Source organism: Haloferax massiliensis (genome assembly GCF_001368915.1).
Lineage (GTDB): Archaea > Halobacteriota > Halobacteria > Halobacteriales > Haloferacaceae > Haloferax > Haloferax massiliensis.
In genome coordinates this window covers 57,672-115,342 of record NZ_CSTE01000004.1, presented here as the reverse complement: position 1 = coordinate 115,342, position 57,671 = coordinate 57,672, and the positions used below count along the sequence as shown (strand labels likewise).

The window sequence follows — 57,671 nt, the reverse complement described above, 5'->3', positions numbered from 1 at the left end:
GGCGACGGTCAGGGCAACTTCGGTGATGTTCATCCTCGCGGTAGTCACCACCGTTTCGCCCGCCGTTGAGGTGTTCGTCCGGTTGAGTCGCTGTCGTTGTGTTACGAACACCTCGTTTCCAGCGGTGCGAGCTTCGTAGACGAGCGTCAGGCGCTGATCGATCTGTACGTGATCGGCAGTGGGTGGGGTCGTCACCAGTCTGACTGTCACGTTGGGTGTGTGCGAACGCAGGTACACCGGCCTGTCCGTGAGCGTTTCACCCAGGGTATAGAACGAAGACGTATTCTCGACCGTGGCTTGCGAGTGAAGGCTCATCGATATTGGATCGATCTCACTGCTGTACGACGCTTCAGTGGTCGGTGGTGTCACAGCGGTGACTCCACCCCCGACCAGGCCGACGAGCATAACTGCGAGACAGACGCCCGTGAGAGCTCTGGGTCTTGTGGCGAGCAAATACCGAAGTTTGTGAATTCCGGGAATCATCTATGTGGTCAGTGATACGTTTCTGTCCGGTGCTGTCACTGTCAATCCGGTCCCTGTCGCGTTCACGCTGAAGTAGACCCGCTCGCCATCGAGCGTCGAGTCCGACACCACGTCGATATCGATGTCCCGAGACGTGCCCATCGGAAGGGAGAACGTGTACGAATCGCCAACGCTCGTGCCATCGACGACGAGTGCTCCCTTGTCGCTGGAGTCGGCACGGAGCGCGATCTCGACCGAGACGTCAGTCTCTAGGTCGTTCGTGACCGTCACTAGCCGACTCGTCTGCCCGATGGTGACTGATGATGCGACAGCGAGGTTGTGAATAGCGTTCGAATCGTCGACCACCGAGACCGTCGCCTCACGATCTACCTCCGCAGTCGTGAATGACGCCGCCGGGAGGACAGTCGCTCCCACGAGGGCAGCGATGCTCACAACGAGCACCACTCGCCACCAGTTCCGGTGACGCGGGTGGGTCCTCCGCCTCATCTCAGTCGCCTCCCAAGCGGTCGTCGCCGAGACTGGATTTGCAGAACGGTCTTCCCGTCGACGAAAGCCCACGTGAGAATGTAGATCCCGCCGAATAGGGTAGACATCGTTGTGAGTGCGGCAACGGTGGGGTGAACGGCCTGAAGCGATGCAACGACCCCGTACGGTAAGATTGCTGGATACCGATACAGGCGGATCTCACCCCGGTATGGTCCGAGTTCCGACTGTGCAGGTATTCGAACCCGAATCCCGGGTGACTCGGCGGTAGTATCGCTTGATTCGATGTCCATCCCGCTCGTTTCGATGAACTGGTGGGTGTACGCCGGCTGTTCACCGATTTCGACATCAAGCGTGCGTGTCGCGGCTTCTCCGATCGGGATTGAAAGCCCACTCGCCGGCGGCGTGTCTGTCACGGTGAAGGTAGCCACTGCCGCGGGTGCACCCAAGACGAACGCCGCCGAGGTTCCAACGACCGCCATCAGGACGAGCGGCAACAGTAGCGTCTGTAGCCGAACCACGTCTCGGCCCCGTGTCGTCCCCCGCGAAATCTCGGAGAGGCCGAACAGCGCGACCAGCCCGCCAAGACCGAGCCTCCAGTACCTCTGGACGAACTCGACAGCGATACCTAACCGCGGGAAGACGAGCGGACTGGAGCCGACCGTCGCCACCTTTCCGAGCACGTCGTCGCGGGTAACGGGCGGGTATCCCACCCGTTGGTCCGTCGTTGGATTGTTGTCACCCTGCGTCACGAACCCGCTCTCGGTGACCGAGACAACGCGATGGGTCGCGTACTCACCTCGCTCTTCTGAGTAGAATGTGATAATATCGCCGGACTCGACGGTCCCTGCCGGTACTAGGAGATATCCGTCATCCTGGCTTATTGCCGGCTCCATGCTGTCGCTGTATACGTACGACAACTGGACCGGCGAACTCGGCAGTACGAAGACGGCCAGGCAAACCACCGCTATGACGTAGATCCACCGACTCATTGAAAATGGAGGTGGATGATTCAGGCAGTGATGGTGAGTGTACCCGAGAGGTCTGACGTGGACGTGTCGACGTTCGTTGTGTCGATCGTGAGCACGACGTAGTAGGTCGTGCCAGCAGTTGGCGTGAACGTCCCGCTACTTTCCTCGCTAGCAGTCATCTGGGAGGTCGCTGTCGATGTCTCGTTGTCCCACGAGAACACCTCGAAATGCACGTTCGGATTGCTGGCCGCGGGGTCGGATCCATTGCCGAGCGAGTAGGAGAACGTCACGTCGTTCGCTTCAGAGGGCGTAATGCTGAACGCGTACGTGGTATTCGGATTGACCGTATCCCCGAATACAAACTCTGAGCCGCCATTCAGCGACGAGAAGTTAATCGAAAGCTGTCCTCCACCGTCCTTGGTGATTTGACTGAAATCCGCACTAGGAGTGAGCTGAACGAGCGCAGCGTCGTCTGCACTGACGCCAATCGTGGCGCTACGAGTGACAGTCGCGCTTGTGTATGCAGCTGCTCCGAGACCAGTCCCAACGACGGCACCGACGGTTGCGATGAGTGTTCTTCGACGCATCAATGAGACTGTGCCACCATATCTGCAAAAGCAAGAGCAATAATTAGTAATACCAGACAATCTCCACATGCTAACTATGTAGTCTCTACCCGAGGACCACGTCGGCACCGTCTAGTTAAGGGACGAGCAGGTCGAAGAGCTAGTGATCTATGCGACTCTCAAACCTGCTCAACGAGCGTTTGGACACAGCTACGCTTGAATGTTGGCAGCGTGAGCGGACGGCGACGCCCGTTCGGGCGTCCCCGGAAACCGGAGAATTCTGGTGTCTCGAAATCCGTTGGATTTCGACGAGTCCGCAGGACCTGCGGTCCTGCGAGATGCGAACGAGACGCGAAGTGTCTCGTCGCGTCGCCGTCCGGCTCCATGCTGCCGGCTTTCACTCAGAGAGACAGAAGCGACTCTTCGGCTGCTCGGCGTAGAACGCTCGCTTCAAGCAATTTTTCAGTAAATGTGTCGGCTGTCTGACAGCGTTGCAGACCCGCCGAAGGCGCAGCCGAGGCGGGTCGCAGTCGACGAGACCGCGGTCAAAATCAATGGTGAGTTGTTTTGGTTGTGTGCTGCAATAGACCTCGACACTTGACGTCGCGTTGTTCAAGCGTCATGGAACTGACCCGGCGGCTGCGTTTCTCCACGGAGTCTGTGAGAAACACGACTGTTCAGAGACGGTATTTCTAGCTGATGCCTTTGACTATCGAACTGCCTTCTCTCGATTAGGGTTGAACGGTCGGATCGACTACACCGACCGAAACCTGATTGGAAAGTGGTTTCACACATTCAAAATGAGAGTTGACCGTTTCCACAATTCGTGGGTGGACAGTCGACTGAGCGTCCGCCAGTGTCTTGCAGAATTTATTCATTACTATGATTTTTAGCGACCGCATCAGTCGCTCGACGGTCGAACGCCAGCTCAGGAGGGTGACTAGACAGTGCCGCATTAAACAGATTCCGAGTTGTCCACGAGCAGTCATGACCGTGATGACTCCACCAGCCCCAGACAGTCACCGACTATACTAACAACAACACGGTCGTTGTACGGTCGGTTCGTCCCCGATGGTGTTGGGAAGCAATCGACCGGGGCTGGGCGGAGTCCGGAACGACGTCAAATCCGATTCGTTATCGAAATCTGATTAATCACTGTCCGTGCTCTTGTCAGAATTACTTTGTGACTGTTTCGCCGACGAGACCCAGTTGACGAGCGTGTTCGACGACCCCCAGTCTTCCTCGCGCGTGAGTAGGACGGGACGGCTCTTCTCCAACTGGTATGCGAACCCGATCACGGTCACCAAGGCGAGAAGCGCCATCGGGAGCCCCGCGATAATCGTGAAGTTCTGGAGGATTCCCACGCCGCCGATTATCAGGAGTAGCGACGTGAGAAGCCCGATAATCACGCCCCAGACGAACCGGTTGGCGATTGAGGGGTGCTGTGTTCCCCCGCTGGTGGTGAGGATGGCCAGGCTGATCGTCGCGGAGTCGATGGTCGTGATGAGGAAGGTGAACACGAGCAGTAAGAACAGCGCGACGAACAGTTCCCCGAACGGCAGTTGCGCCAGAATCGGATACGTAGCGACCGAGATTCCGTAGGAATCGATGATAGACAGCAGGTCGACCTGCCCCGAATGCTGGAGCAGCATGGAGTAGCCGCCCATGGTGACGAACCACGGCAGCGTCGCGGCGGTACCGCCGACCATCGCGCCGAAGATGACCTGTTTGAGCGTCCGACCGCGGCTGATGTGCGCGATGAAGATGCCGGTCATCGGGGCGAAGCTAATCCACCACGCCCAGTAGAACACCGTCCACGAACCGACCCACGACTGCCCGCCGCCCACGTTGACGTACAGCGACATATCGACGAAGTTCGCGATGTACTTCCCCATGCCCGCGGTCCCGAGGTTGAATATCGACGCGAACGGTGAGAAGACGAGAATGCAGACGAGGATGAACAGGAAGAGCATCACGTTGAACGTGGACACTCGCTTTATTCCCTTTTCGATTCCCAGCACGGCCGAAGCGGTGTATCCGACCGTTAGCCCCGTCACGAGGGCGATAATCCCGAAGTCGCCGACCGACACGCCGTAGTTGTACGAGAGGCCGGTGATAAACTGCTGGGCGGCGAGGCCGACGGTGACGGTCGCGCCGCCGGCCGCGGCGACCACGGCGACGACGTCGACGACTTTCAGCCAAGTCTTATCCAAGTTGTTCACGCCCAGAATCGGTGCGAACACCGAGGAAGGCTTCATCGGGGCGTCCTTGCGGTGGACGTAGTACGCGAGCGGGACCGACAGTATCATGTGATTGACCCACGGCGAGATGCCCCAGTGGAACATCGTGTACTGCATCGCGCCAATCATCGCGCCGACCGATTGAGGCTGCGCGTTGACCAAGGGAGGGACGGTCTCGTAGTGAGACAGCGTCTCGGCGGCCCCCCAGAACACGATGCCCGCGCCGAACGTCGCCGCGAACACCATCATGATGTACGAACCGTAGCTGAACTCCGGCGGCTCGTCCGGCTTGCCTAATTTAATCTCCCCCCACGGGCTGACCATCACGAAGACGAAGAATATCACGAGCGCGAAGATTAGTGCCTGGAAGTACCACGAGAGGTTCGTCGTGATGACCTCGTTGACGTTGCCAATCACGGTGCTCGACGCTTTCGGGTAAAAGGCTAACGCCGAGACGAGAACGCCCGTTAGGAAGACTCCAATCGCGAACACGGGTGTGTCAATCTCGTCGTACAGGTTGGCGATCTCATCGCGGATTAGTGAGCCTGTCATTGGAATAGTTACGTCCGGGTGAAGTTGCTGCGCGCTGGGCCGAGTCGGTGGAACATCTTCTGCGTCTCCGCGACTCGGAGACGGAGTACGCGTTCCGCAGTTCCCACAAACTGCCTGTTAATACCTGACATACACTATGGTGGTCAATCTTCATATATTTAAATTCTTTGGATTTCTGCTCAAACTGGCAGTCGCGCACAGCGGCCGCCGCCGTATCGAGACCGCTCAGCGCTCGACTGCGCCGGCCAACTCTGCGAAGGCATCGCGGAGAACGGGTGCGTCCTCAGCGAGCGTGACGTACTGAACACCCGTTTCGAGCCATTTTCCCGCCTGCGTTGGCGTGTCGGCATACGTTCCCACGACCGTACCGGAGTCCTTGGCCTTGCGGACGACGGACCGCATCGTCTCGACGACGTCATCGTGCTGTACGTCGCCGGGGACGCCCAGCGATTGCGAGAGGTCGTACGGTCCCAGAAACAGGACGTCGATGCCGTCGACGTCGAGGATGGAATCGATGTTCTCGACCGCTTTAACGCCCTCTACCTGCAACGCCAGCACGGTCTCTTCGTTCTGCGTCGATTCGAATTCGGGCCCCCCCTCGTACGTTCCGGCGCGGCCGTAAGGCGAGAGCCCGCGCTCACCTACCGGGTGGAACTTGGCCGCGTTCACCGCGCGTTGAGCGTCGTCCGCGGTTTCCACCTGCGGGACCTGCACGCCGTCGGCGCCGACGTCCAGGGCCCGCTGGATTTCGCCCGGCGCGTTCTCCCGGACCCTGACGACCGCCGACCCACCCTGAGACTGCGCGCCGGCACAGGCGCGCATGGTCGACTGAGCGGTCGCGGGGCCGTGTTCTTGATCGATGACGACGAAATCGAACCCCGCCACGGTCGCGATTTCGGAGACCATCATCGAGTTCACGATCTGAAACGTACCGAGGACGGCATCGCCGTCTACGATCCGCTCTCGGAGAGAGTTTCCAGGCATATCGAGCACGTTTCGAGGGCCGAAGTATCAATCTGCCGCTGGCCGCATTTCCCCCCGTGTTTCGTGTGATAGAACACGATTCGCCGTCATGAGGCGCTCCGCTGTCACTTGCGAGCGCGCCCGAGGGATTGAGGAACTGAACCCCCGCGTCAGTAATCGCGGAGGTTCAACTCAATCCGGTTTCTGACCCGCTTGAGTCGCCTGGGAAGCTCCGTCGCCAACCGCTCACCGACGACCTCCGTCGCGGGCCCCGACGCGCTCAGCGCCCCGACGACTGCGTCATCGCCGTTCAGAACCGGAACCCCGACGCATCGCAGTCCCTGTCCGTACTCCTCGTTGTCTTCCGAGTATCCTCGGTCGCGTATCTCGGCTAACTCCGAGCGGAGCGTCTCGCGGTCAGTTATCGTGTTTTCAGACCGCTTCGGAAGGCCGTGTTGGTCGAGAATCGATTCGACCCGACGCTCCGGCAAGTGCGCGAGAATCGCCTTTCCAGTGGCGGTGCAATGTAGCTCGTGGACTTCGCCGGCCCGCGTCGACAGGCGGATGCGGTCATCGCCTCTCGTCCGGTAGAGGTACACGCCCTTCCCCCGGTCCTCGACGCTGATGTTGACGAGTAGTCCGGTCTCCCGAGAGAGCTCGTCGGCGTGCGGCCGAGCGACCTCGTATATCTCCGTGTTCGTGCGGGCGCTCTCGCCGAGTTCCAGAAAACGGAGGCTGAGTTCGTAGCCCCGCTCGCCGTCAACCACGTAGCCGTGTTCGCGGAGCGTACTCAGATGGTTGTGAGCCGTGCTCTTCGAGACCCCCGCGTGAGTGGCCACGTCGCTGACGCTCGGGGCCGTCTGCGCTTCCAGCGCCTCAAGTATCGCCAGCAGCGTTTCGTCCGACCGTATCGGCCGGGTCGCTTTCTCGGTCATATGACTCCTCCCGCGTCCAGCACATAGAATGTTTCCCAACCGATAATCGTTCAGCGTGGTCGAACGCTCGTTTGAAAAATTATGGACGCCTTTGGTGACGGTTTGTGACACCGCTGGTGGGCTGTTGTTTTGGTACGGATGCGTATTACAGATATATGCTTGTAATGTATCAGGCGGGTAAACGACCGCTCGGCAGGCGCGAATCCGTTCGATGTCATAGAACGCCCCGTTGACGTCCCGTGGTCTCGTCGTGTTAGTACCCTGTCTAATACGGACGCGACGCTCTACGTGGTCGGGAAGAAAAAACGGCGAAAAGTGCGGGGCGCGTGAACCCGGGACCGGGCTCAGTAGTTGAGGTACACCGTCTTCGACGTCGTGAAGAAGTCGAGGCCAGCGTCACCCTGCTCGCGCCACGTCTCGCTCGACGACGACTTCATGCCACCGAAGGGCACGTGGAGTTCGAGACCAGTCGTCTTCTCGTTGACCTTGACGACGCCGGCTTCGACGTCGTCGGCGAACTGATGGGCCTCGCTGAGGTCTTGCGTGACGATACTGGCGGAGAGCCCGTATTTCGTGTCGTTGGCGAGCGTCACCGCTTCCTCGTAAGAACTCGCGGGGATGACACCCACGACCGGCCCGAAAATCTCTTCCTGTGCGATGCGCATCTCGCTGGAGACGTCCGAGAAGACCGTCGGCTCGACGAAGTAGCCCGACTCGTGGCGCGGTGCTTCGGGGACGGACCCACCGGTTTCGAGGGTCGCACCCTCCGAGACGCCGACGTCGACGTAGTCCAGCGTGCCTTCGAGCTCGGATTTACTGACGTGCGGCCCCATGTCGTAGACGTCCAGCGCTGGTCCGATGCTGATGTCCTCCGCAGCGGCCACGAGTTCGTCGACGAACTCGTCGTAGACGTCTTCGTGGACGATAGCTCGGGACGCCGCAGTACAGGCCTGTCCGGTTCCGCCGAACGCGCCGTCGGAGACGATTTCCGCGGCGGTACTGACGTCGGCGCTCGGCATCACGACCGTCGGGTTCTTCCCGCCCATCTCAAGTTGGATGCGCTTGCCGTCCGCCGCGGCCGTCTCGCCGACCTGCTGTCCCACGACCGTGCTCCCGGTGAAGGAAATCGCGTCGATATCGTCGTGGGTCGTGAGCGTGCCGCCGACCTCGCTGCCCGAGCCGGTGATGACGTTGAGCACGCCGTCCGGAAGGCCGGCTTCGTCGAGGCACTTGGCCACTTCGTGTGCGACGGCGGGGGCTCGGGACGCGGGCTTGAGAACGACGGTGTTGCCGGTGACGAGCGCGGGCGCGAGCTTCCACGTCGGGATGGCGATGGGGTAGTTCCACGGCGTAATCAACCCGACCGTGCCCAGCGGCTCGGTCTTGGTTTCGAGGCGCGTGTCCTGTGAACTCGACGCTTTGACCTCGCCACCCAGGTCCAGCGCCTTCTCGGCGAAGTAGTACAGGATACCGACGGCCCGGCCGACTTCGCCCGTCGCCTCGGGGAGTGCTTTTCCTTCCTCCCGAGCGAGGAGTTCGGCGACCTCGTCGGACCGGGATTCGAGACGCGACGCGGCGCGGCGGAGAATCGCACCGCGATCGGGCGCTGGGGTGTCTTCCCACGCCGCTTGAGCCGCGACCGCGGCATCGACCGCGTCTCGGGTGTCGTCGGCCGTCGACGACGGGAACTCGCCGATTACGTCGTCCGGGTCCGCGGGGTTCCGCACCTCGAACGTCTCGCCTGATTCAGAGCCTGTCCACTTGCCGTTACAGTAGTTATTGAACACCGGCATGTACTCTCATCCACAGAACCCTCATTATAATATCTGTCGGTCTCGTCAATACGGGCGCCGTCGCGGCCGTTCGCGGTCACCCTCTCTCACGGTCACGCCGGTGGTTTCGGAGTGGCGCGTACCGCTACTGGGAACTCGTTGGGACGTTGAGCACCGGTACTTCGGAACTGAGCATCACGCGCTGCGTGACGCTTCCGAACAGGGCCTTCCCCGTCGGCGACCTGCGTCGTCCCCCGACGACGATGTATCGGGTGTCGACGCTGTCGGCGTACGTCGTGATCTGTTCCGCCGGGTCGCCGACGCGGACGACGTTCTCGATCTCCGCTGTGTCGTGTTCGAGTTCTGCGTTCGCCGCCGCGCGCTCGATAATCTCGGCTCCGACGCGTCTGACTTCGCGGTTCTCGGTGACCGCCTGCCCCTCGACCTCCTTTTCGAGGGTGTCAACGAGATCCGTGCGCTGGAGCACGTGAAGCGAGTGAAGCGGTTCGCCGAGGTCCGCGGCGAGCGCCGATGCCCGCGCGAGAACGGTTGCTGCTCGGTTCGAGTCGTCGACTGCGGCTACGACCGTCATATCTCACGTATGAACGTCGGACAACAAATTTCCTTGGGAGGCGGTATGCTCCGCATCGCCTACTGTGCGAGCAGTATCACCGCGCCGACCGCCAGCGCGATACCCGCGATTTTGACCTGCCCGAGCGACTCCTCCAGAAAGACGACCGCGAGGAGGGTCGTCCCGAGGAGGTACATCCCGCTGATGCTCGTCGCGACGGCGGCGGAGCCCTGACTGAGCGCGAGGTAGTAGCTGATCGTTCCGAGTCCGAGGAACAGTCCTCCCGCGAGCGCGAACCCGATTCCTCCCGTGGAGACGACGACCGGGCCGCCGCGCCACAGGAGATACGAGGCGGCGGCCGTGAGCCCGGCGACGTACGTGTAGATGACGGCTTGCTCCGCCGGCAGTGACTTCGTTGCGACCTTGGCGAGAAACGCCCAGCCCGCGTAGAGCGCCATCGACCCGAACGCGAAGATAACTGTCTTCGACATAGCGTGCGTTACCCGTATATCAGGGACAATCGGTATTGGTTCTTCGGCTGTCCGTGACGGAACTCACCCCGGAAGAAAGCCTGCTCACGTCCCTCTCTCCCCCTCGCTCGGCCGGCGGCCGAGGAACGCGTCACTCGTCGGGTCAATCCGACCCCCGGGGGAGGTAGTACCCGCACGTTCTACAGACGAACTCGCTGTCGTGGTACGTCTCGACGGCGACGAGGGTTTCGTCGCAGTTTGGACATCGCATACGGGTCCACGTCGTATCGACAGTAGGTTAAATCTTTATACGACAAATGTCGAATTAAGAGGGACAGCGACCGATACTCTCGGCGCGTTCGCTTACGCGGACGTCGCGGCCTGCTTAGGCGGCGTCTGTTCTTCGGTCAGCTCGAAGCCGCGCGCTTCCATCATCTCGAAGTATCGGTCGGCGTCCATGCCGCTGGTCTCGGTCACGAAGATGCCGTCCTTGTTCACGGCACCCTCGGCCATGAGCTGAAGCGTCACCGACAGCGGCACGCCGACGTAGCAGCCGTACTCCCGCATCATCGAGATTTCGTTGCCGTCGAAGAACGGGAACGGCTGTTCGAAGTGGTAGACCGCGGTCCCCGCTTCTCCGCCCGCCGTCCCCGTGACCTCCGACGAGAGAATCGTCTGTGGCGTCCACTCCGTCTCGCTGGAGAGTTCCTCGGGTGCCCGCCACTCGGCGTCTCGCTGTCGGCCGGCGCGCTTGACCTGCGACTGGGCGACTTCGAGGGGGTCGACGGTCCCGCCTTCGACCTCGATGGGGTCGGCGTCGAACGCGTCCATCGCGTGGAGCGTCCGCTCGTATTCGGTCCACTCGTCGTGCCAGACGCCGCGGGTGATGATTCGGTCGACGTTCGTCTCTTGTGCGATGGGTGCCTTCGGGAACGTGATGGGTTCGGGATGGGAGATGACGTACGTCTCCTGTTCCCCGATGGGGTCGGGGAACTCGAACGTCCGCTCCTGAGAGAACGGCGGGAGGTCGTTGATGACCGCTCCGTCTTCCCAGCGGGCCCGCTCGTCGACGTTCGGGTCGTGTTCGTAGGTAACGGTGTCGGTGAGGCCGGCGGTCGTCTGGCTGAGGAGCCGCCACATCCCCCAGTAGAAGTTCACGTCCTCGACGTCGTCGAACTCGTCGCAGCCGACCATGCCGAGCGCGATCGTGCTGACGAGGCCGCCGTTCGCGAACCACAGCGAACAACCCGCCTCAGCGAACTCGTCGGACCGGCTGAGTACGGCGTCGAAGTCGAAGGCGTTCAGGTCGACACCGGTGAGGTCGCCGACCTCGACGATGGCGTCGAGGACGTTCTCTTCGAACTGGTACGGGAGTCCGTTCACCACGTACGCCGCGTCGTCGAGGACGCGGGCGATGTCGTCTGCGCTCGTCGCGTCCACGGATTCGAACGTGACGCGGTCGTCGTCGATTAGTTCGACGAGCCGACGGGCGTTCTTCTCGTCAGCGTCCGCGACGACGATTTCGTCGAAGTCGCTGGTTCGGTACAGGTCGTACACGCAGGCGGAGGTCATCGCTCCGGAACCGCCAAGGACTACGGTCTTACCGCTCATAATACAGTAGGATATGCATGATTAACCGACTTAATTCTATGGGGTGTCGGATGGCCGCAGTCCGCGTCTCCTACGGACCGGAACCCGGCCCGCCCCCGTGAATCGGCGAAATCCGCCCGCTGGTCGTCTCGAAGGCCCGTTACACTTCTTCCCAGGGCATCGGCTCGTCGTGAATCATCAGACTCGACTCGCGCGTGACGGTCCGCTTCTCCTCGCTGATGGCGTCGATTTCGGCGATGTCCTCGGCTGCGAGTTCCAACTGTCGTGCGGCCCAGTTCTCCGCGACGTGTTCACCCGTCGCCTTCGGAATCGCCGCGACCCGGTCTTTGCTCAACAGCCAGGCCAAACTCACCTGTGTCGGCGTCGCGTCGTACTTGTCGGCGATATCGACGAGCGTCGGTATCTCCAGCACTTCGCCCCCGACGAGCGGACGATACGCGACCAGCCAGTAGTCGTGTCGCTGGGCGTGTTCGAGCAGGTGCTGTTGCTGCAGGAGCGGGTGCATCTCGACCTGGTGAGCAAATAGGGGTGCGTCAAGGACCCCCATCGCCTCGTCGAGCATCGGTATCGAGTAATTGCTGAGACCGACGTTGTCGATGAGTCCCCGCTCGTGCAGTTCCGTGAACGCCGCCATCGTCTCTTCGACGTCGTAGGCCTTCAGCGGATAGTGGACGTACAGTAGGTCGATCGTCTCGACGCCGAGCGCGTCCAGGCTCTCTTTCGTGCTTTCGAGTACGCGGTCGTAGCTGAGATTGCTCGGCCGCACCTTCGTCGCGACGAACACCTCTTCGCGCGGAACGTCCGACTGTCGGATGGCTTCGCCGACGTATTCCTCCGTACCGTACTGCTGTGCGGTGTCTACGTATCGATACCCCTCGTCGAGCGCGGTGAGAACGCTGTCGACGCATCGCTGTCGCTGGTCCGGGTACCAGGTTCCGATACCCATCCCAAACGTGCTACTATGACTCACGACACCAACTACCAACGAGCGAGGTATAACGCTTTGCCCCTCGGAAGCGGCCTCGGACCGAGGCGAAGTTTCTTTGCGGTCGCTCGACCAGTGATACGTATGACCGATAACTCCGACACTGACCGGCCTGACGACGTTCCGCCGTGGTGGGACGACAACGTGGAGATTCGCGAGGAGCTCGACCTCCCGGGCTACGACGCACCGAAGTTCGAAGACGACGTCTACGTCCACACGGTCGTCGAGGAACTCGAAGCGAGCCACGGCTGCAACATCCGACTCGTCGACCCGTCGCCGTCGAAACTGAGCACGTGGCAGATACGGCTCGACGGCGAGCCAATCGAGTCGGTCTACCGGTCGCGCGACAGTAGCGCGAACACCGTCTTCTCTATCACGTCGTCGTCGTTCAGATCGCTCGTCGAGGGCGCGGTCGCCGAGCGAGAGTGACCGCGCGTCTCACTCGGCAATTTTAATTGCCAGCGCCGCGGACCGGGACATAACGCGCTGCAAGCAGCGCCCGAGACGGTCGCCCGTCTCGTCACGCTCCGGGTGGAGTTCCTACCGCGGCGCGGACCGCCTCCCCGACCGTGCGAGCAGTTCGCTTCCCGCCCCCGACGACGACGACCGAGACTCACCGATGACGACCGAGACTCACCGATGACGACCGAGACTCACCCGACGACTCACCCAGACACCATGACACTCCCACACCAATGCTAGAGACGTTTCGCGGTTACAACGGCGGACAACTGAACCTCCACGCGCTCGGCATCGTCGTATCGCTCTCCGGTCTCCTCGTCGTCGCACCGATGCTCCCGGAGATAATCGACTACTTCGGGGTCAGCGCGGCCGAGGCCGGCGTGTCCATCTCGTTCATGTGGGCGTGCAACGCCGCCGCGCAGTTCCCCGGCGGTCGGTACTCCGACCGCCTCTCGGCCGGCGTCGTGTTGCTCGGCAGCCAAGGCGTAATGATTCTCGGGTTCCTCGTCTTGGCGGTGGCGACGACGTTCCCGGTGTTCGTCGCGGGACTCGGACTCATCGGCGCGGGATACGGGCTGTTCGAACCCGCCGGATTCGTCCTGCTGCAGACTCACTTCGAGGAGAACCGCGGGCGCGCTTTCGGTATCCGAGACGCGGCCGTCAACCTCGGAAGCGCGCTGTCGGCGGTGCTCGCGGTCGCCATCGTCGGGACGTTCTCGTGGCGAGACGCGTTCGTTCCGGTGGTCGTATTGCTGGCGCTCGTCGGGGCCGGCACGCACAGACACAACCGCGGCGAGTACGCCGTCTCGCGCGTGGCGCTCGACCCCAAAGCGGTGTGCTCTCGGCTCTTTCGGGAGCGCGAGACGTACGCCGTCCTCGTCGTCATGTCCGTCTCGATGTTCCTCTGGCAGGGCAGCGCGAGTTTCCTCCCGGCGTATCTGCAGGCGGTGAAGTCCTTCTCGTCGTTCGAGGCGACGGTCGCCTTCGCGAGCATGTTCGTCGTCGGCATGGTGGTTACGCCCGTCGCCGGCGCGCTCAGCGACGCGTGGTCTCCCACCGGGATGGGCGTCGCCGCGATGGGATTCGGTGTCGTCGGGCTCTCGACGCTCGTACTCGTCGACTCCCCCGTCGGCGTCGGGGTCGGACTCGTCGCCTACGCCGTCGCCATCACCGCCATCTGGCCGGTCATGTACGTCTATCTCAGCGACGTGCTGGCGACGGAGACGATCGGCGGCGACCTCGGCGTCCTCAGAACGGTGTACTTCGCCGTCGGCAGTCTCGGCCCCGCGTACATCGGAACCGCCGCCACGCGACTGGGCTACACGTCGGCGTTCGCGAGCCTGCTCGTCGGCTTCGGGCTCGCGGCGATACCGCTGGTGTGGCTCGGGCGACGCTGATTCGAACGGCTCGTCGGCTTTGCGTGTCGCTGCCAACGATGCGGTGACAAGAGGGTACGAGGGGCAACCGTCTCGGGGGACTCAATTGGCGGCTGTCGGTTCAGGCTTCCGCGGCCGGACCGCCGCTTTGCGTGGTCTGCGTGTCGAGGTTCCGCTCGGCGACGCCGAGAATGGTGTCGAGCGAAATCGCCAACACCGCGCCGGGAATCGCGCCGGCGAGAATCTGCGGCGTGTTGAACAGTTGGATGCCGGTGACGACCCAGTCGCCGAGTCCCCCGGCACCGATGAAGATGGCGAGGTACGCCGTTCCGACGTTCATCACGGTGCTGGTCCTGATGCCGGCGAAGATGACTGGGACGGCCAACGGGAGTTGGATCTGACGGAGGATTTCGCGGTCGGTCATGCCCATCCCTTCCGCCGCTCGGATGGTTCCCTCGTCGACGTCCTCGATGCCGGCGATGGTGTTCGTGATGATGGGCAACAGCGCGTACACCCACATCGCGAGCAACGCCGAGTTGAAGCCGATGCCGACGAACGGGAAGACGAGCGCGATGACGGCCAGCGGTGGGACCGTCTGGGAGACGTTCCCCGACGACAGGACCCACGTCTTCGCTCGCTCGTTTCGCGTCGCGAGGATGCCTGCCGTCACCGCGACGACTATCGCACCGACCTGCGCGACGAGCACCAAGATGAGATGCTCGCGCAGCAGGTCGACGAACGTGTCGAAGTTGTTGAGCAGGTAGTTCGTCGCCTCGACGAGCAGGTTACTCATGCGTGAGTTCCTCCCGCGTTGGTCCGTTACTGTGGCGGAGGTGTTCGAGGGTCACCGTCCCGACGACGCTGTCGTCTCGGACGACCGCGAGGTCGTCGCAGTCGGATTCGAGCAGCACCGACAGCGCCGTCTCGGCGCTTTGCCCGGCGGTGACGTACGGCGGCGTTCCCGCGCCGTCCGCCGCGGCGGCTTCGAATTCCGGCCGCTCCCGAGCCAGTTCGGAGACAGACTTCCCCACGAGCGAGTCGTCCGCGTCCATGACGTCTTCGACCGGTAGCACCTGCAGTTTCTTCAGGCCGCGGTTCGACCCGATGAAGTCCTCGACGAACTCGTTCGCCGGGTCCTGGAGGATGTTCTCGGGCGTGTCGTACTGGACGACTTCGCCCACGTCGTAAATCGCGATTTTGTCCCCCATCTTCAGCGCCTCGTCGATATCGTGGGTGACGAACAGAATCGTGGTGTTGATCTGCTCTTGAATCTCGAGGAACTCGTCTTGGAGGTTGTCGCGGGTGATGGGGTCGAGCGCCCCGAACGGCTCGTCCATGAGCATCAGATCCGGGTCGGCCGCGAGGGCGCGGGCGACGCCGACGCGCTGTCGCTGGCCGCCGGACAGTTCCCGGGGGTAGTTCTCCCGGTACTGATCCGGCGGGAGGTCCATGAGCGACAGGAGTTCGTCGACCCGGCTCTCGATGCGGTCTTCGTCCCAGTCTTTCAGCCGCGGGACCGTTCCCACGTTCTCCGCGACGGTCATGTGGTCGAACAGGCCGATGTCTTGGATGACGTAGCCGATGCTTCGCCGGAGACTCGTCTTCTCTACATTCTGTACGTTTTCTCCTTCGAACCGAACCGTCCCATCGGTCGGGTCTTCGAGGCGGTTGACGAGTTTCATCGTGGTCGTCTTGCCACAGCCGGATGGCCCGACGAGAACAGTCGTTGTCCCAGCTTCGACGCTGAAACTCACACCGTCGAGCGCCACCGTCTGCCCGTACTCTTTCCGAACGTTTTCGAACTCGATTGCGTGTTGACTCATGAGAGTATCCTCCAGATTGCGCGGGTCGGTCGTGCTTGGTCTATCCGCTCTCCGTTACGAAGTCTGAACAGTTGCTCGCTGACCGCGAAGCAGTAATCGAACGCCAGCGTCAGCACCACCAGCACGACGGTCGTGACGACGATCATCGGGATGTTGCGCTCGCGGATTCCTTGGAAGATGAAATCCCCCAACCCGCCGGCTCCGACGAACGCTCCGATGGCGGCGACGCCGATGATGATGACGACGGCGTTTCGCAGTCCGGTCATGATGACCGGGAGCGCCATCGGAACCTGAATCCGCCGAAGGCGCTCGATACGGGTCATGCCCAGTCCCCGACCGGATTGGATGACCGCGTCGTCGACGCCGTTGAGCCCGACGTACGTGTTCCTGACGAGTGGAAGCTGCGAGTACAACACCAGCGAGACGATGACCGGCGGTTCCCCGATTCCGAAGACGGGGATGAGCAGACCGAACAACGCGATGCTCGGCACCGTCATGGCGACGCCGGCGAGCCAGAGAACGACCGTGGCCGCTGTGTCGTTGAACGTTATCAGGACACCGAGAGAGATACCGATGGGTATCGCGAGCAGCATCGAGATAGCGATGATATCGATGTGCTCCAGCGTCAACACGAGCAGGTCGCCGGCGTACCGGGAGACGAACGACTGGTACGCTCCGAGTGTGGAGTTCAACGTCACCGACGTGAGGACGGTGAGGACCGCTTCGAGGGATGTCGTCGATGGCATGTCAGATGAGCCCTTCGGAGCTCAGGTGGTCGCGAGCGATGCTCGCCGGGTCCTTGTCTTCTTCGCTGGCCTCAAGCGCCATCTGCTGCATCTTCTCGGTGGTGACGCTCGGTGCCACCTCGTCCAGCGTCTCTTTGACGGCGGGATTGCTGTCGATGGCGTCCTGCTGTATCATGGGGACGATCCAGTACTTCGAGAAGTGACCCTTGTCGTCGTCGAGGATGCGCAGGTCGTACTTGTATATCTGCGGCTGCGTCTGCCAGCCCGAGGTCGCGACGGCCTGGCCGTCGTTGAGAATCTGGTAGTTCAGGCCGCCGTATCCGACCTTCCGCAGTTTCACCTCGTCCCACGCGGACTGCTCGATACCGTAGTCTTCGATGAGGGCGGGCAACCCGTCCTCTCGTTCCGCGTATTCCGTGTAGGACACGAACGTCATGTCCGTGTTCCCGTCGTTGACGTACGAGGCGAAGTCGCTGATCGTTTCGATACCGTGTTCGCTCGCCCAATCGGGGCGGGCGACGATGGTCCACGACGCGTCGGCCCCGGTGGGCTCCGTCAGCGTCAGTCCCCACTCTTCTTCGGCGGCGCTCTTCGACTCGCTGTATATCTGCTCCCCGTCGGGGATGACGTTCGACTTCCCGAGAATCTGGTGCCAGAGCGTCCCGGTGTACGTCCAGTAACAATCGATTTCGTCGTTCTTGAGCGCGTTGAAACACTGGGAGGTCCCGCCGAGTCCCGTCTCGTCGTTGACCGTCAGGTCGGTGTTTTCCCGGAGGGCGGCAATCGCCATGTGCCCGAGAATCTCCTGTTCCGCGAACTGCTTCGAACCGATAGTGATACTGTCGCCGCTACCGCCGCCGTCTACGATACTGGAACAGCCCGCCATGCTTGCGATACCGATTGCTCCCGCTGACTGAAGGAACGCTCTCCTACTGTTGTGCATGATTCATCCTGATGAACTGGGTCGGAGATATTTATAATTTATCCTCAGACAGTTTTTGCCGCCCGAACTGGGCGAATCCTGCGCGTCTTAGATGATGTACGCACGCGCATCCAGAAATAGCAGCTAAGCAACATGAATATCCGCTCTCGCTCCCCGTCCAGCGGATCGGAGCAGCGCCGGACGACCTCGGGAGCCGGTCTCGCGGGAGCGGGTTCGCTCACGACCGCAATTCCGTCTCTCCGAGCGACTGAGCAGCGTGCTGCTCCGTGCTCACCCATTCGGGGTTGCGCCGTCGTCCTTCGCAGGTTGTTATGGGACGCTCCGCTGTCGTCTCGAAAACGCCTAGAACGTCTCGTGTTCCTCGTAGGCGTCGAACGCCCCGACGCCGTCTTCGAGGGCGGCCCGAACCGCGTCTTCGGACGACGCCATCTCGTGGGCGTCGTCGGCGACGTCCTCGGCGATTTCCTGGGGAACGACGACGACGCCGTCGCCGTCGCCGACGACGATGTCCCCGGGCGAGACCTGAACGCCGCCGACGACGGCATCGACTCCCCAGTCGAGCAATTCCCAGCGGAAGATACAGTCTACGGGGGTCGTGTATCGATTGAACACGGGGAAGCCGCGCTCTCGGATGACGCTCGTGTCGCGGACGCCGCCGTCGATGACGGCACCGGCCACGCCCGACGGTTGGAGTGAGGTCACCTCCAACTCACCGAGATGGGCCGAGTTCGTGTCGTTGGTGTCGTAGATCATGACGCCGTCTTTGGGGACGTCCTCGTGCATTTCGAGGAAGCGCTTGAGCACCTCGTCGGCGTTGACGCTTCGGTTCGGTCGACCGACGATGGGGAATGCGCTTCCGACCACGGTCATGCCGTCGTCGAGCGGCGTGATTTCGGGGTCGAGCGTCTGCTCTTCGTACCCGTACTCGTGCATCACGTCCGCCACCGCCGGCGTGTACAGGTCTTCGTATTTGGCGAGCAGTTCCTCGTCGACTTCTCGTTCTCTCTCTGAGGTGGATTGGTTGATCATCGGTTTGGGTTGGTATGGTGTGGTTGGTGGGTGTGGTGTTCGGATAGCGATTACAGCGTGACGACGACGTAGCCGGACTCGTTGCGAACGGGAATAGACCGGAGTTTACAGCCGTCGTCGACGAGGCAGTCACCGGTCGTAGCGTCGAACTCCCAGCCGTGCCACGGACAGCTGAGAATCTCTCCTTCTCGGCACCACTCGAGTTCGGTCGTGAGCGTGTCCCGGTCGTGTTCCGCTTCGACGGTTCCGCTCACCCTGCCTTCACAGAGCGGGCCGCCCTGGTGAGCACACCAGTTCGGGTAGGCGTACAGCTCGCCGTCGATGTTGAAGACGCCGATCTCTTTTCCATTCAGGAGCGCGATGACGCGCTCACCGTCGGTGAGTTCATCGGACCGCGCGACGACGTGCTCGTCGTCGTCGAGCGGCAGATTCTGTGCATTCTGGCTCATGAGACGTCGATGTCGAAGACTTCTGCCGAGTTTCCGTACAACACCTTGTTACGGTCTTCCTCGGAGAAGTTGCCGAGGTACTTCAGCAGCGCTTCCGTGTTGTCGATGTCGAAGTGGGGATGGTCCGTCGCGAACATGAGCACGTCGCCACCCCACATCTCGACGAGCTGTTTCATCATGACGGGGTCGTTCGGCTCGTCGAGCGGTTGCGTGGCGAAATAGAACTGGTCGCGAACGTACTCCTCCGGCGTCTTCTCCAGCAGCGGGACCTCGCTCCGGCGCTGCTTGTACTCCCGGTTCAGACGGAAGATGAGCGAGAGCCACGCGATTCCCGCCTCCTGGAACACGAAGTCGACGTCGGGGAACTTCGCCGGTGTCCCGTTCTCGAAGAGACTCGTCAGCGTCAGGAACTGGGAGTAGACGTGTGCGAGCGCGTGGTTCGCCATGTACGTCTGTAGTTCGTGCTGGAGCGTGGGGAAGTCGAGAGCGAGCCCCGGAGCGGCCGCCCCGTGGAAGACGACGGGGAGGTCGTTGTCCTCGGCCGCACGGTAAATCGGGTCGTACTTCTCGTCGCCGAGTGGCGTCTTCGTCCCCGTCGAGTTCAGGAACACGCCGCAGATCTGGTCCTCCTTGGCGAAGCGGTCGATCTCCTCTGCGGCGGCCGACGGGTCGTGTGGGACGACCGACGCCAGGCCGTAGATGTTGTCGTGGCCGTCGAGGAAGCGCTCGACGAGCACCTTGTTTGCAGCCTCGTTGATTGCCACCGCCTTGTCCGTCTGCCGAACCATGTTGAGCTCCGGCAGCATATTGACGATGGGATAGTCGACGTGGAACTCCTTCGAAAGGATATCGTCGATGTCCTCTTTCGGCTCCGTCACCTGCATTAGCTCTGTCGGGAGCTTCCCACTCAGGTCACGGTTGTAATTGTCCGTCGGGTACATCCCATCGTACGAGGACGTCCCCGGCTGAAGGTAGTACTCGATTTCCCGCTTGTACGGGTCGTCGAGGTGTTTCAGTAGGTCCCGCTGGATTTCCTCGTTTCTGAAGGACGTGTGAACGTCCATGTCGATGACCGGCACTTCCTTGAGCTGGTCTGCGAGGGGGTTTGACCTGGCTTGCTCACTACGTTCGGCGAGTCGCTTGCTTTGGTCAGCCATACGGTTCCAATGTTGGATACAATCGTTATAAATGTTCTCCTCAGACAGCGAACCAGAGATGCCCCGAAACATTTTGTCACACGAAACGGGTTCGGTTCCGAGCGGTTAGTACGTTCCCTCGGTCCGCGTGATGTTGAGGCTGATAACGTTTGCCGCGCTTTTGACGGCTTCTGCGAGCGTTTCGCGGTAGTACTCCCCGGTGAATTTCATCGCCGGCCCGGAGACGCTGATTGCGCCGAGCGCGCGGTCGTCCTTGTCGAGAATCGGAGAGGCGACGCACCGAAGCCCCTTCTCGTACTCCTCAAGGTCCAACGCGAGTTGGCGTTCGCGAACTGTTTCGAGGCTTTCTTCGAGTTCCGCGCGGTCCGTGATGGTGTTTTGGGTGTATCTCGTCAGGCCGTGGACGTCCTCGAATTCGTCTAACACCGACTCCGGCGAAAAGGCGAGTATCGCCTTTCCGGTCGCGGAGCAGTGGAGGTCGTGGTACTCGCCGGCGGCTGTCGAAAACCGCACTTCTTGCTCGCTCTGAGTTCGGTAGAGATAGACGCCACGGGCGTGTTCTACGGTCGATAAGTTGGTCAGCTCTCCTGTTTCGTTGGCGACTTTGTCCGCTTCCGGGCGACCGAACGAGAACAGCGGCCCGCGGTTTCGTGCGACCTCCCCCAGTTTGAGGAACCGTAGCCCCAGGTAGTACCGGTCTCCGTCTTTAACGATGAATCCCTGCTGACGGAGCGTACTGAGGTGATTGTGGACCGTGCTTTTCGTGATTCCCGTCTCGTCGGCGATGTCTTGGATGCGCCCTCCGCCCAGCTCGTCCAGTCCGTTGAGGATTTCGAGCAATGTCAAATCGGAGTTGATGGGATTCTTGGCTTTGTGTGTCATATGCTAGCGTCAGTTTCGTGGGGACTTTACTGTTTCGCATCACGAAATATGACGCATCGTGTTCTGAGACACCAGTTCAAACCACGCTTGGGCGCGGTTGTGTTCGTCCTCAGACGAGCAATCTAACCGGAGACCGGTTCGGGGCTTTTGTGGATCACCCCGTCTGCCAACCGCGGCCGTTTCATATCACGAAACGCGAGGTCGCTATCCACTCTCGACACCTCCGATGAGCGCTGTCGAGCCGAAGTCGCGTGACGAGTTACTGCCGCGGTGGATAGTCGCGCGGCCACCCGCAGTAGCCGAGACACAGATTACATTAGTACTGGTGTAATCTTCTGACCGCTATTTATCTCGCGACACGTCCTGAACTGGCCAGATAACATGGCACGAGACGTTCACGGGTCGTTGCGTGATTCCTGGTGTCGGCTCGTTCGGACGAGTTTGCCGTCAACCCGGCCGCTGCGTACCATTATCTGCACTCGATCAGTGCGATTCTCACTAGCGCACCGAAATTCGCGGACATGTCCGAAATGTATCACTGTCTAGTTAAGTCAGTTTGAGAAGCGAGCAGGTCGTTGAGTTTGCTTGGGACAACGCTCGCAGACCCACTCAGCGAGTGCTTTGCAGCGGATTTAGAAGAGACTTGGGAGCGTGAGCGGACGGCGACGCGACGAGACGCGCAGCGTCTCGTTTGCCCACCAGAAATCAAAGATTTCTGGGGACGTCCCAAACCCGCAGAGCGAGTTTGTGGGCTCGAAAGACGCCTGTCGGTCAGTTTCTCGGTGGGTGTACGCGTTCTGGGGGGTCACAACACGCCGACTCGCGGTATCTCGACTGTTCTTCCTCTCAGAACGACCATCCGCGGTTCGATACGAGTACGGCACCCCACAGAGCGGGGCTCTGCTCCCACCCGTGACCCTTCGTCCGAGGCCACGAGTTAGCGCGTGGCCGAAACCGGTCTCTGTAGCGCCTTATTCGCGACTCCACTATCTCTGAGATGAATCACCAAGCGAGTTCGCCGTTCGTGGGGGGCGCGCCGATAGGTGCGGTCGGAGAACCCGATGTATTCTGTCTTCCCGCGCGTATTGGAACTCTCGACGCAGCGCTCTCATCAGCGCCTAAAATATCGATATTCGGATGAAATCAGTCCAGTAAATTACATACATAATTATGTAAGGCTTACCTGTGTGCGGCCGATGAAAATTCTCAGATAGCAAACGAGGTGTTGGCAACCGACGCCGCTAGTCGAGGGGTCGCTTTCAATTTCGCGTGAGTCGGCTAGAGGTGGTCTCGAAGGAGAACAGAATCGACGGTGACCCGTGTGCTCACGTGTACTTCACCAACCGAACAGTCCGTGGTTGAGTTCTCTCGCCGGGCAAGCGATACTTACTGACGACTCCGGGAGACGAGGTTCACCGAGTAGTGACGGTGACGAATCCGTCGAACTCAAGGATGACTCGCTGCGTGGTGTCACCGAAGATAGCCTTACCCGCCGGCGACCGTTGACGTCCGGAGAGGAAGATATGGTCGCACTCGTTTTCGACTGCCGTATCGAGTACTTCGGCGGCCTTGTCGCCGAGGGACCCGACCGCCCGGTACTCCACCTCGAAATCAGCGAGCACTTCGCGTCCGAGGTCGCGAGCGAACTTCGTCGCCCCCTCTCGCGCGTCGTCGTGTGTGTAACTCCTCGAAGCGCTCAGGAGCGTCTCCATCGTCCCGCGTCGAGCTTTGTACTCGTCTTCCGTCGTCACGTGGATGAGGACCATTTCGGCATCCATCTGTTCGGCCACCGAACCGGCCTCGCGGACGACCTTCTTCGAGGTCTCCGATGGGTCTACGACGGCTAGGACTCGTTCCATACCTCCTACACGTGGGTCTTCTTTGAAGAAACCACGGGCAGCGACTTCGCGGATTGCCTCAGGGAACAATATATTTCCCCGAACAGTACACATAATCAAGCAGTGACACATAGTAACAATTATTAACTAACATGATTGATCGGAAGACGGATCATGACGGTGGAGTTCGTCCATAGTCCGCTACTTACGTTCGTAGTCGGGCTCATACTAGTTGTACTGTTCCTCGTCGTGTGGGACCTCCCCGCGTTCGTGGGGTTAGGACTCGCCGCGTTCTCCGTCGGCATCGTCAACTCGGTGTTCGTCTCGGACTTCGCGCTCGTCGATGCGGCGACGAGAACGGCAGCGGCGTTCGGAAACGGGATGGAAGGTATCGGCATTCCGATCCTCATGGCGGCAATCATCGGCAAGTCGATGCTCGAAAGTGGGTCCGCTCAACGTATCGTGCGGACGTTCCAATCGCTCGTCGGGAGGGAGAACTCGGAATTTGCGCTGTGGGGGAGCAGCACGGTCCTCTCGATTCCGGTGTTCTTCGACAGCGTCCTGTTCCTTTTGGCTCCGCTCGCACGCTCGATGCGTGCACGCCGCGGAAAGAACTACGCGTTGTACCTCATCGCCGTGGGCGCCGGCGGCTCTGCGGCGCACGTGTTCATTCCACCGACTCCGGGACCGCTGGCAGTCGCTAGTCAAGTGCACGCCGACCTCGCCATGACGATGGCTGTCGGCGTGGCCGTCGCGATTCCCTCGGCGACGATGTCCGGGCTCGTCTTCGGCCATTGGGCCAACGCTCGGATGGAGATTCCGCTGCGAGACTCGATGGGGACGACGACCGAAGAACTCGAAGAACGGGCACAGCAGAGCAGTAGCTCGCTTCCGGGGACGTTCGAGGCCGCGCTCCCGATAATCCTCGCGGTCGTGTTAGTGAGCTCGCTTACGATTCTCAACACGCTCGAACCGCTCTATCCGTCTCTCGCGGTCGTCAGACCAGGAATCGCATTCGTCGGAGACAAGAACGTCGCCATGACGCTTGCTGGGCTTACAGCGGCGCTCACGTACCTTCGCTGGTCTGACCTCTCGCGTTCGCTGTGGGAAGACGAGCTTACTGAGGCACTCAAGAGCGGTGGGAACATCGCTGCAATCACCGCGATGGGTGGCGCGTTCGGTGCGCTGCTCGCTGCGTCGGGAATCGGTCCGTACATCGCCGATAGCCTCCGCGGGATTGGCATCGGACTGCTGGTGACCGCGTGGCTTATCGCCGCTATCGTCCGCATCGCACAGGGGTCGGCAACGGCCGCGATGCTGACGACCGCGGGTATCATGGCACCGCTGACGAGCCAGCTCAACGTACACACCGCATACCTCGTTATGGCAATCGGCTCGGGCGGCATCATCTGTTCGTGGTACAACGACTCCGGTTTCTGGCTGATGAAGGAAATCGGCGGTCTGACGCAGATGGAGACGTTGAAAACGTGGACGGCGCTGACGACGATTATCTCGGTCACGGGAATCGCTTCGGTGCTCGTCTTCTCGACTATCGTTCCGCTCGCGTGAATTTCGGCCGTCGAAACCGAGCGTCAAACGGAAGTGATGCACGCACCGAGACCACAACCGCGTAATCTCTGGGTGTCTTTTTCCTCCGTCGCTCGGCAGTGAGCCGCTGTGGACCCCGGAGATGCACGGCGTCGGCGCGTCGTTCGTCACCAGCCACCTGCTGTACGTCGCCGGCGGCGACGCCGTGCTGTAGGTCCGGTCGCTCGCTCGTCAGACCGAGGTGAACGTCCACCGCTGGTGTGAACCGCCGTTGTCGCTCCACTGCTGGACGTTGTCGCCGTCGGCGGTGCCCGCGTTCGCCACCTCGGCGAGCAGCCCGCTGTTCGCGTTGACGAGGCGGTACTCACCGCCGCCCGCGTCTTCGATAGTCCAGGCCTGAGTCGGGTGGGTGGTGTTGCTGTACTGCTGAATGTTGTCACCCTCTGCCGTGCCGGCGCTCGCGACCTCCAGCCAGAGGCCGCTGTTGACGTTCGTGATCGCGTAGGTGCCGTCGCCGTTCGCCGTGACGTCCCAGTCTTGACACGCGCTCCCGGTGTCGGCGTACTGGCGCACGTTGTCGCCGTCGGCCGTTCCGGCGTTGGCTACTTCGAGCAGTTTGCCGCTGTTGACGTTCGTGATCGCGTAGGTGCCGTCCGAAATGGGACCGCTTTCACAGCCCGAGGGCTCGCCGGGCACGGGGGCCTCGCTGCTCGGCACGCCGTTGCAGGCGATGACCGGCCAGTCGTTGTTGTCCCACTCGATGCGGTCTTGCATCATGTAGCGCGTCTCGTCGTCGGCGGTCGCCTCCACGTGGTAGAAACACCACCAGTCGCCGTCGGGGCCCCGGAAGACGTCGTTGTGGCCCGGGCCGGTGAACTCGCTGTTGCCCTCCAGAATCGGGACGCCCTGGTGGGTCTCCGTGAGGTCCCGCAGGTCCGTGCCGTTCTGGTTGTAGTACGGTCCCGTGAACGACGTCGCGCGGCCGCATTCGAGGCGGTAGGTGCTGTCGTACCCCTCACAGCACTGCCCCGAGGAGTAAAAGAGGTACCAGTACCCGTTGTCTTGGAGCATCACCGGCCCCTCGATCATCTGACCCGCCATCTGGAACTCGGTGCCGGGGACGATATCGTCCATCGCGCCGTTCATCTGGACGGCGTAGATGCCTTCGTAACTGCCCCAAACTAGCCAGGGTTGCCCGTCGACGATTACCGTGTCCGCGTCGATGCAGTTCGTCAGGTCGAGGTCGCCGCTCTCGATGACCGGTCCCTGGTCGGTGAAGGGACCGTCGGGTGTGTCCGAGGTGGCCAGGCCGATTCCGGCGTTGTCGCTCCCCCAGACCGACAGCGAGTAGTAGAGGTGGTACTGGCCGTCGTGGTATCGGATATCCGGTGCCCAGCAGCCCGGGTCCGATTCCGTGGGGTGCCAGCCCGGCGTCTCCGTGAGCGCCGGCGCGATGTACGACCAGTTGTACATGTCCGTCGACTCCGCGATGGGGATGATGTCTTGGGGCGTCTCCGTTCCGTAGGCGTAGTAGGTCCCGTTGTCCTCGATGATCGACACGTCGCCGAAACCGATCGGCCCGACCGGGTTGTGGTAGTGCGTGGAACTCTCGTCCGCACTGACGGTCCCGCTCAGTCCGAGGCCGCCGACGGTCGCCACCGCACCCGCCCCGAGCGATTTGAGTACTGTCCGTCTATCGATATTGTTGCTGCCATGACGTTTAGTCATGTCTTCTAGCATACAGATGGCGGGTATATAATGCTTGTTGGTAACATTTGTGACGGCTCGGTCAGCGCCGCGGTGAGAAGACCGAACGGCAGGCTGAACAGCAACCGAACAACAGACCGAACTGCAGTTGAGAGAAGCAGCGAACGGTATCGAGTTGAACAGCCGGGGATACCGACGCGACTGTTTGCTCTGCGACGTTCGGGCCGACTCCAGAATCCGGTTCGGCTCTCAGTGCCGGGTTTGCAACGGTTCCCCTGTCGTTACGGCTGAGAAAACGAGAACCGAAGCCAGAAGAGATGAGCCAGACAACAACAGCAAAAAACATTATGTATGTGTGCCTATATTTTGGCAGTTGCATGCCAGAAGATGACAGTGGCGTGAACAGGCGGAACGTCTTGAAAAGCATCGGTATCGGCGCTCTCGGCTCGACTCTTGCAGTTGCGGGGAGCGGGTCAGTCTCCGCGACGACGGACGATTCGACACACTACCACAACGCGCTGTACGGCCCTCACTTCCCCGACCCCACGATTCATCGGGCGGGAGACGGAACCTGGTGGTCCTACGGAACGAACATGAATCGGAACAGCGACTCCGACGAGTTGCTCGTCCCGATTCTGCGCTCTGACAACCTCCACGAGTGGACCTACGTCGGGGAAGCCTTCGACTCCCGTCCGGGCTGGACGTACGGCTCCATCTGGGCACCGGACATCCACTACTACGACGGAGAGTGGGTGATGTTCTACTCGCTTTCGCCCCGCCCGTGGGAGAGCGGTGAGTTCGGTATCGGCCTCGCGAAGTCCGACACGCCGGACGGCCCCTTCACTGACTACGGCCAGATTATCGGCGACAACGACCACGCCAGCGGCGGGTCCATCGACGGGTACTTCGTCGACTACAACGGCACGCCGTATCTGTTCTGGGGGAGTTTCCAGGGAATCTATCTGGTGGAGCTCACCTCGGACCTCCAGGACTGGAAGCCGGGGACGCTCCAACAGGTCGCCGGTGACGCCTACGAGGGGTCGACGGTCTTCTACCGCAACGGCTACTGGTACCTGTTTGTCGCAACCGGGACCTGCTGTAACGGCTACAGCAGCACCTACGAGGTGGAAGTCGGGCGCTCGACGAACTTCTTCGGGCCGTACACCGACGTGTCCGGAACGGACATGATGAACTACAACAGCGACAACGCCGGCATCGCGCAACTCACCTCGAACGGTCGGTTCGTCGCGCCCGCCCACGGAGACATCACCACGGACGACAACGGGCAGGATTGGTTCGTGTATCACGCCTACGACCGTACTGGTCCGGAGTACGTAGACGGCGTTCCGGCCCGGCAGTTCTTCATCGACCGCGTCGAGTGGACAGACGACGACTGGCCCGTCATCGCCGGCGATAAGACGCCCAGTCTCCAGTCGGTCGAACCGAACACCAACGACAGCGGCATCCTCGCCGACGGCATCTACGAGATCCAGAACGTCAACAGCGGGAAAGTGATGGAGGTCGCAGATGCCAGCACGAGCGACGGGGCGAACGTTCGGCAGTGGACCGCGAACGACTGCACCTGCCAGCGATGGTGGGTCGAGTACATCGGTGGCGGCGAGTACCGCATCGTCAACGAGAACAGCAACCGCGCACTCGACGTGCCGGACGGGACGACCACGGACGGCGCGAGTCTCCAGCAGTGGCCGTGGTTCACCGGTGCCGCCCAGAAGTGGAACATCATCGACAACGGTGATGGGACCTACCGCATCGAAAACGTCGCGACTGGTGATGTAGCCGAGGTGTACAACGCCGGGACCGCTGACGGAGACGACGTGGTCCAGTGGCCGTGGAACGGCGGGGACCAGCAGCGATGGAACTTCAACTTCATCGGCGGCGTCCAACCCCTCTGGGACGGTCGCCCGTGGTGATCGGCAAGACAACACCGCAACGGCGCTAAGCCAGCACGCAGCTTCTGACCCCGTTGCAACGACAGTCGCTGGGCATGGCTCGCGGTTCGGCGTCTCGTCGTTGCAGCGACGCACCTTTTTCGAACGTGGAATCCGCCCCGCACTCTACTACTGGCGCTCGGGCGCGTCTGCTTTAATACGCCACGGGCAGTGGTTCAGCAACTTGGGATTGCTATCTTAGTGATAGGCGTCGATGTTGTGGTTTGGGCAAGAAATATTCTATCGTTGATACTCGATGCGAGGAACTGAAACCCCCTACACTTAGTGCGGAGACGCTGGCTATGACGACCGACTTGTAAGTTCAGCACGGCCTCTAAAAACTGTCACAGATTGGTACTTCGACGGGGTCGGTAGGTCTGAAGTTCACGAATCCATCCCGAGGCAGCGCCGAAGCGGGTTGCGGTCGACGAAACCGCTGTCAAAATCAGTGACGAATGGTCTTGGTTGTACGCTGCAATAGACATCGAGACAAAGCTGATTCTTGACGTCGAGTTGTTTGGACGACATGGTACTGATCCGGCTGCTGCGCTTCTCCATCGACTCTCGGAGAAACACGATCTCTCAGACGCGGTGATTCTCGTTGATAGCTACGGATATCTGCTGTTCTCTCTCAATTAGGGTGATCGGTCGACCTGACTACATCGAGCGAAATCTCATCGAAAGTGGTTTCACACCCTCAAGATGCGAGCCGACCGCTTCCATAATTCGTGGGTTGGTAGCCATGGTGTCGCCCGCAACTATTTCATATGGTTTGTACAATATACAACATTCAAAGACCTTGCCGAGCTCTCGGTGGATAAATACTCGTAGATGAGACCACTAAATAGGTATTCGACTCCGTTGAAATTCTCCAACGTTGATATTAGAAGAGCTATTCTTCCAACCTGATTTCGTCGATTCGGTTAGAAACGGGCTTCTCAGCAACTCGACAGACGCGAAGTGGGTTTCAACAGAGCCAGGTATTCTTAAATTCGAGATCTGTCACTAGGTGACTGTCTAGAGTCACACTCTCGGTATCATTTTTGAATATCCACACAGTGGAGTGTTCACTCCAAGATTCCAAGTTGGAGTGGTCGCACCATTGATGATTAATGCTGGCGTCGAGGGCGCATGCACTTTAGCCCGGCACGCGGTCGAGTGGCGGAGAAACGAGACCGCGACAGTCCGAGATGGTCGGTCGCGAGCGAAGCGAGACGCGACCGCAGAGAGCGTCTCGATGCGAACGGCGAGCAGCGCGAACCGTGAGCAAGCGGAGGGCGGCGAGCGGTGCGAGCCGTATCGTCCCACACCAGCCACCAGATGGCGTGCGTTGATTCCGCAACGAGCTCCAGGCGAGATAAGGGGTCGGGGTTCGAAACCGCAAGCGAACGCATATGTTTCCGGCCGCCGCAGCATCACTATGTCTCTCTCGTTGAGCTGTTATCGTTGCGGGGAGCGCTACGACGACGGCACCCGGGTCAGGTGTGACTGCGGGGAGCCGCTCTGGGTCGATACGGAGCCGACGGCATTCTCGTGGGGCGACTGTCGAGACCGGGGTGGGATGTGGCGGTACGAAGCGCTGTTGCCGGTCGATCGCCCCGAGGGCGTCGCGCGGGCCGCAGGCGGCACACCCCTCGTCAGGAGCCCCGGACTCGACGACGCCGCGGGCGCTCGGGTGTTCGTCAAAGACGAGGGCGAGAATCCAACTGGTGCGTACAAGGACCGCGGGAGCGCGGTGGCCGTTCCTCACACGGTCGCGACCGGCGACGACGTCGTTGGCACGGTCTCGTACGGGAACATGGCGATCAGCACCGCTGCCCACGCGGCGAGCCTCGATCGGGAGTGCGTCGTGTTCGTCCCGGAGCGGACCTCGTCAGTGCGGCTGGAGCTCATCGCTCAGTACGAGCCGACTATCGTACAGGTCGCCGGCGACTACGGGAAGCTGTACGGGGACGCGCTCGACCTGTCCGAGCACCTCCCGATCGACGTGCTCGTGAGCGATGCACCCACCCGCATCAGCGGGTACAAAACGGCACTGTTCGAGATCTACGAGTCGCTCTCCCCGGCGGCGCCCGACGTGATCGCGCTCCCTGTGAGTTCCGGCGGATTCGCCTCGGGGGTCTGGCTCGGAATCCGGGACCTCGAGCGCGCGGGACTGATCGCGGAGCCGCCGCGCCTGTGTCTCGTCCAGACTGCGACCGCCGACCCGCTAACGCGGGCGTTCGAGGCCGGAGAGACGGATCCGACACCGCTGTCGCCCGACGAGACCGGCGACACGATCGCTCACTCGATCGGTAACCCGGACCCGCCGAGCGGCGCCCGCGCACTCGCCGCGGTTCGCGACACTAACGGCGCCGTTGTCTCCGTTACCGACGACGAGATACGGACCGCTCAGCGCCGGTTCGCCGTCGACGCCGGCTTCTGCGTCGAGCCGGCGTCCGCGACGACGCTAGCCGGCGTGTCGCGCCTCGCGGATCGAGGCGATATCGCCGCTGATGAGTCCGTTGTTCTCGTGCCGACTGGGACGGGGTTCAAGGAGATGGGAACCGGCGAGGCGGAGGTCACGACCGAGACGGTCCGTAGGGATGCCCTTCGGGATCAACTCGAATCGTTGCTCGCCCCGTAGCGCTTGTGGTTCGGCGCGAGAGAGATAGTTCACTTAACGTTGATTCTTGACAACAGTTACATCGAACTTGCCACGCCAGCGGTATCGCCGACCACCCCAGACGAACGTCCGACGGATGAGCGCATAGAAAAGAAGGGGCACGAACACGAACACCGCCGGGTAGGCGAGTACGGCCGTCCACCGACGGACGCCTAACACTTCGTTGATGGCGAGGTGGAGCACCGTCAGGACTGCCGCTGTAGGGAGCGGGGCTATGATTGCACCAGTCAGGACGACCAGCGAGATTGCCAACGTCCCGGCGATGGCACTGGGAAAGTGCCACCGGAGAATTTGTGTCCATCGGACCGGGCGCTCAATCGCCTCACGGACGGTCCCTCCGATGGGAACCATGCGCGTTCGACTGACCGTCGTCACCTCAAGGTATTCCATGAGGAGACCGTCGTCGCTGACGGTCCGCCGAAGCTCATCGAGGAACGCGACCCCGTCGATGTCGTTCCGGTTGAATATTACTGCGCCGCCCCAGATCTGGTTGCCGAGGTAGAGACCTAACGAGCCAGCAGAGGCGTACAGTGGTTCGAGCAGCACCGACAAGGGGTCCCGTCCTATGAAGTACGGCACTTCCGAGGTCGGCCCGTGGGATTCGTAGTCTGCGTTGAGGGTCGCCAGCCAGTCTGGGGGGTGATGATAGTCGTCGTCCGTCCAGACGAGGCGGTCATGGCGCGCCGCCCCCATCCCGGCAGCGATGGCATTGGCTTTCCCGGAACAGCCCGTCGGCTTACCGGCAGTGATGAATCGGACTTTCTCGTGGTGGGCGCCTGATCGGCGACGGGGTCGTTCGGGCAATCGTGAATAATCAACAACTCGTCGCCATCGTTAAGTTGGGCGGCCAGCTCAGCGCATGTGTCGGTCCACCGCGTGGTCGGGAGGAGAACGCTCGTCGGCGGTCGGTCGGACATGTCGTTATTCTTCCTCACCGATGGCGATGAATCCGCTGCCGGCCATCCATGGACGCTTATGGGGCACAACGTCTGGGGCCCGTCGGCCGCACGCCCGCAGGCGATTGCCATCGAGCCACGCGTCGTCACTCCGAATTGCCGACGATTCCAGCCGTCATTCGCCGCCAGATCGACGGGAACCAGCGGGTGAGCGCCAACCCGACTCGCGTCGTCAGGTCGGGTGTGATTACCGGTCGGGTTGAGTGAATCTTATCCGCCAGTTTGCGGCCGACTTCCTCGGGTTCGACCGTCATCCACTCGGGATAGTCGATGTCGGCGGTCATCCCTGTATTCGTGGACGGCGGAATCATCAACGTACAGGTGACGCCCGTGCCACGGAGTTCGAGCCGGAGCGAGCGGACGAACGCCTTGACGGCACCCTTGGTCGCGGAGTACCCGGACAGGCCGGGGTGTCCGGTATCGGCTGTCCCCGAGCACATGTTGTGAATAAGACCGGACCCCTGCGCTCGCATGTGCGGGAGGACCGCCCGGATCAGACGCTGATAGCCGAAGAAGTTGACCTCGAACTCACGACGCGTCTCAGCCATCGGCTGTGACTCGAAAAACCCGGCTCGAGCGACACCCGCATTGTTGACCACGACGTCGATCCGACCCCACCTCTCCACGATGTCGTTCACCGCCGTGGTCACGTCGTCGGCGTCGGTGACGTCGCACTCGTAGTATCGAACCCGAGCGGTTACGTCGTCTCGGGCGTCAAGCACGTTGTCCCCGGCCACGTCGAGTGCAGCGATCAGACGGTCTTCCTCGGCAAGCGCCGTCAGCAAGTGATAGCCGATCCCTTCGTTCGCACCGGTGAGAACGATAACCTCTTCGTCGGTGGGTATTGTCATACACGGACCCAACAGATTTCTCGTCTGCAACGGTTTACACGCCTCAGCGCAGGGCCATCACAGTGGTTGTGGAACCGAGTCCGACGAGCACCGAGGACGTTCGCTCGCTCGGTCATTTCGCCGGGAACTGAGTCTACCGTCTCTCTCATCGCGTCTCCGAATTCCATCGGGTAGATCTCTTCACCCGGAGATGGTGAGCGTGCTGCCGGCGATCCACGGACGCTTATGAACACTGGTTTTATGGGCGGCGACCCATCGTGACGCATGCGCTATGTCACTCTCGTGGCTTACCCCGACGAGGACGGGATCAACCGGCTCGACCGGCGAGTCATGAATCTTGACCTTGAGTACCGCGCTATCCACCGCATGGAACTCCTCGACGACGATACCGTCGCCATGTTCGCCGAGGGGCGCGGCGACGTGGAGGGACTCCGTCGGGTGCTCTCGGAGTCGTCTAAGGTCATCGAGTTTACGATATCCGGTGACGACGGTGGTTTTTTCTCGTACACACGCTACGCGGCCGACGACCTGACAAGGACACTCATGGAGGGCCGACGTGAATCATCGTCCCTCATCGAGATGCCGGTCGAGTACACCGACGACGGCGGCCTTAGAGCGACCTACATCGGAACAGAAGCGGCCTTCGCCGACGTACTTACCGAACAGCCCGAGGGTGTCAGGATCGAAATCGAACGCACAGGACGATACACACCCGGCCCACGCCACGTCGTCTCCCGCCTGACCGAGCGACAGCGCGAGGTACTCCGGGTGGCGATCGACCTCGGCTACTACCGGGAACCCCGCGAAGCGACTCACCACGAGATCGCGGCGGCGACCGGACTCGCCGGGACGACCGTCGGCGAGCACCTCCGGAAGATCGAGGCGACGGTGTTCTCGTCGCTACACGTCGGCACCAGCGATCGCTGAAGCCGCCGATGTTTCGGGCAGCTACGTTGGTGCGAATTAACCACAACCGTGGTTTCTCGCCCGAATCGAACCGCTCCGGTTCCAAGCGCCGTCTCCCCGCGACGGACTCTGCTGGGGACGCGCTCACACTGGGACTCAAAGGCGTCTTTGACTCTCCGCGGACTCTATATTTCCGTCCGCGTCAGTCACACGTACTTATAAATTCGCTCCTGCCCTCAAATCGCCAACCGAGTCAATATCTGACCGCGATGTCGATCCGAAACTCGTGGACTTTGAGGATGCGGACGCCGACGAGATTCTATCGGTCGTCTCACAGACGACTGTTGTTCCACGAAATCAGCTTTTAAGCACGACTGGTCTACTATTCGGAGCTGTTGCTATCGTGTTTGCACTCGTGGAATTCAAAAATGTGCTCTGAATCCACTCATCTACAACGATGAATTCGCAGTAGTCACTTAACAGCGGTTCCGGGAGTCGAGACAGAGAATACAGGGGCACACAGCGATTCCATCCTCCGAGGTTGTGCCGCTCCACAGTTTCTGAGGATAGGGGATTTTATTGTTTCTATACGCCGGACTAGTCACGGATACGGGAAGGAAGAGCTAGAATACCTGTCAATTACAGTTATCACCCTGTGATTCACAAAAATAATCTGAAATATTCCACCCAGAGATGGTGCCACCGCCCATGAGAGGCAAGCCGATGTGTTCGTTCAGTTAATCAAGTGGAAGTACGCCAAAGAGACCAACTCGACGCATTCTCCTGCGGTTATCGCGGGCGCGTGTCTATTTCACCACTGACACCGGTCCTCAACAGAAAATCGGTGAGCCGCCAGATATTGTGCGGTAGCACCACGACTTCGAAGTAGAATAATCGCATGCGGTGATCTTTCGAGGAGGTCTTCGACAAGAAGTCGTAGTTGATGCTCTTGTACTCGTTCTCAATCTGCCAGTGACGGCTGTAGCGGCCGCGGAACGTCTCAGATTTCTTGGGAGTGACCGAGGAGTTCATCGCAAAGACCGCTGTTCGCTCTCCTTTTGTTTAGAATGAGCCAACCTCGGTTAACTAGTACTCCGATGGTTCGGAAAAGACCCGGAGCCAGAGTTAGCGACTGGTATTGGAGGCGGCAACACGGCGCCGCAGCCACCGTCAGAAAACCAGTCGCAGTCAACCACTCAAACCACGTCATCGGTCACCGATGAGTCGACAAGTAGTGCAGATCGCACAGTTGAGTCAAAATCCGATTCTCCGGAAGAGGAACTTGAGACCTTCTTTTTGCGGCATAATATCCTTGAACCCTGTACGGACGCGGATGACCTCTGTTTGACCGATGAGTTCGAGGCAGATTGGACTGCGGCGACCGACCCACTACTCGACTCGGACATCACGGGAGAACTGGTCGCAGAGACTTTCGGGATGGAGGCAGATACGCACGAGGCGTTCGAACTCATCGAGCAAGACGAGGCGCAGATTCTTCAGTCCGACTCTGAATGGGTTGGCCAGTGGCCATCCCGTGCAGCCCTTATCGCAGATATTGCAGCCAGCCGTGTCCTTCAATCGTGGGTCCCGGGATGGAACAGTTTCGACGCAGAAGAACGAGGACCGATTCTCAACAGTTTGCGGATGTTCCTCGAAACGTGCCCGACGACCGGTGGCGACATCCAACTCGGCGAGGAAGTCGTCGAGTCGCGCTGTAGTTCTCACAGGGTCATCGCGGTCAGTTGTGAGGAGTCTGGCGAACGGCTTTTCGAACACCCACTTCCAGATTCTGAATAGCATATAGACATATAGGGCATTCTGGTGAAAACCTGTAAACCGTGCACAGTACTAATTTCCTATGATTCGGATCAAAACGAATACCGCATTGATAGAAGCGGGTATGGGAATACTCTCGATGGTCAGGGACCACTGCCGTAGAGCACTATTAGCAACGTCAGGAAGAAAAACGTGGATGCCAGTAAGATAGAAAAGCTAATCCAGCGAGTATTGGACGGGTTTGAGGAAACTGCGTATCCGGCGATGATCGGAAACGAAAAGTGGAGAAGGAAATCAATGAGCGCGAAGTCTTTTGAGACCCCGTCCGGATGAATGACCGAGAAGGTAATAGCGATAGATAATATTGCGAACGAAAAACTAATCATCGTGAATTTTGACTTTATCCCTCGGGCGGCGGCAACAAGCCCGGAATACAGAAAGTATGAGAGAAACCTGAGTCCAAGTATGATTGCTACGGACAGCGGGTTGGTATATTGACTAGTAAACCAGTCAATCATAATCGTGAAATGTGACTGCAATGCTATATTTTTTCTCATTTGTCATCTTCACGATTTGTCGTATAACCTTGTATAGCATAGTGGAAGAATAATGAATATTCAGCTCTGTTGGCACTGTCTAGTTAGTGACCTCCCCAACCGGTGTTCGCCCATCGAGCGCTTGATGCGGTCTCTGAAAATTGTAGTATTGCACAAATTCTATGAATCACTCGCGGACGCTTCCGTGACTGCCCACCCACGAATTATGGAAGCGGTCGACTCGCATTTTGAGGGTGTGAAACCACTTTTCGATGAGGTTTCGCTCTACATAGTCAAGCCGACCGCTCAATCCTAATCGAGAGAGGGCAGTCTGATAGCCGTAGCTATCAACGAGAAACACAGCATCTGAGAGATCGTGTTTCTCCGAGAGTCGATGGAGAAACGCAGCAGCCGGATCGGTACCATGTCGTCCAAACAATTCGACGTCAAGAATCAGCTTTGTCTCGATGTCTATTGCAGCGTACAACCAAGACCACTCGCCATTGATTTTGACAGCGGTCTCGTCGACCGCAACCCGCTTCGGCGTTGCCTCAGGCGGGTTGTGACCGCTGTCAGCCAGTCGATATACTCACTGCCAAACAGCTTGATGAGACCGTTCAACGCCGAGATATCGAAGAATCTGTTTTGTTTCTCTGAGCGAATATCCGGTCGCGTGGAGCTGGACAGCGAACGCCCTAACGGGCGTCGCTGTCCGCTCACGCTCCCAAGTTTCTTCTAAATCCGTCGCAAAGCACTCGCTGAGCAGGTCTGCGAGCTTCATCCCAAACACACTCAACGACCTGCTCGTTCCTCAAACTGGCTTAACTAGACAGTGCCAGTTGAAATCAAGTATCAAAAAGAATACAACTGAGAAATAAAATGATTCGATATGTCCCCTGCTGGTCCCCTACTACTCAGCCTTGGAACCCTACTTCAGATGGCTGTATTAGTCGCCGCAGTTATCTGGGTAATATCTGATGCACGGGGTCACGGCAGTTCTCACCCCTTTGCTTGGAGTATTGCACCACTCACAGGCATTGTGCTCCTATACTACATAATCTGGTGGCGTCCCCGACACGATCGAACTCGTCCTCGGTCTCGCCGGGAGAATTACGCTGGAGCTATCGCTCTCAGCGGACTTGGAGGACTTACCATGAGTACGATTGCATTTCCCGCAGACCCAGTGACCCAAATGATCGTGTGGCCAGCAGCATTCTTGTGTTGTATCCCGCTTGCATACTGGTTGACAAAACGTACCCTACAGGAGACATGACCCCTACAAAAGTTTCATAGCTGATCGTGTATACTCGCACTCAACGCCTTCTGAGTGCCGCGAGAAAGCCGTCGAACCATTTACAAACCGCATCGGCCCTATTCTCAGTACGACCTCAACAAACGATCAGCAGCAGATCATCTCAACAGAGTCGGTATCTCTTATTAAGTATCTCAGATATCGCAACGAAGGCATCTTCAATTGTTGCGCGATTCACATTAAACGTGGAGATAGACGCGACGATCTCGAGGGCATGGAGGACCGTTATCTGAACACCTGAGTCTCGACAGGCCATGTAGCCGCTTCCGATCATCGAACTCGGCCAATCGTCATGCCGCCAACTGTTTGTGCCCGTCTGAGTAGTTCTTGTGTACACTACTCACATTTCTAAATGAGAGAAACAACTCTGAGGTGACGCCGGCTTGTTCCCGTACTTGTGTGGGTGTGACCTCAGCTACAGGTTCTCCACCGGCGAGAAGGCCGATCCGGTCACACACCCGTTCGGCTCAGACCGACGGCACGGCCCGTGCGGTTCCAGTGGGACGACCACCAATGGTATCCCGTCGGGGTACGGTGGCTCACGACGAATAGCGCACAGACCTGCAAGATGCCGCCGTGGTGTCGCCGTGACACCAGCGAGCGGACGCTCCGAATTTCTGGAGTGGATGTCGATCCACTGGTCGCTCGCTGTTCGAACAGATAAGAACCCGGTTAGCCCTGAACCAGCTGTTCGGATAGACGTGTCGTCCATAATGGATAAGCGACCTGCGGTGACTTTTGAGAATATGCCCTCCGAACTAGGTCCACTTGCCCGAGAATTATCGCGCGCATATTACGAGGCCGCCTTCCCCGCACACGATATTTTCCATGCCAAGCGCGTACACGATGTCTCACAACAGCTCGCGGACAAGCACCCCGAAAGTGTTGATAGAGACGTACTCGCAGCAGCTGCGTGGTTTCACGATATCGGACGGCCACTCGAACGTGTCGGAGAGATCGATGACCACGACAGATGGGCAGCTAACGAAACCACAAACTTGCTTGAAGCTGAAGGCGTGAGGGCTGACCAGATTTCAGCCATCGAACACTGCCTCCGAGCACACAGCATCCGAGCAAGCTCTCCTGACCCAGAAACGATCGAAGCAAAGCTTCTCTTCGATGCTGATAAGCTCGATGCGACCGGTGCAGTCGGACTCATTCGACTCGCCTGTATCGTCGGCGAACGCTCGGGGCGTACTGGCGATCAGTATGCCGTTATCGATGACGCATCCACGTTCAGTACAGAATACGCCGACTTACCGGATATCGAACTCGTACGTGAATGGGCACGCGAGCGACTTGACGCGTTATATACTGAACAAGGCCGACGCCTTGGAGCGTCCCGGTGGGATTTTATGAAGGGCTTTTTCGAACAGTTCGCCCTCGAAACCACGAGGGCGTAGAACAGTAAAGGAGCTGTATTCAGCATCAGAGCCAAGAACCAATACGCGACTTATTCCAGATTTGTGATGCCCCGACTGAAGACATCTCTTATCGATGCGCTCGGCCTTGATGTTCCCACTGTTCAAGCACCGATCGGAAGGGTGATTGATGCGGAAGAGACTGACACAGTTCACTCGACACTGTTCGACGAAGGATGGCCAGCCGTGCCGCACCGGGTACTCGAAAACGAGACTGTCGCAGAATGGAAGGCGGCAGAACAACCTGCGATGGACCGACCGGGAGAGGGAGACGTTGTCGCGGAAACAGATGATGGGAATCCGGTACGGCGGTATGAGGATTCACTTGCAGTCCCCGATATGAGCGGAGATGTAGGGGAATTACCGCTCTATGCGGGTCAGAGTGTCGGGTTAACCCAAGAACTGCAACCAGCAGACGAGCTAGTGACGGCTCTCGCTGAGGAAACAGCCGAGGCGCTGGTGGGGGGTAACTGATAGATACACCCGCCGCCGATTCAGCACCGATTCGGCTCAACTTCAGAGGGATTTCACAACCTTGGTCCTCGCGCTGGAGATCAACCTGAACTGAGAGAATCGTTCCAGAGAGCGTCTTAGCATATTACGTACCGCCCCCATACCCATTGGGGTTACATAACGAACCATTTTGTACTCTCCCAGTTTGATAGTTAATTAGCTATGTGCGAGCGTTCCGACCTAGGCCCGAAGCGGGACGGGGAGCGAGTCCGAATTGGCACCGAGATGACTGTGTACTGTAGCCTTATGGACAAATAATGGTCACTTCCTTTCCTATCACCGATTCGTCGACTGTGTTACTCGTCGGTACTGACGACTGGCTCACGCGTTTCGCCGCGACGCTTGAGTCTCGGACTGACGCAACGGTACGGACAGTTGGCACCAAGGTAGAAGCGCTTGAAATGGTCCGAGAGCGGACCACTGACTGTCTCATCAGCGAGTACGTACTCGAAGAGGCAACCGGACTCGAACTTCTCAGAGACATCCGGACTGAAACCAGAACGCTTCCAGTATTACTCTGTACCGCCGCAGGGAGCGAAACCCTCGCTAGTGAGGCAATAAAAGCCGGTGTCACCGATTACGTCGCACTCACAGACCCGATAGAACAGACGGCAGATGACCTCATCGAACGAACTGAACGCGCCATCCGAACTGTACAGCGGTCGGCCACGAAACAGGAACGGGCCAGACAGTTCGACGCGATGTTCAACGATTCGCGGACCGCGACGTGGGTACTTGATCTGGATGGTTCACTCGCCCGCGTGAACGAAACGGCACGAGAGATGGTCGAAGCAGACGTTGAAACGATTGTTGGAGAACCCTTCTGGACGCTTCCGTGGTGGGCGGCCCCCGATTCAACGAACGCGGATGTACAACAAATCGTGGAGAACGGACTCGGTGGGAAACTCGGCAATGCCGTCGTCACACAGCCACCACACGTCGAGGATCCACGCGTCATCGATCTCTCCGTACACCCAGTCGAGAACGAGTGTGGTGACATCGTCTCGATCGTCGTCGAGGGCGTCGACATCACTGCGCGTGTCGATCTCGAACGCGACCTCCGTCAATCGGAGGAGCTCCATCGTGTCACGCTCAACAATATGACCGATACGGTTCTCATCACGAACGAAGACGGCGAGTACACCTACGTCTGTCCCAACGTCCACTTTATTTTCGGCTATACGGCCGAAGAAATCCACGAGCAAAGGACGATCGACGATCTCCTCGGTGCGGATCTCTTCGACCGTAAGGAGCTCGCAGAGGACGGAGTTCTCAAGAACATCGAGACGACTGCGACAGACAAGGCGGGTCGCGAGCACACCCTCCTCGTCAATGTTCGTGAAGTCTCGATTCAGGACGGGACGCTCCTGTTTAGCTGTCGGGATATCACGAAACGCAAGCAACGCGAGGAGGCGCTCGCAACCCTCCAAGAGACCGCCCGTGATTTCCTGTACGCCGAAACGCACCAAGAGATTGCCCAGCATGTCGTCGACGGCACACCCGGCGTTCTCGATCTGGATGCGAGTGCGGTCTATCTCTTCGATGCCGATGCCAATGAACTCCAACCCGCGGCCCGCTCGGCGACGATGAAAGAGCTCAACGGTCCGCTCCCCATCGTTCACGCCGACGGCGAAACGCTACCGAGTTATAGTTTCGTCGAGGATGAAGCGCTGTTCTTCGACGACGTTCACGGGGCAGACCGGCTCGAAAACCGGGCGACTGACCTTCGCAGTACAGCCTACATTCCACTCGGCAACCACGGCGTGTTCGTCGCTGGCTCGGACCGAGTCGGCGTTTTCGACGACGTAGCCCGGGAACTGGCAGACCTTCTCGCTGCAACCGCTGAGGCGGCCCTGGACCGCGTCACACGGGAGTCCAGACTTCGAAAGCAAGATCGCACACTTCAGGAGCAAAACGAACAGCTCACCGCGCTGAATCGCATCAACGAGACCATTCGAGAGATCGATCAAGCGCTCGTGCAAGCCGAGACGAGAGAGGAAATCGATCATACGGTCTGCGAGCGGTTGACCGGTGAGGACCGGTTCTGGTTCGCCTGGATCGGCACGATTGACCGGATAACCGACACCGTCGAGCCACGGGCCTGGGCAGGCAACGAACAGGGGTATCTGGATAGCCAATCATTCGCCATCGGCGAGCCAGGTGCAGAGCCAGCCGGCCAAACCGCGGCCACTGGCGACGTGACGATGGTGACAAACGTCGCTGCCAGGCTCCGTGAGGATCCGTGGCGGAAGGCCGCACTCGCTCGTGACTACCTTTCCGTATTGAGTATCCCTCTCGTCTACAATGACCTCACATACGGGGTGTTGACTGTCTACGCACCGCGTCAAGGCGCGTTCGACGACACGACGAAAGCTGTCCTTGCTGAACTCGGCGAGACCATTGCGTCTGCGCTCAGTGCTATCGAACGAAAGAATGCACTGCTCACGACGTCGATGACGCGTGTCGAGTTCGATATCGATGATTCGTCATTCATCCTCTCAAGGCTCGCTCAAGATTCAGAGTGTACACTCTCGTATCAGGGTGGCGTCCAGCAATCCACAGAGGGAAGCTACGTGTTTGTGACTGTCGACGACGGAGCGGTAACTGCCGTTGCCGACGCTGCCTCGAAGTTGGTCGGGGTTGATGAGGTCCAACAGATTAGTGTGGATGGTGAGGAGGGTGTGCTACGGCTTCGGCTCACACAGCCGTTTCTTGCCCTGGAACTGGCCGATCATGGTGCCGTCTTCCGCGAGGCGACTGCCGACCAGACGTCCACGACCCTCATCATCGACATCCCGGATGGTATCGACGTCCGGACGATCACACAACTCGTCCGGGACACGTTCTCCACTGTCGAACTCCGTTCGAAGCAGGCTCTGGATCAGTCCTTGGAACGCGACTTGTACTCGAAGTTCCTTGAGAAGCTGACTTCGCGGCAACTCGAAGTCATTCAGACGGCATACTACAGCGGATTCTTCGAGTCACCACGCGAGAACACGGGCGAGGATGTTGCGGAGACACTCGGAATCTCCCCGCCGGCGTTTTATAAACATTCCCGGACCGTCCAGCGCAAACTGTTCGAAACGCTCTTCGAGGAGAACAACGTCTCAATTCCGTGACTTAGGGGTTGAATAACTAACCATGGCTTTTAGAGGTAGTTGGGTAATTAACAACCAGATATTCCCTTATACACCTATTACTCCCAGACAGAGTACCGATTCCCAGCAGGTACTCGTGAACTCACAATGAGAGATGTCGACACTGAATCAGACGAAGAAGCGCCCTACGAGTGCTTCGAGTGCGGAAAGATCATCATCGCGGAGGATAGCCCGGGCCAGTGTCCCGACTGTAGCGGCCCGATACGAAACCGACGAATGCCGCTCGAATGACTATAACATCGAAATCCGACACGGTCCACGACGAGTCGGGAGATTAGACTGAATCGGAATCGGCACTCGAAACCGCCCGCCGCCAGCGGCATCATGCTGCCAACCATCTCGATATTAACCCGCACATCGTCGAACGGCTCAGCTATCCTAAGAAGGTCCACGAGGTGGCAATCCCCATCGAGCGACTGGACGGCCGAAGTGTTCACGGGCTACCGCGCTCAGCGCGACAGTGTTAGAGGTCCGTATAAAGATGGGCTTCGGTATCACCCCGCGTGACCAGCGACGAGTGTGTCGGCCTCGGCACGTGGATGGCCTGGTAATGCGCCGTTATCGGGCCAACAGAGACATCTCCGCCCCGGATACGGGAGCCGTCGGTTCGAGGATATCGACGCGCGTGGAAATGAGCGAAGAAGGGCCTTCCACTTCGACGCGCGTGGAAATGAGCGAAGAAGGGCCTTCCACTTCGACGCGCGTTCCGCCGGGATAGATATCTTCGGGACGAATTCCGACGGTTACCTCGCCATCCACGTCGACAGCCCCGATAGACGCCGGATCGAACGCGAGCGAGAAGTTCGCCGTCGAAAGCGAGTCTTCTGTGACCGTCACCTCGGCGAATTTTATCGAGTGAGCCGATGAGGCCCGCGACGAACAGGTTCGCCGGCTCGTTGTGACTTTGACGCCGGTTACTCCGCCGTCTACTCCGGGACCGGGACTTATTCGACTCGGCCCGAAACAGCACCGCATGAGTAACAGCTCGCTCGGCCGCCGGCGCGATTTCCGGGACCTGTTCGACCAGCTTGACGGAGTCGCGCTTTGGACGGTGTCCACCCCCGGCGAGTTCGACTACATCAGTGCCGGCTTCGAAGCCATCTGGGGGATTCCCCCCGATGACGTCGTGGATGACGTCACGCGGTTGCTCGACGGCATCCATCCAGAAGACCGCGACCGGGTGCGACGGAACATCGAGGCCTCGGCCCAAGGGACACACGACGAGGCGTACGAGGGTCGTGTCGTCCGACCAGACGGGTCGGTTCGCTGGGTGCTGACGCGACAGGTGCTCCTCCGCGATGACGATGGCGACGTCTCGGAGGTCGTCGGTATCTGTACGGACATCACGGAGCAGAAACGCCGGGAGCGAGAACTCGAACTGCTGAACCGAATCGTCCGCCACGACATCCGCAACGATATGGGAATCGTACTCGGCTGGGCCGAGATGCTCGAAGACCACGTCGATGCCGGCGGGAGCCAGTACCTCCAGAAAATCCTCGACAGCGGTGAGCACGTCGTCGAACTCACCGAGGTCGCGCGCGACTACGTGGATACGATCGCATCGAACGACAGTCTCACCGTCGAGTCGGTCCCGCTTCGCTCGGTCCTCGAAACCGAGCTATCACTTCGCGAGGAGTCTTTCCCGGAGGCGGCGTTCGTAGTCGAGGGAACGCTCCCCGACGTCGAGGTCGCCGGGAATAGCATGCTCAGTTCCGTGTTTCGGAACCTCCTGAACAACGCCGTCCAACACAACGACAAGGACGCGCCTCGCGTCGAGGTCTCGTGTACGGCCCGAGCGGACGACGTCGAGATTCGAATCGCAGACAACGGGCCGGGAATCCCCGACGACAAGAAAGACGTCGCGTTCGGGAAAGGAGAGCGAGGCCTCGGGAGCCCCGGGACGGGCCTCGGGCTCTACCTCGTCGACACTCTGGTCACGCAGTACGGCGGGTCGGTCCGGGCCGAAGACAACGAACCGACGGGGGCCGTCTTCGTCGTCAAACTCCCGCGCGCCGACTGACTCGACTGCGGTTTCTGTGGTACAGTACGACATCGCCCTTGGGGTGGGGACGCCGCGCGACGTCGCCGTGAGGGCAGAAGAATGCGGTGACGGGTTGGAGATTCACTCACCGCCGAGGCGCGCCGGTGGGACGACACCCGGCCGGCCGAGTCGGAAGCGATCACCGACTTCGACCTCCTCGATCACGTGCGGGTACTCGAACGTCGTCGCGGCCTTCGAGAGTGCGCCGGGGTCGGCGTGAATCGACCGCCAGCGCCGCCAGTGCTCGGGAATCAGGCGGTCGATGCCGAGCGCGTTCGCGGCCTCGACGATCTCGTCCGCGTCGTTGTAGAGTTTGCGCGTGACGACCTCGCCGTCTTCGACGAGGCGGGCGTCGGTGCCGTAAGATAGCATTCCGAGGTCGATGTCGAACTCCGAACCGGTCTCGTGGAACGCCTCACAGGGTCGGTTGTCGCCGCCGTGAAAGACGGTGCCCGTCTCGTGCTCGATAACGTACGTCACCGTGCCGTCCGCGTCTGGGTCGTACCCGCCTCTGACGTGGACCGTGAGGTCGCCGACCTCGTAGCTGTCGCCGGGTTCGACGACCGTCCGCTTCGCCTCGTCGATTGCGCTCACGTCGAAGTTCTCGTAACACTCGGCGGGCGCGTGGACGGAGCCGCCGTGGTCGAGGAGCGGCCCGAACGAGGGCGGCCAGAAGTGGTCGCGGTGGTCGTGGGTGCAGAAGACCGCGTCGCAGGCGTCCGCCCACTGCGGCTCCATCGGCACCGGCGACATCCGCGCGACGTACTCGCGGTCCCGCTCGGTACTGAAGTAGGGGTCGATGTAGATGGCGGTCTCCGGCGTCCGTATCGCCCAGCCGGCGACCCCGAGATACCACAGCGAGACCCCTTCCTCGACGTCGACGCCGTTGAGTTCCTCCCGGGCCCACCATTCGCCCCAGTCGCTCGTAATCGTCATCGTACGCTCCGCGCCGCGCTGCCGGGTTCGCCGTGATCGTACATGTGACAGCGGTCCGCACGGGACCTGTAAAAACTTCCGGCGCGGCGAACACGCACCCCGATGCTGACCCGAACAACGGCTTCTCCGTCGAGACGCCACGTGACGCACACTCTTTCGTCGTCCCTCTCGGGTTGACCGCTACGAAGTGCGTCCCCTCGCGCTCGCACTTATTCCAGTAGCGAGAGGAACGTCCGCCACGCGGCAGAGGCGGTGTTGCGGCTGTTCAACGGCGACTCCATCATCCCCTTCACGTTCAAGTCCTCAACCGCCACGAGGTCGTACTCCCGAGCGTAGCAGTTCGAGAGCTTGTGCAAGACGTCACGGCGCTTCCGTCGGAGATCCGCATGATACTCCGCAACCCGACGCCGTTGTTTCTTGTAGTTGTTCGACCCGTGTTGCTACAGTTGCCTACAAGCTCGACACCATAGTTGTCCGTGAACCCGCTGATGACCTCGTGAATGAATTGGGTTCGGTCAATAATACCCTACTGCATAGACACTCCGACTGCGCGGGCCTGTGGGCTTGCCACCGAATTGTGTATGAGAACTGTGCAGCGTTGACGAGACGCTTGCGTCTCGTCCGCACACAAGAGCTCTGCTCTTGTGAACGCTGTATCCCCCCGATCGCGCCTCCCATTCGGTCGGCGCTCGCTGAGGAAGGGGGCTTAGCGCCTCAATTCAGCTAAACTGAACCGTATCATGTGACAGTACTCACGTCGAGACCGTTCACCTTCCTCCTCGGTGGCGCTCTCCTCCCTCGAAACAACGGCACTGATGACTTATTTTCTGAGCCAGAAAACCAGCGTTGGCGGTTATACCATCGGGCCTCTTTCTCTCACCCATGGGAGTCCTCCAAGCCCTCAGACGGACACCGGGTGCGCTCAAGCGTGCTCCGGGTCTGTTGGTCCCACAACTGATCGTGTTCGTGCTGCTAGTACCCCAACTGCTGTTGCAGTCGTCGTACCCACTCATCTCGACGTTCTACTCGTTGGGCATCTCCGCAGTTCTCCTCCTCGTGACACCCTTCATCCAGGGCGGCATGTTCGGGATGGCGGACGAGGCCCTTACCACCCGCAGCTCGCTATCACGTTTCATCGCCGACGGGAAGGCCAACTATCTCTCGTTGCTGATCGCCTACGTACTCTTGCTCGTCGTCAACGGTGTCATCGGTGCAGTCGGCGTTGCGGCTGGCTTCGGGGCGTTCCTGGCTCACGGCTCCATCGGGACGGTGTTTATCGGTCTGGTGGCCATTGCGGGGTTCCTGTATCTCGCCGTGGCGTTCTTCGTCCAGTTCTACGGCCAGGCCATCGTCATCGACGGTGCGTCCGCAATCGACTCGTTCAAGCGGAGTTATCGCGTCGTCCGGGAGAACCTTCTGGCGACGTTCGGTTACATGCTTCTCACAATGGTCATCGGCGCGCTTTCCGGCGGTGTCTACGCCGGCGTCTCGCTCTTGGCTAGTCCCGAGGCTGCTTCGACGGCTGGCCTGCCGACGCTCTCGACGCCCCTACTCATCGTCGTGGGGGTCCTCGCGGCGGTCATCGGTAGCGTCGCGTCGGCGTTCATGCTCACGTTTTCCGTCGCCGTCTACGACGAACTGACCGGGTGAACTACGGCGCACTACGCAGCCGTTCGTTCGCCCTCAAGAACTCTGTTCCCGTCTGGTGGAACAGATTATTGATCTTCTCAGCGTAGCGGTTTCGACGGATTTCCTGTCTCGAAAGCGCGCATCGGCCGCAAGATGTGTATTGCGACGAACGAACTTTGGCCGTGTCCCGCGACGTTGCCATTTCATGGAAGGTGTTTGCTTTCTTCGTTCTCTTTCCACCGGCGGCTATCGTTGCGATTGTGTTCTTTCCGTTGACGTGGCCGTCTCGTACTGTCTATAACTGAGACAAATCTCTCAAGAGACACGTTCTCTGTCTGTCGGACGACTTCCGGGAGTATCACCTGTTGGTGGATACAACGACGCCACATCTCCGCGACTACAGGCACTATCGAGCGGAACTCGAATCGATAGCAGCGGCTCAGGATCGGCTATAAAGCGAATAGAGGATACAGACCAGCCCGACGACTTCGATGAGTCTGTTCAGTATGGGGGCGTAGTACGTGTACACAACCGGGCCGAACCCGAGCGCGGTTCCGGCCGATGCGACCGTCAACGATACCACGAACGGCACGACCGTGAGGAGGACCAGTCCGACCGCGAGCCACAGCATCGGCTGGCTTCGATTGCGTCGGTACCCGCGGTAGGCTTGAAAGACGATGGCAAGGCTGAGAACCAACGCCAGCAACGTCACCGCCAGCAACACGAGGTAGTTCACGTACAGGTCCATGCTGGGTTGAACCATCTCAGATTCCCTCCCAGAGGTCGGTGAAGCGGTCGGCCGGGTCTTCGGCCCGCCCCGTGTCGAGACTCACTGAGATGTCTCCCTCGTCCACTTCGACGGTGAGACTGTCGAGTCGTGCCTCAAAGATGCTGTAGTGGTGGCCGTTCTCACCGATTTCGGTCCGTTCTGCGAGTAAGTCACAGTTGATGAGCCTCTCCGTGCGCCGGTATATCGTGGGCAGGGAGGCATCACATCGATCGCTCAAGGTTTTGGCGGACATCGGTTCGATGCTCGTCTGAGCGAGGATTGCACGCGCGTACTCGTCATCGAGGAGCGCGAAGATTTCCTCGGTGGAGGGATCCTCACTCACGTCGGATACTTCAGGGCGGAGTAATTAATACCCTCTACTCTTTTTCCAAACCAGAAAGTCGACGGCCCCAATTTAGCGTCTCGCTGTCATCGTCCCACGTGCCGGTCCCCGTACCGGCCCTCCTGCCATTGCTCCAAGCCCCGGGCCTGCACCCCCCGCACGCGATATTTTCCGAACCAGAAAAGCACCCCTGGGTTTGAACTCACGGCACGAAGAATCGCGGTGCATGGTCCTCCACGTCCGACAGATCGTGTCCGACGGACTCGGACGCGTTCTCACGCGAAATGGCGCGCTCCTCATGACGACCTTCTTCGTTGCAACCGTTCTCCAAAGCGTGTTTGTCTGGCTGTTGGCGACCACGTACGTCCCGCTCGGGATGCCAGGAGCGGCGTCACCACCAGGGACGCCGGCACCCGGGACGGCCCTCCCGTCGCTGGTATCAGCGAGCGCCGCACTCCTCGGCGGGCTCACTGGGGGCGTGCTGACGGTACCGATACAGATCGTTGCGGTTCGCTCGCTCGTCGACGACGGACGCGATCACCTCCCGGAACAGCTGGTGTTTCGAAATCTTGGATGGGCGACACTGCGGCTGTTCATCGCCACGCTACTCAGGGTGCTGGCCATGTTCGTTCTGGTATTCCTCGTCATGATAGTCGTCGTCCTCGGGGCTATCGGGGTCTTCACCGTGCTTCCCGAATCACTGCAGACGACACTCGTCGGTGCGTGGTACACACCTATCCTCGTTGTTCCAGCGATATTGGTGGTTCTGCTGCCAGTCGGGGTCGTCCTGTTGACGTTTGCGTTTGTCGACCAAGAGATCGCCGTTCGCGACGCGACAGTCCCGACGGCATTCGTCCAAAGTTGGCGCACCGTCGCTGGGAACCGCCTCCGACTGGGTGCAGCCCTCATCGTTCCCTACGGAATCAATATGGCGTTCAGTATGTTTCTCGGACAGGTCATGCCGGATGCGACGTTCAGTTCACCGACCTTCTTACTCACTCAGGTGGCACTCTCGGTGGAGTCTTCGGTCATCTCGATCGTCATTCTCGGTATTACCTCGCAGGCGTGGATCCAACTAACCGGTGTTGACGGTCCGCTAGACGACTACTGGGCTGGTGGGACAGAGGATTCAAAGCTCTCTGGCGAGGGAGCAACAAAGAACGCGGTCGAGTGAACTGATAGAGAGCGTCTCGACGAGCGGGTGTTCGAGCCGTCGAGTGTGAAATGTACTCCTTCGTTTGATTCGAGGCGGTTCCAAGTGCGAGTGATGAATTGTTGTGAAGCCAAGGCTAACACCGAAACCGCGACGGCACGGAACCAAAGCGGACTGCCCCACTCGAAGCATCTATTTTCGTCGCTGCCGCGCTAGCGAGATAGCCAGCGAAGAGCCCACCCCAGAACACCATGTTGAGCGAGAACTCGCTGCCCAGTCCCGACTGCCAGTAGTGACCTGTCACGAACGCGTCCAAGACGCTGAATACAGGGCTTGCCGGCTCGGGTGTTCTCCCCAGCGATTTCAGCCTCCTGTCCCGCATCAGCACACGACCGAGATCACGATTGCTCCGACCGTCCAGTATCGCTGTTCGATTCGTCGTCGACGACGCGGCTGACACCTATTGCGTCGAGTACACACCGCTGTCCGGCGGTGTGGTGACTGACGAATGGACTGTATTCGGGGGGTGTCGGAGTGCAAACAGGCTTGTAGCTGCAACACGTGAGAAATTCACAATGTCATGATCCCGAACTGGCAACTTCTTCTATCTGTAATTGCCATCGTGTTTGGTTATGCCGCCAGTGGGCTAATCCAGAATAATCGAATAGCTGACGTTGTATATCGGGTTTTACTCAGTGTCGGGATACTTTCGGCAATATACGTACTTATAATATATTGAAGTCCTGCAAACAATCGATACTGTGTTGAGAAACGTGCTGGAATGTTCCCACAGATTCGCGCTGTACAATAGCCGTCCGCGATTCTGGTTGTATAACAGTAGACCCGATTTCACGGGTGACTGTTGCACGTGACAACGTTGCTTACTAACCAGGAGAATACCGCGCTGTTCGTCAAATGAGCTGACAACGTCGTCGACGCGATGCGACAATGTCCGGTGAGATCGAGGGCTACTGGTAGGAGTCCTGGATAGAGGGTGACGTCTTCTTACAAATCGGAGAGACCGATGATGTTAGTAGCGGCCACCCTCTCTTGTCCCGGGCCTCGGAAGGGTTATCTGTACTTCATTCCCCTGCTCTACACTTTCGAACGAGATGGTGCCGTTGGATTCAGATATTAACCAGTAAGCGAGCCACAGGCCGAGTCCTCGGCTATGCGAGAGTTGGTCGATCTCAACGCCCCCACGCAGCACAGACTTCTCAAGTTCGGGAATGAACGGATTGTTGTCACGGACTGTGATCGTAGTCTCCTCTGAGGTCGAGTGTATTGAAACAACTACCTGAGTCGAGTCACGGCTGTGCATCACAGCGTTCTCGATTACTTCAGCGACCGCTCGGTCAATATCAGCGACTGCCAAGACCTGCGCCTCAGAACGAATCTGCGTGGTTATCTCAGCACCGGAGAACTTCGTCTGAAGTCCTTCAACAATATCCTGAACTCGTTCTGCGATCTCGATTGGCTGTTGTTCGTGGTTCTCCCGGACTAACTCCACGATCCGTTTTTCTTTTGCAGACAGTTCTAATAGATCACGCCCAGCTTGTGCAATCCCGGCTGCCTGTTGGCTCGTTTCCTCTGGGGCGTTCGAAGCAATCGTCTCTGCGAATCCCAAAATGACATTCATCTTATTTTGGAGGTTGTGCCGGAAAATCCGCTCAAGGACCTGTAGTTGCCGATCTCGGGTCTTTATCTCTGTGATGTCGGTATAGTGCTCGATTCGGCCACCTCGGTATAGCCCTCCTCGGATGGGGTGACTCCAGTGTCTGAGCCAACGCCACCCATCGGTAGTTTCGTCCCGGATTTTACACTCAAACTGTTCGGTGTCTGTATTGTCTGTATACGTGTGGAGCACCCTCTCGGCGAACTGTTCCGGCTGTGCGAATTTCTGCATTAGTTGGTCTTCAATGAGAGAAGCCTGGTCTTTCCCGAGGATGTCCTCGCGGTCTACCCCGAAGGACTCCTCAATGGCGTGGTTAATCCACACAACGTTAAACTCCTCGTCGAGGATGAATGTTCCAACTGAGGACGTGTCTAGCACGTCCTCGATTAGCGTCTCGTACCTGGCCTCACTTTCCGCCAGTTCTCGCCGTTGCTGTTCCCGCTCAGTAACGTCCCGGAGAATAGAGAGATGCTCGCCTGGGACGATATCTGTCGTGGCTTCGTACTCGACGAGTCGAATCGCGCCATCTGGTCGCTGAAGGGGGAACAGCCCCGTTTTGTGATCTATTGATTGGAATTCATCCCAGGCTTCCTCGACATCGAAGTCGGGGGCCGCGAACTCCGCGACGTTCCTTCCCAAGAGTACCTCCTCCTCCAGTCCGAACAATTCGCAGGCAGCGTCATTTACAGAGATATACGTTCCCTCGTCATCCGCGATGACCATCGCATCAAAGGAGTCCTCAAATACGGCCTGAAATCGACGTTCCCGCTCCTTCAGTCGCGAGATATCTCGCACTGCACCCATCACCCGAATCACGTCTCCGTTTGCGTTGAAGATCGGTTCACTCACACCACGGACCCACCGGATTCCACCATTCGGTGGTTGGACTCGATATTCGATGTCCGTCGGCTCTCCCCCCGATAACTTCTGCATAGACTCAACGGCGATCTCCCGATCGTCAGGATGGATGTAGTCGAGGAACGATTGCGGCTTTTCTCGAAGCTCTTCGATTGAACCACCCCAAATGACCTCATAAGATGAATTGATATACAGGAGCTCACTCCAATTGCTCGTGAACATATAGTAGATATCGTTCACTCTTTCTTTCGCTTCTCGCCACCCCGACTCGACAGAGCCGACAATTTGTTCAGTCCGGTGGGATTCAACCAGATCTCTGAGTCGATTCGCCAGTATCAGATACTGGGAGTCAATCTGGTTTTTGATGAAATAGTCCGAGACGCCAGCGGAGATCGCTTCACTAGCGATTTGCTCTGACCCCTCCTCAGTAAAGATAATGAAGGGCAGGTCGGGATGGCTTTCACGAACACATCTTAAGAATTCCAGCCCAGTCCGTTCTGGAAGGTCGTACGCTGAGACTATGCAATCGATATCTTTTCTCTTTACCAGACCGAGTGCCTCAGAAGCTGATTGCTCACAAATCACCTCAAACCGGTCGTCTTCGTTCGATATTTGCCGTGCAACTGTTTCCGTCCATTCAGGTTGATCAACACAGAGGAGGGTAGCGGGGCCAATCATAGACCGGTCTACTCACGGTTGGTGCTTCACACATAATATCTGTTTGGTAACAGCTTACAAGGCACAGTCTAGTTAGTGATTCCCTCAACCGGCGTTCGTCCATCGACCGCTTGATGCGGTCTAACTAGACAGTGCCGTACAAACTAGCATGACGTCATCGGTCTCTGAACGTGACGCTAACCGTCTCCGCTGGTTGGGTAGTTAACGACGGAATCACGTTGAGGCTCTCATCGACTGATTTTGTTAATCTAAACTCCCTCAATACATTAATCAAGATCAGTTTTGCTTCTAACCTTGCAAATCTCTCACCTACACATCGGCGTGGACCTGCAGCGAACGGGAAATACGCACCTGTCGGCACTGATTTTTCGAACTCCTTCGACCACCGTTCTGGATTAAACTGTGTCGGTGATTGATACCAACGAGAATCCCGGTGAGCAACCCATTGATTGAGCGCGATAATGGACCCCGATGGGACATGGAACCCGCTCAGTTGGTCGTCCTCGATGGGTTGGCGAAAAATCCCATAGACTGGGGGGTACAAGCGTAGCGACTCCTGTATTACTTTGTCGAGTTCGGAATACTCGTTGTTGTACCCGAAGAAGTAAGAAAACGGCTTCTCTCGGACCTCACGCGCCACAGTCTCTTGGACTTCCGGATGTCGCACCAATAAGTCACCAGTAAACGTGAGCATGAGCGCAGTTGTCTCGTGACCAGCGAGTAACAGCGTCACGATTTCGTCTCTGAGGTCTTTCGTGTCCCAGCCTTCGTCCGACTCAAGGAGATAGTTGAGGACCGTTGGCCCGTCGATATCTCCCGCACGGTGAGCCGCTATTAGGTCCTCGACGGCGGAATCAAGCGTGCTAATCGCACTTCTGTATGCTCCGTTTTCAGGGGTCGGAATCCACTCTGGAAGATACAGGTACGTTTGGCTGATGCGTTCGAAATGTGTTAAGATTCGCTTGAAGGCGGGTTCTAAGTCCCAGTCTTCTGTGGAAAGGTCGACTCCAAAGAGTGCATCCACGATAATATTGAGCGTGAGATGCTTCATCTCCTGTTCTAAGTCGACTGTGTCCCCCGCCGAAATCCGCTCGATCGTCGACAGGGTGTGACGTGATTACTGACTGGTACTCCTCCATCCGTTTTGGATGGAAGACTGGCTCGATCCCTTGGCGCTTTGCCCGCCACTCCTCGCCTCCCGCGATGACAAGCCCACTCCCGAGCAGTGACCTGGTCACCATCTTTTGGAACCCACCTTTCTCGTAGTTCTCACTATTCGTGAGAAGGACCCGTTCGATATCGTCCGGTTCTGTCGGAAGGATGAGTCGCTGCCCAGCAACTCGAAGCTGGACGACTGGACCGTATGCTTCGTTTAATTCCGTGAACCAATCGAGCGGGTCACGACGGAGGAATTGATAGGTGTGCCCGACAATCGGAGGAGAGGGTGGCTCAGGCGGTGTTTCCCGAGTACGCGAGCGGGTATCTGGTGACTCATACGACTACTTCACCTCGTGGAGTCGGGCTTGTTGTCTGCTGCTCATCGTCAATTCTCTACGAGTTGGTACCGAGTCGTATCCGCTTTGAACGACTCATACTGCTCACGCGCCCACTCGACGGCTTCCGATGCGATGTTCGTCAACATTCCCCGTACGCCACCGTGTTGATGGACAGTTATCCCAGCGACCTCCCCGTCTACTCCTTCCATGATCCAGAGTGCGTAGGGGAGTTCGTCATCCGTGACAAGGAGAACCACCCGTCCGGAGTCTATCAATTCAGTAAACGACTCTCGGTAATCAACCAACTCAGACAGAACGCCCTCGGATACGATGATCTCTGCTGTGCATTGCGTCTCTCGAACAGCAGCCTCAACATCGTCGATATATGATTTGAGAACGACAGGTGCAAGGCCGACCATCCTCTCAGACTGTCGCAACCGCGCAGTACTCGAACTGAGCGCAGATTCCGGGAACTGTGGATCTGCCGTCGAGACCGTCACTTGACGAAGGAACACTGACGGGAGCTCTTTCAGATTTGGATTTTTATTTAGTATATCGCTAGCACGCTGCACGTCGTGTATCTTATCGAGATACTCCTGTCGAATATTTAGTGAGGCTCGCCCGAGTGGAGTCGTTCGATATTCTCGATTATGAGACTCGACGCAGTCATACTGGAGTAACTCCGTGATCGCCCGGTCGACGGTCGACCGCGAACAGTCGACTGACTCGACAAGTTCCGGTTTCCGCTGCGGTTGCTCGTTAAGCGTGTGTAAGATCTCAAACCGCTTCGCAAGTACCTTCGAGAAATCAGAACCCATCAAGCCAGTCATGATAATTCTAAGTCAAATTTCGCCAACACTAAAACGTCAGGGTTGGCGCAGTCGATATCCGACATCAAATAAATTATATTAACAGACTGAGTGCGAATGCTGCGTTCAAGAACGTCGCAACGTAGGCCGTATTGAACCGCTGTGCCGTAATGTCTGTTTGTTCTTTCTCGGTCTGTTCTCGTACTCGATAGTAGAGCCACACGTAACGGCCAGCAACGAGAAACATCGCAAACGCACCTCCCAGGGCGTGGAGTATGCCTGCACCAACGCCAGCCATGGCCGTACAGATCGCTGACAGTAGTATGCTCGCTGACACTCCAAGGTTCTGTGTGAACGTCCGAATTCCTGCTTGCCGGTCATAGTACGTATCCGCGGCTTGATGCAGTGTATGATACCCAAACGTATAGAGAAAAATAACACCGAGAGCGGTAGCCGCATACTCAACTGATGGGTCCCCTGCTAGTATGACGAGCGGAAGGACGACGAACCCGACATCGGTACCCGTCGTTACGAGGTGGTTCAGTATCCCTCGCTCCTTAATTCGGGGCGGGTATGAGTATACGAACCCAGATATCGAAAACAGGGCACCGACAGTAGCGAACAGAAGTGACGACGTCTGTAGTGAGACCCACATCCAAAGAAACAGACCAGCTGTGAGTTCAATAACGAGGATAGTATGCGCACTCTCGTATCCGATTTCATCGACTGCGGTCGCGTTCTGTTGTTTCTCAGGATTTTCTTTGTCAACGGCATAATCGTGCAGGACGTCTGCGACTGACGCCTGCATTTTCGTTAGCATCGCCGCACTAAATGTGGCTGAGATCTGTATCAAACTCTCTATTTCGAGGCCTAAATCTAGCCGTGAGCGAGCAATTGCAACGGCGAGGAGGGCATACGCTACGTTATACCCTACTGTTTCAGGCAGTCGATTGATCTGCGAAAACGCCCATACTTTCGTTGAATATCTGCGCTCGGTCTGCCCGTGTTTTGCTAACCATGATGACATTATCATCAAGTGGCCCGCAACATCATATTACCACATTCATTGGTGACATCATCACTGTCTAATAAATTGGAACGAAGGTCCTTCCGAATGTCAACAGTGAACAGTTCCGACAGAGTCAGCGATCTGGCCACTAATTACATACTCCCGGTGAGCGCGCCACCGGTCCCGCGGACGGTCTCGGTCATCGCTTCGAACACATCAGTCGACTCGTCGTACTCCCGCTGCCATACGAGGAGACATGTATGAAATGACAGTTATTTTCGGTCCCGTCAGCTGACCAGCGTCACCCCAATCACGCTCCCGACGCCGTAAGTGAGGACCGCAGCGGCGAGGCCGATACCGACCTGACGCAGTCCGGAAAAGAGCACGGAACGTCCCGTGAGGAGCGTGATTCCCGCCCCGATAACGAACAGGGCAACCGCGCTCAACACGAGGCTCGCACCCACGGCGACCAGTTCGCTCAACACGAAGTACGGAAGTACCGGGACGATGGCTCCAAGCGCGAAGAGGACGAACGACGTGGTGGCTGCTTCCCAAGCAGAGCCACCAAGTTCCTCCGGATTAATTCCCAGTTCCTCGCGAGCGAGCGTGTCCAGCGCCATCTCCTCGTCGGCGATCAACTGCTCGGCCACCTCTCTGGCGCGTTCTTTCGAGAGCCCTTTCGCCTCGTAGATGAGCGCCAGTTCTTCTGCCTCTTCTTCGGGGACTTCGGCGAGTTCTTCGGCCTCGATTCCGATCTGTCGTTGGTAGAGTTCCCGAGAGCTCTGGACGGAGAGCCACTCGCCCATCGCCATCGACCCCGACCCAGCGAGAAGTCCGGCCAAGCCGGTAATCAGAATCGCCGTCGAATCTAATGCCGCGCCGGCGACGCCCATCACGAGACTGAGATTTGAAACGAGACCATCGTTCGCGCCGAGCACTGCGGCACGGAGGGCATTGCCACTGGTCGCTCGGTGGCGGCCTTCGAGTCGGGCGAGGACCTCCCCCTGCGCACCCCGCCCGGGAGCTTCCGCGATGGCCGCTAGGAGACGATCATGCGAGCGTTCGTCGGCCGCCATCCCGGTTCCCATGACCTCCGGTTGGGTCGCGTAGTCGTCCGCGCCGATGGCTTCCCCCGCTTTCATCGAGGAGATCACAAATCCCGGCCCGAATCGACCGGCCAGCCATGCGAGTGTTCTGGCTCTCCGGGACGGGTTGGCTTCTCCCGGGTCGGAACCGGCCTCGCGAATCTTCTCTGTCCAGAAGTCTGCGTGGGCTCGCTCCGCGTCGGCAAGTCGCCGATACACTTCTGCGACCTGCGGTTGCGATTCGGCGTCAGCCATCGCCGCGTAGACCGTCGCACTGTCGAGTTCGTCTTGCCGATTGCGACGATAACGTTCGACATCCTCTGAAGGAGCCATATAGTGTAATCGCGCTGTGAGGACTTAGTGGTGCGCTCAGTACGCCACGGGAGCGTTCTGACCACCGTATACCTCCCCAGCAAGAAGCCGTGCTATCTTGCCTCGTGACCGGGTTCAGACATCGTCGACTCCGTGGAATCGGCGTGCGCGCGAATGTACGCACCCACGTAGCCACCCACCGCGCCCAAGCCGGCGTTCCAGAGCACGCCGAGAGGGACGATGAAAAGCAGGACGACGGCTAGCTCCACACCT

General features: G+C 59.2%; 48 protein-coding genes and 9 pseudogenes (2 of these 57 cut by a window edge). 17 read left to right on the top strand and 40 right to left on the bottom strand.

The window, feature by feature from the left end:
- The 4 genes in view from BN996_RS15795 to BN996_RS15780 are tightly spaced (at most 50 nt apart) and all read right to left on the bottom strand, a layout consistent with a single transcriptional unit that may run on beyond the window.
- Nucleotides 1-483, bottom strand: the start of a protein-coding gene (locus tag BN996_RS15795) for a DUF5305 family protein (RefSeq protein WP_139043134.1). The gene continues 561 nt to the left of window position 1, outside the view; only the first 483 of its 1,044 coding nucleotides appear in the window; the start codon lies at nucleotides 481-483; its stop codon lies off the left edge, out of view.
- Nucleotides 484-915 (bottom strand): hypothetical protein, encoded by a 432-nt coding sequence (locus BN996_RS15790; RefSeq protein WP_139043133.1) that lies wholly within the window; start codon nucleotides 913-915, stop codon nucleotides 484-486.
- Nucleotides 916-965: 50 nt separating this feature from the next.
- Nucleotides 966-1,958 (bottom strand): signal peptidase I, encoded by a 993-nt coding sequence (locus BN996_RS15785; RefSeq protein WP_089780666.1) that lies wholly within the window; start codon nucleotides 1,956-1,958, stop codon nucleotides 966-968.
- A 20-nt stretch (nucleotides 1,959-1,978) separates the two neighbouring features.
- Nucleotides 1,979-2,524: a hypothetical protein gene (locus BN996_RS15780; protein WP_089780664.1), complete on the bottom strand. Its 546-nt coding sequence runs from the start codon at nucleotides 2,522-2,524 to the stop codon at nucleotides 1,979-1,981.
- Nucleotides 2,525-2,673: 149 nt separating this feature from the next.
- On the opposite strand from BN996_RS15780, the pseudogene BN996_RS15775 reads away from it, so the two are divergent.
- Nucleotides 2,674-3,396, top strand: a pseudogene (locus BN996_RS15775) (IS6 family transposase).
- A 255-nt stretch (nucleotides 3,397-3,651) separates the two neighbouring features.
- Here the strand turns inward: BN996_RS15775 and BN996_RS15770 are convergent.
- From BN996_RS15770 to BN996_RS15735, 8 genes are all read right to left on the bottom strand, one after another.
- On the bottom strand, nucleotides 3,652-5,295 hold the full coding sequence (locus BN996_RS15770; RefSeq protein ID WP_089780662.1) for a BCCT family transporter: 1,644 nt from the start codon (nucleotides 5,293-5,295) through the stop codon (nucleotides 3,652-3,654).
- A 225-nt stretch (nucleotides 5,296-5,520) separates the two neighbouring features.
- Nucleotides 5,521-6,279, bottom strand: a complete 759-nt coding sequence (locus tag BN996_RS15765) for an HpcH/HpaI aldolase family protein (protein ID WP_042662598.1) — start codon at nucleotides 6,277-6,279, stop codon at nucleotides 5,521-5,523.
- Between the two features lie 149 nt (nucleotides 6,280-6,428).
- Nucleotides 6,429-7,193, bottom strand: a complete 765-nt coding sequence (locus tag BN996_RS15760; RefSeq protein WP_042663139.1) for an IclR family transcriptional regulator — start codon at nucleotides 7,191-7,193, stop codon at nucleotides 6,429-6,431.
- 344 nt (nucleotides 7,194-7,537) lie between these two features.
- Nucleotides 7,538-8,986: a 2,5-dioxovalerate dehydrogenase gene (gene xacF, locus BN996_RS15755; RefSeq protein WP_089780660.1), complete on the bottom strand. Its 1,449-nt coding sequence runs from the start codon at nucleotides 8,984-8,986 to the stop codon at nucleotides 7,538-7,540.
- A 124-nt stretch (nucleotides 8,987-9,110) separates the two neighbouring features.
- Complete coding sequence (locus tag BN996_RS15750; protein WP_089780658.1) at nucleotides 9,111-9,557, bottom strand: universal stress protein; 447 nt, start codon at nucleotides 9,555-9,557, stop codon at nucleotides 9,111-9,113.
- Nucleotides 9,558-9,616: 59 nt separating this feature from the next.
- Nucleotides 9,617-10,027, bottom strand: a complete 411-nt coding sequence (locus BN996_RS15745) for an EamA family transporter (RefSeq protein WP_089780656.1) — start codon at nucleotides 10,025-10,027, stop codon at nucleotides 9,617-9,619.
- A 342-nt stretch (nucleotides 10,028-10,369) separates the two neighbouring features.
- Nucleotides 10,370-11,617, bottom strand: a complete 1,248-nt coding sequence (locus BN996_RS15740) for a saccharopine dehydrogenase family protein (RefSeq protein ID WP_089780654.1) — start codon at nucleotides 11,615-11,617, stop codon at nucleotides 10,370-10,372.
- 139 nt (nucleotides 11,618-11,756) lie between these two features.
- Nucleotides 11,757-12,563: an aldo/keto reductase gene (locus tag BN996_RS15735; RefSeq protein ID WP_089780653.1), complete on the bottom strand. Its 807-nt coding sequence runs from the start codon at nucleotides 12,561-12,563 to the stop codon at nucleotides 11,757-11,759.
- Between the two features lie 123 nt (nucleotides 12,564-12,686).
- Here BN996_RS15735 and BN996_RS15730 point away from each other — a divergent pair, with 123 nt between their 5' ends.
- A complete protein-coding gene (locus tag BN996_RS15730; protein ID WP_089780651.1) occupies nucleotides 12,687-13,031 on the top strand; it encodes a hypothetical protein in 345 nt (114 codons plus the stop codon).
- 266 nt (nucleotides 13,032-13,297) lie between these two features.
- Nucleotides 13,298-14,461, top strand: a complete 1,164-nt coding sequence (locus BN996_RS15725) for an MFS transporter (protein WP_052367879.1) — start codon at nucleotides 13,298-13,300, stop codon at nucleotides 14,459-14,461.
- Nucleotides 14,462-14,561: 100 nt separating this feature from the next.
- Here BN996_RS15725 and BN996_RS15720 read toward each other — a convergent pair whose 3' ends face one another.
- The 9 genes from BN996_RS15720 to BN996_RS15680 form a co-directional block, all read right to left on the bottom strand.
- The gene (locus BN996_RS15720) at nucleotides 14,562-15,233 is read right to left on the bottom strand and encodes an ABC transporter permease (RefSeq protein ID WP_042663133.1); all 672 of its coding nucleotides are present in this window, start codon (nucleotides 15,231-15,233) and stop codon (nucleotides 14,562-14,564) included.
- Nucleotides 15,226-16,263, bottom strand: coding sequence for an ABC transporter ATP-binding protein (locus BN996_RS15715; RefSeq protein WP_042662604.1), 1,038 nt, complete (start codon nucleotides 16,261-16,263; stop codon nucleotides 15,226-15,228). The genes BN996_RS15720 and BN996_RS15715 overlap by 8 nt, the downstream gene beginning before the upstream one ends.
- A complete protein-coding gene (locus BN996_RS15710) occupies nucleotides 16,260-17,009 on the bottom strand; it encodes an ABC transporter permease (RefSeq protein ID WP_042662618.1) in 750 nt (249 codons plus the stop codon). The genes BN996_RS15715 and BN996_RS15710 overlap by 4 nt, the downstream gene beginning before the upstream one ends.
- Before the next feature lies 1 nt (nucleotide 17,010).
- Nucleotides 17,011-17,952, bottom strand: coding sequence for a glycine betaine ABC transporter substrate-binding protein (locus BN996_RS15705; RefSeq protein ID WP_089780649.1), 942 nt, complete (start codon nucleotides 17,950-17,952; stop codon nucleotides 17,011-17,013).
- A gap of 342 nt (nucleotides 17,953-18,294) precedes the next feature.
- A complete protein-coding gene (locus tag BN996_RS15700) occupies nucleotides 18,295-18,981 on the bottom strand; it encodes an RraA family protein (protein ID WP_089780647.1) in 687 nt (228 codons plus the stop codon).
- Between the two features lie 50 nt (nucleotides 18,982-19,031).
- Nucleotides 19,032-19,430: a Rieske (2Fe-2S) protein gene (locus BN996_RS15695; RefSeq protein ID WP_042662605.1), complete on the bottom strand. Its 399-nt coding sequence runs from the start codon at nucleotides 19,428-19,430 to the stop codon at nucleotides 19,032-19,034.
- Nucleotides 19,427-20,587 (bottom strand): amidohydrolase family protein, encoded by a 1,161-nt coding sequence (locus BN996_RS15690; RefSeq protein WP_052367768.1) that lies wholly within the window; start codon nucleotides 20,585-20,587, stop codon nucleotides 19,427-19,429. The genes BN996_RS15695 and BN996_RS15690 overlap by 4 nt, the downstream gene beginning before the upstream one ends.
- A 105-nt stretch (nucleotides 20,588-20,692) precedes the next feature.
- The gene (locus BN996_RS15685; protein ID WP_089780645.1) at nucleotides 20,693-21,469 is read right to left on the bottom strand and encodes an IclR family transcriptional regulator; all 777 of its coding nucleotides are present in this window, start codon (nucleotides 21,467-21,469) and stop codon (nucleotides 20,693-20,695) included.
- A gap of 1,412 nt (nucleotides 21,470-22,881) precedes the next feature.
- Nucleotides 22,882-23,328 carry a universal stress protein gene (locus BN996_RS15680; RefSeq protein ID WP_042662607.1) on the bottom strand — a complete coding sequence of 149 codons (447 nt, stop codon included), beginning with the start codon at nucleotides 23,326-23,328 and terminating at the stop codon, nucleotides 22,882-22,884.
- 153 nt (nucleotides 23,329-23,481) lie between these two features.
- Between BN996_RS15680 and BN996_RS15675 the strand changes: the two genes are divergently transcribed.
- Nucleotides 23,482-24,876: a GntP family permease gene (locus tag BN996_RS15675; protein ID WP_089780644.1), complete on the top strand. Its 1,395-nt coding sequence runs from the start codon at nucleotides 23,482-23,484 to the stop codon at nucleotides 24,874-24,876.
- A gap of 210 nt (nucleotides 24,877-25,086) precedes the next feature.
- Here BN996_RS15675 and BN996_RS15670 read toward each other — a convergent pair whose 3' ends face one another.
- The gene (locus BN996_RS15670) at nucleotides 25,087-26,514 is read right to left on the bottom strand and encodes a family 43 glycosylhydrolase (RefSeq protein ID WP_042663131.1); all 1,428 of its coding nucleotides are present in this window, start codon (nucleotides 26,512-26,514) and stop codon (nucleotides 25,087-25,089) included.
- A 425-nt stretch (nucleotides 26,515-26,939) separates the two neighbouring features.
- Between BN996_RS15670 and BN996_RS15665 the strand changes: the two genes are divergently transcribed.
- From BN996_RS15665 to BN996_RS15655, 3 genes and pseudogenes are all read left to right on the top strand, one after another.
- Nucleotides 26,940-28,493, top strand: coding sequence for a family 43 glycosylhydrolase (locus BN996_RS15665; protein WP_226908771.1), 1,554 nt, complete (start codon nucleotides 26,940-26,942; stop codon nucleotides 28,491-28,493).
- Between the two features lie 414 nt (nucleotides 28,494-28,907).
- Nucleotides 28,908-29,332, top strand: a pseudogene (locus tag BN996_RS15660) (DDE-type integrase/transposase/recombinase); the annotation flags it as partial.
- A gap of 599 nt (nucleotides 29,333-29,931) precedes the next feature.
- The gene (locus BN996_RS15655) at nucleotides 29,932-31,137 is read left to right on the top strand and encodes a threonine synthase (protein ID WP_394326174.1); all 1,206 of its coding nucleotides are present in this window, start codon (nucleotides 29,932-29,934) and stop codon (nucleotides 31,135-31,137) included.
- Nucleotides 31,138-31,170: 33 nt separating this feature from the next.
- On the opposite strand, the pseudogene BN996_RS15650 reads toward BN996_RS15655, so the two are convergent.
- Nucleotides 31,171-32,093, bottom strand: a pseudogene (locus tag BN996_RS15650) (glycosyltransferase).
- Between the two features lie 125 nt (nucleotides 32,094-32,218).
- Complete coding sequence (locus tag BN996_RS15645) at nucleotides 32,219-32,983, bottom strand: SDR family NAD(P)-dependent oxidoreductase (RefSeq protein WP_089780642.1); 765 nt, start codon at nucleotides 32,981-32,983, stop codon at nucleotides 32,219-32,221.
- Nucleotides 32,984-33,247: 264 nt separating this feature from the next.
- Here BN996_RS15645 and BN996_RS15640 point away from each other — a divergent pair, with 264 nt between their 5' ends.
- Entirely contained in the window at nucleotides 33,248-33,910 is a 663-nt protein-coding gene (locus BN996_RS15640) for a helix-turn-helix domain-containing protein (RefSeq protein ID WP_089780639.1), read from the top strand.
- 712 nt (nucleotides 33,911-34,622) lie between these two features.
- Here BN996_RS15640 and BN996_RS20555 read toward each other — a convergent pair.
- Nucleotides 34,623-34,951, bottom strand: a pseudogene (locus BN996_RS20555) (transposase); the annotation flags it as partial.
- A 282-nt stretch (nucleotides 34,952-35,233) separates the two neighbouring features.
- On the opposite strand from BN996_RS20555, the gene BN996_RS20225 reads away from it, so the two are divergent.
- Nucleotides 35,234-35,686, top strand: a complete 453-nt coding sequence (locus tag BN996_RS20225; protein WP_167344153.1) for a DUF8054 domain-containing protein — start codon at nucleotides 35,234-35,236, stop codon at nucleotides 35,684-35,686.
- 122 nt (nucleotides 35,687-35,808) lie between these two features.
- Here the strand turns inward: BN996_RS20225 and BN996_RS15625 are convergent, their stop codons facing one another.
- Nucleotides 35,809-36,183, bottom strand: coding sequence for a hypothetical protein (locus BN996_RS15625; RefSeq protein WP_089780778.1), 375 nt, complete (start codon nucleotides 36,181-36,183; stop codon nucleotides 35,809-35,811).
- Nucleotides 36,184-36,301: 118 nt separating this feature from the next.
- Nucleotides 36,302-36,982 (bottom strand): annotated as a pseudogene (locus tag BN996_RS15620) (IS6 family transposase).
- Between the two features lie 1,277 nt (nucleotides 36,983-38,259).
- Between BN996_RS15620 and BN996_RS15615 the strand changes: the two are divergent.
- From BN996_RS15615 to BN996_RS20550, 5 genes and pseudogenes are all read left to right on the top strand, one after another.
- Nucleotides 38,260-38,916, top strand: coding sequence for an HD domain-containing protein (locus BN996_RS15615; protein ID WP_042663163.1), 657 nt, complete (start codon nucleotides 38,260-38,262; stop codon nucleotides 38,914-38,916).
- 66 nt (nucleotides 38,917-38,982) lie between these two features.
- Nucleotides 38,983-39,408, top strand: a complete 426-nt coding sequence (locus BN996_RS15610) for a nitronate monooxygenase family protein (protein WP_226908770.1) — start codon at nucleotides 38,983-38,985, stop codon at nucleotides 39,406-39,408.
- Nucleotides 39,409-39,704: 296 nt separating this feature from the next.
- Nucleotides 39,705-42,566: a bacterio-opsin activator domain-containing protein gene (locus BN996_RS15605; protein ID WP_089780637.1), complete on the top strand. Its 2,862-nt coding sequence runs from the start codon at nucleotides 39,705-39,707 to the stop codon at nucleotides 42,564-42,566.
- A gap of 126 nt (nucleotides 42,567-42,692) precedes the next feature.
- Nucleotides 42,693-42,836, top strand: coding sequence for a rubrerythrin-like domain-containing protein (locus BN996_RS19820; RefSeq protein WP_128081438.1), 144 nt, complete (start codon nucleotides 42,693-42,695; stop codon nucleotides 42,834-42,836).
- Nucleotides 42,833-43,153 (top strand): annotated as a pseudogene (locus BN996_RS20550) (Glu/Leu/Phe/Val dehydrogenase dimerization domain-containing protein); the annotation flags it as partial. The gene BN996_RS19820 and the pseudogene BN996_RS20550, both read left to right, overlap by 4 nt.
- A 10-nt stretch (nucleotides 43,154-43,163) precedes the next feature.
- Here the strand turns inward: BN996_RS20550 and BN996_RS15595 are convergent.
- Nucleotides 43,164-43,442: a hypothetical protein gene (locus BN996_RS15595; protein WP_226908769.1), complete on the bottom strand. Its 279-nt coding sequence runs from the start codon at nucleotides 43,440-43,442 to the stop codon at nucleotides 43,164-43,166.
- 136 nt (nucleotides 43,443-43,578) lie between these two features.
- Here BN996_RS15595 and BN996_RS15590 point away from each other — a divergent pair, with 136 nt between their 5' ends.
- On the top strand, nucleotides 43,579-44,625 hold the full coding sequence (locus tag BN996_RS15590) for a PAS domain-containing sensor histidine kinase (protein WP_089780634.1): 1,047 nt from the start codon (nucleotides 43,579-43,581) through the stop codon (nucleotides 44,623-44,625).
- Between the two features lie 102 nt (nucleotides 44,626-44,727).
- Here the strand turns inward: BN996_RS15590 and BN996_RS15585 are convergent, their stop codons facing one another.
- The 3 genes and pseudogenes from BN996_RS15585 to BN996_RS19810 all read right to left on the bottom strand — a co-directional run.
- Nucleotides 44,728-45,582 (bottom strand): MBL fold metallo-hydrolase, encoded by an 855-nt coding sequence (locus tag BN996_RS15585; RefSeq protein WP_042663117.1) that lies wholly within the window; start codon nucleotides 45,580-45,582, stop codon nucleotides 44,728-44,730.
- A gap of 94 nt (nucleotides 45,583-45,676) precedes the next feature.
- Nucleotides 45,677-46,022 (bottom strand): annotated as a pseudogene (locus BN996_RS15580) (RNA-guided endonuclease InsQ/TnpB family protein); the annotation flags it as partial.
- Between the two features lie 14 nt (nucleotides 46,023-46,036).
- A pseudogene (locus BN996_RS19810) lies at nucleotides 46,037-46,099 on the bottom strand (IS200/IS605 family transposase); the annotation flags it as partial.
- Between the two features lie 365 nt (nucleotides 46,100-46,464).
- Between BN996_RS19810 and BN996_RS15575 the strand changes: the two are divergent.
- Nucleotides 46,465-47,232 carry a DUF7847 domain-containing protein gene (locus tag BN996_RS15575; protein ID WP_226908768.1) on the top strand — a complete coding sequence of 256 codons (768 nt, stop codon included), beginning with the start codon at nucleotides 46,465-46,467 and terminating at the stop codon, nucleotides 47,230-47,232.
- A 418-nt stretch (nucleotides 47,233-47,650) separates the two neighbouring features.
- Here the strand turns inward: BN996_RS15575 and BN996_RS15570 are convergent, their stop codons facing one another.
- Nucleotides 47,651-47,974: a DUF7521 family protein gene (locus tag BN996_RS15570; protein ID WP_042663115.1), complete on the bottom strand. Its 324-nt coding sequence runs from the start codon at nucleotides 47,972-47,974 to the stop codon at nucleotides 47,651-47,653.
- A gap of 1 nt (nucleotide 47,975) precedes the next feature.
- The gene (locus BN996_RS15565; protein ID WP_042663114.1) at nucleotides 47,976-48,323 is read right to left on the bottom strand and encodes a winged helix-turn-helix domain-containing protein; all 348 of its coding nucleotides are present in this window, start codon (nucleotides 48,321-48,323) and stop codon (nucleotides 47,976-47,978) included.
- Between the two features lie 226 nt (nucleotides 48,324-48,549).
- Here BN996_RS15565 and BN996_RS15560 point away from each other — a divergent pair, with 226 nt between their 5' ends.
- Nucleotides 48,550-49,497: a DUF7847 domain-containing protein gene (locus tag BN996_RS15560; protein ID WP_089780633.1), complete on the top strand. Its 948-nt coding sequence runs from the start codon at nucleotides 48,550-48,552 to the stop codon at nucleotides 49,495-49,497.
- Between the two features lie 1,009 nt (nucleotides 49,498-50,506).
- Here BN996_RS15560 and BN996_RS15550 read toward each other — a convergent pair.
- From BN996_RS15550 to BN996_RS15525, 7 genes and pseudogenes are all read right to left on the bottom strand, one after another.
- A complete protein-coding gene (locus BN996_RS15550) occupies nucleotides 50,507-52,687 on the bottom strand; it encodes a hybrid sensor histidine kinase/response regulator (RefSeq protein ID WP_089780628.1) in 2,181 nt (726 codons plus the stop codon).
- 154 nt (nucleotides 52,688-52,841) lie between these two features.
- Nucleotides 52,842-53,738: a cytochrome P450 gene (locus tag BN996_RS15545; protein WP_264371814.1), complete on the bottom strand. Its 897-nt coding sequence runs from the start codon at nucleotides 53,736-53,738 to the stop codon at nucleotides 52,842-52,844.
- Between the two features lie 121 nt (nucleotides 53,739-53,859).
- A pseudogene (locus tag BN996_RS20695) lies at nucleotides 53,860-54,120 on the bottom strand (cytochrome P450); the annotation flags it as partial.
- 110 nt (nucleotides 54,121-54,230) lie between these two features.
- Nucleotides 54,231-55,013, bottom strand: coding sequence for a helix-turn-helix transcriptional regulator (locus tag BN996_RS15540; RefSeq protein WP_089780626.1), 783 nt, complete (start codon nucleotides 55,011-55,013; stop codon nucleotides 54,231-54,233).
- Between the two features lie 73 nt (nucleotides 55,014-55,086).
- Entirely contained in the window at nucleotides 55,087-56,019 is a 933-nt protein-coding gene (locus BN996_RS15535; RefSeq protein WP_167344152.1) for a UbiA family prenyltransferase, read from the bottom strand.
- 269 nt (nucleotides 56,020-56,288) lie between these two features.
- Nucleotides 56,289-57,419, bottom strand: coding sequence for a VIT1/CCC1 transporter family protein (locus BN996_RS15530; RefSeq protein ID WP_089780622.1), 1,131 nt, complete (start codon nucleotides 57,417-57,419; stop codon nucleotides 56,289-56,291).
- Between the two features lie 92 nt (nucleotides 57,420-57,511).
- On the bottom strand, nucleotides 57,512-57,671 hold the final stretch of the coding sequence (locus BN996_RS15525; RefSeq protein WP_052367865.1) for a DUF5518 domain-containing protein. 251 nt of this gene lie beyond the right edge of the window; the window shows 160 of its 411 coding nt (coding positions 252-411); its start codon lies beyond the right edge, outside the window — the gene reads right to left on this strand; its stop codon occupies nucleotides 57,512-57,514.

Excerpts from the sequence above, each read along its gene's own strand:
- BN996_RS15785 (WP_089780666.1), bottom strand. The coding sequence starts at position 1,958 with ATGAGTCGGTGGATCTACGTCATAGCGGTGGTTTGCCTGGCCGTCTTC.
- BN996_RS15780 (WP_089780664.1), bottom strand. The coding sequence starts at position 2,524 with ATGCGTCGAAGAACACTCATCGCAACCGTCGGTGCCGTCGTTGGGACT.
- BN996_RS15770 (WP_089780662.1), bottom strand. The coding sequence starts at position 5,295 with ATGACAGGCTCACTAATCCGCGATGAGATCGCCAACCTGTACGACGAG.
- BN996_RS15765 (WP_042662598.1), bottom strand. The coding sequence starts at position 6,279 with ATGCCTGGAAACTCTCTCCGAGAGCGGATCGTAGACGGCGATGCCGTC.
- BN996_RS15760 (WP_042663139.1), bottom strand. The coding sequence starts at position 7,193 with ATGACCGAGAAAGCGACCCGGCCGATACGGTCGGACGAAACGCTGCTG.
- xacF (WP_089780660.1), bottom strand. The coding sequence starts at position 8,986 with ATGCCGGTGTTCAATAACTACTGTAACGGCAAGTGGACAGGCTCTGAA.
- BN996_RS15750 (WP_089780658.1), bottom strand. The coding sequence starts at position 9,557 with ATGACGGTCGTAGCCGCAGTCGACGACTCGAACCGAGCAGCAACCGTT.
- BN996_RS15745 (WP_089780656.1), bottom strand. The coding sequence starts at position 10,027 with ATGTCGAAGACAGTTATCTTCGCGTTCGGGTCGATGGCGCTCTACGCG.
- BN996_RS15740 (WP_089780654.1), bottom strand. The coding sequence starts at position 11,617 with ATGAGCGGTAAGACCGTAGTCCTTGGCGGTTCCGGAGCGATGACCTCC.
- BN996_RS15735 (WP_089780653.1), bottom strand. The coding sequence starts at position 12,563 with ATGGGTATCGGAACCTGGTACCCGGACCAGCGACAGCGATGCGTCGAC.
- BN996_RS15730 (WP_089780651.1), top strand. The coding sequence starts at position 12,687 with ATGACCGATAACTCCGACACTGACCGGCCTGACGACGTTCCGCCGTGG.
- BN996_RS15725 (WP_052367879.1), top strand. The coding sequence starts at position 13,298 with ATGCTAGAGACGTTTCGCGGTTACAACGGCGGACAACTGAACCTCCAC.
- BN996_RS15720 (WP_042663133.1), bottom strand. The coding sequence starts at position 15,233 with ATGAGTAACCTGCTCGTCGAGGCGACGAACTACCTGCTCAACAACTTC.
- BN996_RS15715 (WP_042662604.1), bottom strand. The coding sequence starts at position 16,263 with ATGAGTCAACACGCAATCGAGTTCGAAAACGTTCGGAAAGAGTACGGG.
- BN996_RS15710 (WP_042662618.1), bottom strand. The coding sequence starts at position 17,009 with ATGCCATCGACGACATCCCTCGAAGCGGTCCTCACCGTCCTCACGTCG.
- BN996_RS15705 (WP_089780649.1), bottom strand. The coding sequence starts at position 17,952 with ATGCACAACAGTAGGAGAGCGTTCCTTCAGTCAGCGGGAGCAATCGGT.
- BN996_RS15700 (WP_089780647.1), bottom strand. The coding sequence starts at position 18,981 with ATGATCAACCAATCCACCTCAGAGAGAGAACGAGAAGTCGACGAGGAA.
- BN996_RS15695 (WP_042662605.1), bottom strand. The coding sequence starts at position 19,430 with ATGAGCCAGAATGCACAGAATCTGCCGCTCGACGACGACGAGCACGTC.
- BN996_RS15690 (WP_052367768.1), bottom strand. The coding sequence starts at position 20,587 with ATGGCTGACCAAAGCAAGCGACTCGCCGAACGTAGTGAGCAAGCCAGG.
- BN996_RS15685 (WP_089780645.1), bottom strand. The coding sequence starts at position 21,469 with ATGACACACAAAGCCAAGAATCCCATCAACTCCGATTTGACATTGCTC.
- BN996_RS15680 (WP_042662607.1), bottom strand. The coding sequence starts at position 23,328 with ATGGAACGAGTCCTAGCCGTCGTAGACCCATCGGAGACCTCGAAGAAG.
- BN996_RS15675 (WP_089780644.1), top strand. The coding sequence starts at position 23,482 with ATGACGGTGGAGTTCGTCCATAGTCCGCTACTTACGTTCGTAGTCGGG.
- BN996_RS15665 (WP_226908771.1), top strand. The coding sequence starts at position 26,940 with ATGCCAGAAGATGACAGTGGCGTGAACAGGCGGAACGTCTTGAAAAGC.
- BN996_RS15655 (WP_394326174.1), top strand. The coding sequence starts at position 29,932 with ATGTCTCTCTCGTTGAGCTGTTATCGTTGCGGGGAGCGCTACGACGAC.
- BN996_RS15645 (WP_089780642.1), bottom strand. The coding sequence starts at position 32,983 with ATGACAATACCCACCGACGAAGAGGTTATCGTTCTCACCGGTGCGAAC.
- BN996_RS15640 (WP_089780639.1), top strand. The coding sequence starts at position 33,248 with ATGCGCTATGTCACTCTCGTGGCTTACCCCGACGAGGACGGGATCAAC.
- BN996_RS15625 (WP_089780778.1), bottom strand. The coding sequence starts at position 36,183 with ATGATTGACTGGTTTACTAGTCAATATACCAACCCGCTGTCCGTAGCA.
- BN996_RS15615 (WP_042663163.1), top strand. The coding sequence starts at position 38,260 with ATGCCCTCCGAACTAGGTCCACTTGCCCGAGAATTATCGCGCGCATAT.
- BN996_RS15610 (WP_226908770.1), top strand. The coding sequence starts at position 38,983 with ATGCCCCGACTGAAGACATCTCTTATCGATGCGCTCGGCCTTGATGTT.
- BN996_RS15605 (WP_089780637.1), top strand. The coding sequence starts at position 39,705 with ATGGTCACTTCCTTTCCTATCACCGATTCGTCGACTGTGTTACTCGTC.
- BN996_RS19820 (WP_128081438.1), top strand. The coding sequence starts at position 42,693 with ATGAGAGATGTCGACACTGAATCAGACGAAGAAGCGCCCTACGAGTGC.
- BN996_RS15590 (WP_089780634.1), top strand. The coding sequence starts at position 43,579 with ATGAGTAACAGCTCGCTCGGCCGCCGGCGCGATTTCCGGGACCTGTTC.
- BN996_RS15585 (WP_042663117.1), bottom strand. The coding sequence starts at position 45,582 with ATGACGATTACGAGCGACTGGGGCGAATGGTGGGCCCGGGAGGAACTC.
- BN996_RS15575 (WP_226908768.1), top strand. The coding sequence starts at position 46,465 with ATGGGAGTCCTCCAAGCCCTCAGACGGACACCGGGTGCGCTCAAGCGT.
- BN996_RS15570 (WP_042663115.1), bottom strand. The coding sequence starts at position 47,974 with ATGGTTCAACCCAGCATGGACCTGTACGTGAACTACCTCGTGTTGCTG.
- BN996_RS15560 (WP_089780633.1), top strand. The coding sequence starts at position 48,550 with ATGGTCCTCCACGTCCGACAGATCGTGTCCGACGGACTCGGACGCGTT.
- BN996_RS15550 (WP_089780628.1), bottom strand. The coding sequence starts at position 52,687 with ATGATTGGCCCCGCTACCCTCCTCTGTGTTGATCAACCTGAATGGACG.
- BN996_RS15545 (WP_264371814.1), bottom strand. The coding sequence starts at position 53,738 with ATGAAGCATCTCACGCTCAATATTATCGTGGATGCACTCTTTGGAGTC.
- BN996_RS15540 (WP_089780626.1), bottom strand. The coding sequence starts at position 55,013 with ATGACTGGCTTGATGGGTTCTGATTTCTCGAAGGTACTTGCGAAGCGG.
- BN996_RS15535 (WP_167344152.1), bottom strand. The coding sequence starts at position 56,019 with ATGTCATCATGGTTAGCAAAACACGGGCAGACCGAGCGCAGATATTCA.
- BN996_RS15530 (WP_089780622.1), bottom strand. The coding sequence starts at position 57,419 with ATGGCTCCTTCAGAGGATGTCGAACGTTATCGTCGCAATCGGCAAGAC.